Below are 57,671 nucleotides of genomic sequence, written 5' to 3' on the forward strand. Positions count from 1 at the left end.
ACCGTGTAAATTAATAACCGATAATGTAACGCCATTTTTCGCAATTTGCACCATGCCCTTACCCGGTGCCTCAGACGAAAAGTTCGCAGGACGAATTAAATAATCAGCATCATCAATAAAATCAAAAATATCTTTATTATCCCAAGTGTGGTTACCCATAGTAATAACATCTACACCCATTTGTAATAAATCATTATAAATATTACGTGTAATCCCACGACCTGCTGCTGCATTTTCACCATTTGCAATGACAACATCTGGACTAAACTTCTTTTTTAATCGTGGTAAATATTTTTCTACCGCATCTCGGCCAATTGAACCGACGATATCTCCAATAAAAATTACTTTCATTTTACAAAACCACTCTTTCTATCAATAACACTCATTAGAGTTTACCATTTTTTCTTCATCAATCGCAAAATATAAAGAAAAACCATCACTAAATTATATCCCTTGTTTGCATTCGCTTGCTTTAATTTCTCTTTTCAGCTCAAAGCATCTCATCCAACTGGCATTCATTAACGTTGATGAAGTACCTGTTTTGTTTTACCGGCAATTTTTTTGTCGTTAGCTAAGCTTTCTTCCGCATGTACTTGCCCTACTAAATAAGGACCAAACCGCCATTTATTCAGTAAATATGTAGCACAGATAGAACATATCGTGCTGCATAAAAATGTAGTGATAATAACAGTAAATACACTTACATCATCTATAAATTTTATAAAAATAGTTTTTAGTAAAATAATAAAAAGAGGATGTAGTAAATAAATCCCAAATGAGTAACGGCTAATAAAAATAACAAACTTAGGCATGTGCTTTACTTTATTTGCAATATAGAACAATAGAAAGGCTACGCTCAATGTATAGGGGATTACATCAATCCTCTTGGAGTGAACTTCAGTAATCACGCCAGACCATTGACTGGCGAGTAATATACCGAGTGTAAGTATACCTACACTCGGTAGGAAATAACGCAATCGTTGGAGTAACAATAAAAACTGCTCATAGTTTTTACCGCAATAATAAGCTACGACAAAATAGGCAATCCAAGCGGGAAAAGGCATCTTATTTAACACATTCCATTCCACTTCTAGATAAGGAAGGAACGATAAATACCGAAAAGGATCAAAAAAATTAAAGACTGCAAGGTAAGAAAAATTAACAAGACATGCCGTCATAATCACTTGGTAAGCACGGTATTTGGATACAACAAATTTCACAAATAATGGATGTAAAAAATAAAACTGAAAAACGATCACGATAAAATATCCGTGGAAATCCCCTTCAAAAAAATTTAAAATAATCTTCTTATCAAATTCAACATTAGTCATGCTTATTGAATGAAAAGCCGCATCCAAAAAACCGATAAAAATAAACGGAAGAAAAATATAGTTAAAACGTTTTTTATAAAATTTTTTTGGCAGTTGATGTGGATAGGAATAAGCAATAACAAACTCCGAAATAAAAATAAAGACAGGTGTTCCAAACATCAATGCTAATTGAAGAGATGTCAGCACAATAAATATTGTATTTTTCTCTATATCGAACAAGTCCAATCCTAAAGTGACACTATGCATTAAAACAATTCCTAAACAGGCGACAAACCTTAGTAAAAATATTTCCTTCACAACTGGCTTCATTTTTCCACCTGCCATTTCTAAGCAATCCATCTTATTTTCATTCGAGTGTTCTAGCTTGTATGCCTTCCTCACTACCAAGAGAACGCTTCTAGTCATTGAAAATTACACGTTTTAAATGCAGCAAAATTTCCCGCATCGTTGTAGGTTGGAACAGTAAATTCCCCATCACAACTACTAAAATGGTCCATAAAGAAATACATATAGCTGCTAAAAACCATGCCTTTGCGCTCACGATATGTAGTTCGATTAAAAATAGAAATGGGGATGCCGCGATAAATGCCAAAACACAATTCAGCACTATTTTTTTAACCGTAATACGTACGGAAGTTTTTAATATTTCTTTAGATGTATATAAGATTAAGTCACAAGTACGATAGGCATACGAACAAAGCCCCCCTATTAAAATGCCCTCCGCCCCAAAAAATTGCACTAAAACAAAGGACACAGAAAGATTAATGGCCGCTTCAATAATAGCTCGATTTTTTGTCTCTTTAAAATGCCCTGCCGAATTCACTAATGTATTCGCAGGAATTCGTATTGCATTGGCAATGCCTACTATGACAAAGAGTGCAGCTAACCATGGTCTTATATAGTTTGCATCCTCAACACCCGCTGTATAAATTGTTATAAAAGGCAAAATTAACAGGGCTGTACATGTGTAACCGAAAGCAACGACTGCAAAAAAAATACATTCAAAATGATGAAAATGTCGTTGTAGTGCCTCTTTTTCTTCTTTTACAAGTATGTCTCCAAAGGCAGCTAACATCGCACCGGAGAAAGCTGAAATAAATAATGTAACAGCATTAAATACCATATTGTATACAGTAAATACACTAACCTCTGCAAGTCCAAGAAAAACGGTAATTAACATAAACGGTGTATTAAAAACAACTAACGAGGCGATTTGATGGATTAAAGCGTCCCATCTTTTTTTTATAGCTGGTGTATTTGGTGTTACTTTACTATTAAAATATGGGTATTTTTTTTGGACATATACTTTTAAAAAAAGAATATCTAGTAATAATAGAATGCTAGAACTGCCAACTACAATAATGATTGAAAACCCGAGAGTTAATAAAGTCAACGATAGCATCGTACTAACAACCAATAAACCTGTTTGAATACGAAACACAATATAGCTTTTTTGATCTGCTGTTAGCAAAACGTAATATTTCCCAATCAAAAAATATTCCCATACGCCACTGATACCTAAAATAAGCACCATATAAAATGCGGTTAGAGGTGACACATCTTCCTTTACCAACAGCGGATAGAACATAGCCAACAAGGCTACTAATACAACAAAAACCATACCCGAACGTCGATAAAAATAATGCGTGGCTGAAAGGATGCCATTTATCTGTTGTTTGTCGTTCATAGCTAATGGTTTGTAAAGCGCTGCGACGGATGCACTACCGATACCCGCTTCTACAATTTTTAAATAACCTAAAAATTGCTTAATCGATGTAACAAGTCCATTCGTAGCAGAACCGTAAGTCGTCATAAATAATCGAGGCAAAATAAAATTAATCACGGCGGTAACAACTTGCAACACGACATTGGAAAATAAGTTTAATAAAATTTTCCTTGTTCTCATTTTGCTCCCTTTAAAGTCTTACTAATATTGGTTTTTTGTTTGACCCTAGCCAATACATATAGTAAAAAAATAGATTGTCTCTTTAATAACAAAATGATTAGTTTCACTTTGAATGGCAATTTATTTGGACAAATTGCCTGTAACACCTCATTAATGTCGCGATGTTTAAGCATTTTTTTGAGAAAGGCTCTTTTTTCACGTAAGGTTTTCTCATTCTCTCGATGCAATTCATTCTGGACTCCTGCAATCACTAAATAGGTCAAATAATACTGTAGTTGATTTACGAAATAAGGGACTGGGGATAACTCTCTCAAATGTTTATATAAGACGAGTGTTTTCTCAAAAAACTGCTGATCATAGCTAGCTGTCATAGAAGAAGGATTTTGGCGATAATGATAAAGATACTGTTTGTCTAATAAATAGATACTTTTCGCATTAAGTAAACTTGGATATGTACAGGCAACATCTTCCCCCATGCGTATTTGATCGTCCACTTGATATTGAAATTTTTCAAGAAGTGACTTTTTAAATAGTTTATTTGAAACAGAAGGAAATAATCCAAACTGATAGTATTGCCCCGCATACAGCATAATCGGGTAAACTTCTTTTATCATCCTATCCTTTCGATATAATCCAGGTTTCACAATTTGCGTAGCTTTAATTTCATAATCCAGATAGTTTTCTATAATATCGCAAATAACAATATCTACGTTAAAAGCCTGTGCTGCATCACATAGTGCTTGATACATGTCCGCTTCAATCCAATCATCACTATCTACATAGCCAATATATTTTCCTTTAGCAATGCTTAGACCCGCTTTACGCGCACTAACAAGGCCACCATTTTCTTTATGCACGACAATAATTCTTGCATCGCGTGCAGCATAGTCGTCACATATGTTGGGACTATTATCCGTTGAGCCATCGTTGACCAGTATTAATTCAAAGTCCTCAAATGTTTGTGTTAAAATGCTATCTACACATTGCCGTAAATACAGCTCCACATTATAAATGGGCACAATAATACTTAATAATGGCACTGCTTTACCTCCCTACCTCATGCTCCTGCGTTTTATAAAGTGCTAAGGCAAACATAATCATTAAAATATGAAAAGGGAAATAATCCATAACGAACGAATCAAGTACAGTATTAGCTATTAACATAATATAGAGAGGAATTGCGTTGATGGTTAGGTATTGAAAGTTTGTTTTACGATTACTAATGTTTTGACGGAGAACTTTAGTTAAAGAGAAGATATAGAGTAATGCAAGTGCTACTCCTACTACACCAAGATAATAAGGCGTGGATAGATACATTGTATGTGCCATTTTTGCAGTAGAGAAGCTCGTGCCAAACCCCGCTCCAAAAACAACGATTTTCGTACTTTGTAAAATTTCTGTCGCAAACATATTCCAGCTACTCACTCGACCAGTCGTAATAGCATCTGTCGATGTTCCTGCGCCAAAAAAGCGAACCCAATAAATTTCGAATAGTCTCTCGTAAAAAAAAAATAACGAAACACTTAACACTACGACGATAAACGAAGCAAATTTAATCGCTGTTTTGACATTGTGCTTTAGAAACATAATGAACGTTAATAAAATGAATGTGATAAATGTGATAATAAACATTTTAGAATAAGTAAATACACCAAATATAGCTAAGATTATAATAAGCACAATCGGTGTAACTTCTATTTTATTGTCGTAACAATATAGAACGAGTAAGCACGCAATAGCTATCAAAATTTGCAAACTAAAATAATTCGGATCTAAATCTAAACCTGTAAACCGTGTATTAATGGTACTTGTCGTTTTTACTGTATTAACGATTGTCATGGACTCAATAAAGTGATTAATCGCTGGAACCGAAAAACTTACCCACCGTACGATAGCAGCGCATAATAAGCCTACTGCATAGACATAGGTATATCTTCTAAAATAACCATTTGAATCGATGAACAGAACGGCAAAAAAGATTACACTATAATTTAATACAAAGCCAAACGCTTCGATGACATTGCCACTACTAAACAGTGTTGCCATAACAGCAAAAAACACAAAAAGAACATACGTTAAAACAAGCTGTGTTGAAATCCTCTTCTTGTGTATAAAGAGTGTTACTATACTTAACACAATATAAAAAAAGCATAGCACGACAAAAAGTGAGTGACCTGTTAACTCAAACTTTATGACATATACCCATGAAATAAAGAACAGTAAATAATCAAGTCGATGTTGTTGCTTATCCAACAGCATGGCTGTCATTACAAATAGGATAAAAAGCCAAAGAAAAAGCGGATTATCTGTATACATTTTTAACACAACAAAAATACTGGAAACAATACAGAGCAAAATACTATAATTTTTACTTTTTACTATCATTTACGATCAAACTCCAATACTAATTGCTCTCGTGCCTTTCGATTTGTATAGCTATTTTCCTCAATATACTTTTTCATCTTGTCGAGACAATCCTTATTCTGGATAACATTAGCAATGACCGCGTAAATATCCTCTATATCCCCATCTGTTATCAATCCATTGAATCCATGTTGTATTTGTTCACCTGCTGCTGCAAAATTCGTCGTAATAACAGGCGTTTCTAATATTAATGCCTCGCCAACTACCATCGGATAACCTTCATACGCTGAAGTTAATATAAGGACATCGCTTTCTTTAATAAACGGATATGGATTATGACATTGCCCAACAAATTCAACTACATCATCTACTCCTAATTGTACTGCTAATTGTTGATTAAAAAGTAAGTCTGGTCCATCTCCTATAATTCGCCAATGAAATCGCTTGCTAGAAGACTCTTTTAAAAGCTTACATATATATGGAATAAGGTCGAATCTTTTTGTGGCATTGTCCATTCTACCAACAGATACTAAATCCATCGTTCCTTTTTCAAATGGTGTATAATCTGTTGCTAATTCTTTAATTTCCGCTATCGGAAAAAAATTGTAGACAACTTGTATTTTATGTTGATAGGGCGGAAGAAATTTTAGTAAATTTCGCTTACATGCTTCAGAAACACAAATTAATCTATCAAAATTTTTATAGGTTTTGATACAAACCTTATAATTAAAATTTGCTCTTAATGGATCGGTATGTATCCATGCAAGCTTTTTATGTGCCTGTACAAATTGATCGACGAATAAATTTGTACCTCGGTTAAAATAACTATTTGGTGCGTCATTAAAATAAGAAATGGCTATATGATAGTGTTTACTAGGGCGATGTTTTTTTAAGAGTAATGGATAAAAGTTGTTGGAGCCAATAATGCGTACAAGCAACATACATACAATGCGCAGCATAATATGCCAGAAATTTTTTCTCTGTTTCACGACATAAAAGGGGGTAGCGATTAGTTGTAATAATAAGTTGCCGATATTTACATTGACGTTAGGAGGGATGTCCTTTAAAAGCTCACCTTCACCAAATGTAAAAATATCAATTTCATATTGTTCATCAACACTAAGTTCTTTCAATGTATTAATTAACGCCTTTTGAATACCGCCCATCTGAAAATTTTGCGCAACAAATAATATTTTCATAAAGTCTGAAATCCCCCTAGAAATCCAATATTATGTGCTGCTATAAATGGCTATACAATGTAATGATACGCTTTTCCATTTCGCTCCAGCTATAGTGATCTTCGTATAACAGTTTCATTTTACGAGATATCTCTGGCCATTCTTTTTTGCGCTCAATTAACTTTTCAATAGCTTGTTGTAAACTATGTTGATTATAATCAATTAACTCTCCTAGATTATGTGCTGCCACTACTTCCGACATTCCGGTATTGTTCACCATAATTAAAGGTTTTCCGAGCATCAGTGCCTCATAAAATTTATTCGGTGCTGCATAATAGTGATTAGAAACATCGGGGTCGTAAATGGCAGTCATAATGTCACAACTATTTTCTAAAGCGAGTGTTTTGTCATACGGAATCTTCCCGTAATAGAGGATATTGTCATACTTTTGCGCGAGTTCGGCCAATTCGTCTGCATACTCGCCAAATCCGCCAATATGCAATTCATAGTTTCCATTTGCTTTTACTATTTCAACTAGTTCTTTAATAAGTCTTTCCTTGGCTAATATGCCAACATAGACTATTTTTACTTTATCTTTGTTCAACTGTAAGTCATGATTTAACGGCATAGGAAGTGGCGTATTATAAATCACCTCTATTTTTTTTGGTGATGCATTCGCTATTTGGCCTTTTCGTTTTTCTGTACAAATAATAACAGCATCCACACGATTCAACAGAGCGATATCTATCTTTTCAACAATCTTTCCTATCATTGCTGGCCCATGAAAGGGAGCAGTAATGGAATCAAACATATCATAAATAACTTTTTTACGGAGTAACTTCCCGCATATCGTGCCGATAAATGCTGTATCGAAGTCACAAGCGTGTATAATATCATAAGTATTTTTATGTTGAAGTAGCCATTGAAATAGTTTTATTTGAAATCGCAATAGTGGAAATAAATTTTTTTTAAATCCGCCACCAAAGGTAGCAGGGATGCCAAACCTTGTGATTTTAATGGGCTGTGTACGCTTTAGAAATTGTACTTTTTCCTTATATTTGCTATCTCTATCCCAAGCTACTATTTGTACATGCCAGTTATTTTTTATAAGGCTGTCCACTTCCTTTTCAACTCTAGGATCTGGAGATATTGGATTACTTCTCATAAAAACAACTCTCATCCCTACTGTCCCCTTATTTATTTAATACCTTCTATCAGTCATGCATGTTTAATTTTTTGCTTATTTAAAACAATCTCCATCCTTTTTTTGTAAATTGATTGTCAGGCTCATATACGATGACAGGCTGATTATGGATGATTCGTGCATTATTGGCTAAAAAATCATCCACTGCATCTAATTGTTTGTGCTTTTCTAAAAAGCGAAGTCCTTTTTCAAATAACAATGGGCGTGTCGTAACATTATGCACATCCGAACCATATGTATGAACGAGGTTCGAGCGAACTAATCTCAAAGAGAGCTGTTGAATTGATTTGCCAAACTGGCCAGCTAAACTGCCTGCGGTTATTTGTGCGAGTGCCCCCTCTCGTATAAGTTGCTCCAAGCAACTTGGATCTTCTGCTATGGCTGTATTGCGTTCTGGATGTGCAATGATTGGTGTAATACCCGCTGTCAATAAATTGTAAATCATTGTTCGTGTATATGTCGGTATGTAACCTGATGGAAGCTCTAATAATAAGTAATTCGAATGGGCTAATGTGTGCAACTGCCCGCTCTCAAACAACGCTAAAATATTCCCCGCCAGTCTCACCTCGTGCCCAGGATAAAGTGTTAACGGCATGTGTCGATTGTCAATTTCCTGCTGTAATTTTACAATTTGCTCATTCACTTCATGAAAAGGAACATTATATAACGGGTGCAGAACATGTGATGTAGCTATCATAGCTGTAATGCCTTCTGCAATGGCTTGTTCAAATAATTGGAATGTCTCCTCTACTGTTTCTGGACCATCATCAACATTCACTAAAATATGGCTATGCATATCGACCATTACGTTTCACTTCCCTATCTATGCCCATATACTAACGGTAATAGTGATCATAATATTCGCCTAGTGGTGTTTTATAATTGTTTAAAACGACACCTAAAATATTCGCCTTTGACGCCTCAAGACTTAATTTTGCTTTTAGTACGCTTGTATTTTCCACTACACCACTATGGACAATTAATAGTGTGCCATGGCATTTATTAGCTAAAATTTGCGCATCCGTGACCGATAGCAATGGCGGAGCATCAAAAATAATAATGTCAAAATCTTTTATCAGTTGAACGATGACGCTATCCATCGTTTTAGAAGCTAAAAGTTCTGCTGGATTAGGGGGAATTGGTCCGCTTGTCATAACAAAAAGATTCGGAATCTCTGTACTGTTTAACACTTCTGCCATTTCATATTGTCTAGTCAGTAAATTTGATAGTCCCCTTATATTGGCTAAGCGAAATGTATAATGCATAGTTGGCTTACGTAAATCTGCATCAACAATTAATATCTTTTTTCCTTCTTGTGCAAAGACAACGCCTAAATTAGCGACATTTGTGGACTTTCCTTCGCCCGGTGTGGCAGATGTCACTAAAATGGTTTTGATTTCTTGGTCGGGCATTGCAAAGGTAATGTTTGTTCGGATGGTACGAAATTGCTCTGAGACAAAGGAATTACTATTCGCAACTGTCACAAGCTTCCTGCCCATTTTGGCTAGTTTTTTTTTATTTGCTCTTTTATGTTGAAACACCGTTACTCCCTCCTTCTGTTATGGGATTCATATGTTTTTATAGGTTGCATCGTTTATTTTGCTAATGATGCCCATAATCGGCAAGCCAATGATTTCTTCAATATCTTGCTCTGTCTTAACTGTTGTATCCAAGCATTCTAGTAATACAGCAAAGCCAGCGCTTACGATGAATCCTAGCATCGCAGCAGCCACAATATATAAATTTTTGTTTGGTGCTACTGGCTCAGGCTCGTCATCTAATGTCGCTACTGACAAAATATTAATATTATCTATCGCCATTAACACTTGAATCTCCTCTTGAAATACCCCAGCTACTGTATTGGCAATATTAACTGCCATGTCAGCTTGCTTGTCTTGAACGGCAATATTCACAACTTGGGAATTACTCGCACTCGATACAGTAATCTGTTCTTTTAATTTTTCTGGTGTACTATCTAAATGAAGCCGGCTAATCACTTTCGATAAAATAGCAGGGCTTTGAATAATGACATTATACGTATTAATTAAACGCAAATCCGTTTCCACCTGTTGTACGCCTAAACGTGATTGTTGGTCGATATTTTTTTGATTTACTAACAGCTGCGTTTGCGCCTCATAAGTAGGCTTTATTATAAAAAAACTAAAGAACGCAGTGACTAATGCTAAAAAAAGTGCAAAGCTCATAATATACAGCAATTGCTTCCGTACTATTTTTAATACATCCTGCAAGGTGATAGTTTCTTGCAACGCCCCTCACTCCTTGACATTACATATACTTCGTTTCCTCTGATCTCAAAAAGTTTTATTGCCTATTATATTATTGATTTCCTTCTTTTATTCATCTTGAAAAAGAGCTAATACGAAGTGTTTCTTATATAAAATTGGACACAAAAAAAGTGTCCCCCTCTTTGGAAACACTGAACATTGCAAGATGTTGTTGTGCATTTCTTACTTGAGCTAAATGTTAGCTCTTTTGAAAAGTGCACTGTTTGATGGCTCATATACATAAAAAAGGCCCCCCTTGCTTGTAGTCAAGAGGAGCCTTTTATTTTATTATTTCGCGTACTCCACTGCACGTGTTTCGCGGATAACAGTTACTTTAATATGTCCTGGATAATCTAGTTCTTCTTCAATGCGCTTACGAATATCACGCGCAAGTCGATGAGAAGCTAAATCATCAATTTTTTCTGGTTGAACAATAATACGGATTTCACGCCCTGCTTGGATGGCATATGATTTTTCAACACCATCGTAACTTTCAGAAATCTCTTCTAATTTTTCTAGTCTGCGAATATAGTTTTCCAGTGTCTCACTTCGAGCACCAGGACGCGCTGCAGATAATGCATCAGCTGCAGCTACTAATACTGCAATGACAGATGTTGCTTCTGTATCACCATGGTGAGAAGCGATACTGTTAATAACAACAGGATGTTCTTTATATTTCGTTGCTAACTCCACGCCGATTTCAACATGGCTTCCTTCAACTTCGTGGTCGATTGCTTTCCCTATATCATGCAATAAGCCAGCACGACGAGCTAACGCTACGTCTTCACCAAGTTCAGCAGCTAGTAAGCCTGCTAAATATGCGACCTCCACCGAATGTTTTAGGACGTTTTGCCCGTAGCTTGTACGATATTTCATGCGGCCCAAAATCTTCATTAAGTCAGGGTGTAGATTGTGGATGCCGATTTCAAATGTCGTTTGTTCCCCTGTTTCACGAATTTGTTCATCTACCTCGCGACGAGATTTTTCAACCATTTCCTCGATGCGAGCAGGGTGAATACGACCATCCTGTACCAGCTTTTCAAGTGCAAGTCGAGCCGTTTCACGACGAATTGGATCAAAACCAGATAAAATAACGGCTTCTGGCGTATCATCGATAATTAAATCGATACCTGTTAACGTTTCGAGTGTACGGATATTTCGACCCTCTCTACCAATAATACGGCCCTTCATTTCATCATTTGGCAAGTTCACAACAGAAACAGTTGTTTCTGCTACGTGATCTGCAGCAAAGCGTTGTAGTGCCAATGATAAAATTTCACGCGCTTTTTTATCAGATTCCTCTTTCACACGCGTCTCAGATTCCTTCGTCATCACAGCAATATCAGTTGCTAGCTCTTTTTCTACTTCACTTAAGATAATAGTCTTAGCTTCATCTCTTGTTAATGCAGAAATGCGCTCTAGCTCTGTTTTTTGCGCTGCAACGAGCTCGTCCACTTTGCTTTCCATCTGTTCAATATGCTGTTGTCTTTCAGCTAGAGCTTGTTCCTTACGCTCTAAGCCGGCTTCTCTCTTATTTAGAGCATCATCCTTGCGATCAAGATTCTCTTCTCTTTGCAATAAACGGTTCTCTTGTTTTTGAAGTTCTAAACGACGGTCACGAATGTCATTTTCTGCTTCAGTGCGAAATTTGTGAGTTTCATCTTTGGCTTCAAGTAGTGCTTCTTTCTTTAATGCCTCCGCTTCTCGTTTTCCTTCTTCAACGATTGTTTCAGCGACATGTTTAGCACCAGTGATTTTTGAGTCATTCACTTTTTTCATGTAGATATAGCTAACAGCGGCACCAACGATGAGTCCAAGCAAAGCGGAGATGATAGTAATTCCATCCATATGAACACCTCCTCTTGCTATTTGGGTAATACAGTTTCAGTCGGCGCATACAAAAATTGTACTGCCTATTTTAAAGTCATAATTCAGAAATTATACATATTTAATTGTATAGCTAGCCCCAAGCTCTGTCAAGGATAGACGGGCATCTGTTCGCCTATCTGAAAGAAAAAAAGTAAGTCATATCCATAAGGTCTATAAATTTACTGTGCCTTTTGTGCTAGATAAAATACCTATGGTTCTTAAAAATTAATTTAATCATGACAAAGGTTATAATACAATTATTACCACAATTACGTACATCTTAATACAATTATTTTCTCTTTCTTAGACAAAACGAACATTTCTTTCTTAACGGCAATACTTTAACAGACGATCAATCGTTGTACATGCCTATCAATGAAAACAAAAAATCGTCCTCACCCCTTTAGAGTGAGAACGATGCATTATTATTTTTCATCTTCAAGAAGAAGCATTAACTCTTCATCTATTTCCTCGTCATCATGTGCAGCAATTGTATACGATTGTGCGGCAATACCGTAAGACGAACGAATTTTATTTGCGATTTCATCTAAAACAGCAGGATTTTCTTTTAAATATTGTTTTGCGTTTTCACGTCCTTGGCCAAGACGCTCATCACCATATGCATACCAAGATCCACTTTTTTGAACGATGTCTAATTCTACACCTAAATCCACCGTTTCGCCTTCTTTAGAAATCCCTTCACCGTACATAATATCAACTTCCGCTGTACGGAATGGTGGTGCTACTTTATTTTTGACAATTTTAATTTTCGTACGGTTACCCATAATGTCATTACCTTGTTTGATTGCTTCAGCACGACGTACTTCTAAACGGACTGAACTATAGAATTTTAGCGCACGACCACCAGGAGTTGTTTCTGGATTTCCGAACATAACACCAATTTTTTCACGAATTTGGTTAATGAAAATAGCGATTGTTTTTGATTTATTGATAGCACCTGAAAGCTTACGTAATGCTTGTGACATTAAACGAGCTTGTAAACCAACGTGAGAGTCACCCATATCGCCTTCGATTTCAGCTTTTGGTACGAGCGCTGCAACAGAGTCAATAACGATAATATCAATCGCACCACTACGCACTAATGCTTCTGCAATTTCAAGCGCTTGCTCACCTGTATCTGGTTGAGATAGTAATAGTTCATCAATATTTACGCCTAATTTTTGAGCGTAAATTGGATCTAATGCATGCTCAGCATCGATAAATGCAGCTTGTCCGCCCTTAGCTTGTACTTCCGCAATAGCATGAAGCGCAACTGTTGTTTTACCTGATGATTCTGGACCATACACTTCAATAATACGTCCACGTGGATAGCCACCAACACCTAATGCTGCATCTAGCGCTAGCGAACCACTTGAAGATGTAGCAATTTCTAAATCTGTTTTTTCGCCTAGCTTCATGATAGAGCCTTTACCGAAATTCTTCTCAATTTGTTTTAACGCCTGTTCTAAGGCTGCTTTACGATCACTCATTGTTTTTCCTCCTTCGAAACTGTTCACTGTTTTTATCTATCTCTACTATACTTGTTTTTGAGAGAACACGCAAGAAAAAAGCGAACATTTATTCGATTTTTGTGCAAAATAAAAATTTGGATAAGTTTTTCCTACCCAAATTCCCATTTTGAACTATTATAATCTATGCTATTTCAGTGTAATAGCTTCACAACCTGTGCGTCCTAGCATGCTTCTTACACTTTTAGAAATGATAGACTTGTTAAATACGTTTCTTGTAACCTCGTGCTTCCAATTGCTGCATTAAATAGTGACAAGTAAACTTCACGGCACGCAATCGGTTTGTATTGCGCATACCGGATAAGTGAAGTAAATACGTAATTGGCTCTTCATCACCTATTGCAATACCAATCCATACCGTTCCCACTGGCTGATGGTCATGTGCCGTAGGACCGGCCGCACCTGTTAGTCCGATACCGATACTTGTACCAAATTTTTGACGTACTGCACTAGCCATTGCTGCTGCACATTCACTGCTCACAATACCATGCGCATCTAGTAATTGTTGAGAAATGCCAAGCTGCTTGACCTTCGCATCTTCGGTATAGGTCACTAGTCCTCCAATCAGCACATTGCCTACCCCTGCTATTTCAGCCAGCTCTGATTGAAATAAACCAGCTGTTAAACTTTCTGCCGCAGCAATCGTTAAGTTATTGTCCTGTAACATTTCCACCGTTTTTGAGGCGAGTGAATCATCATTTATGCCATATTGATAGTCGCCAACAATAGCACGAATTTCTGCCACTTTTGCAGCAATCAACTGATGCGCTTCGTCCTCTGATTGGGCCTTTGCTGTTACGCGTAAAGTGACCTCTCCATCAGCTGCTAGCGGGGCAACCGTTGGATTGGTTTGTGTATCTAAAATATCCTGTACACGCACTTCTAACTCTGCTTCCCCAATACCATAAAAACGCATTACGTGAGACACGATTACTCCGCCATCGTTAAGCATTTTACCAAGCTTTGGCTTCGCTTCAAATTGGAACATTGGCTCTAATTCTTTTGGTGGGCCCGGAAGTAGAATATAAGTGCAATTATCTTTTGTTAAAATCATTCCTGGTGCCATACCATGATGATTAGCAAGCACCTCACTACCTGCTAAAACTAGCGCCTGCTTGCGATTATTTTCCGTCATTGAACGACCTCGTTTAGCAAAAAACTCCTCAATGTATGTTAATGCAACTTGATCGAATACAAGGTCTACTCCAAGATGACGAGCGATTGTCTCCTTCGTCAAATCATCCTTCGTTGGACCTAAGCCTCCTGAAAAAATAATGAGATTAGCGCGCGATTCAGCTACGCTAATTGCTTCTTCTAACCGTTTTGAATTGTCGCCAACAACAGTATGATAAAACACATTAATTCCTAACTCAGATAGCTGATTTGAAATAAATTTTGCATTTGTATTTGTAATCTGTCCAAGTAATAACTCTGAGCCAACTGCAAGGATTTCAGCATTCATAATCCACAAGACCTTTCTTATTTAGACTCAAGTAACACACGTCGATTTAGATAGAAATAATCCCATCCAGACCATAGTGTAAAGAATAATGCAATATATAACATTATTTTATCAAATGGGATACCAAAATACACAAAAATTGTATTGTGTAAAAGGGCTGCTGCAATCGCAACAATTTGTGCCCATGTTTTTATCTTACCAAGCTGATTGGCTGCTACCACTTCTCCACCGCCTGCAAGAATTAGACGTAAGCCAGTTACAGCAAATTCACGGCTAATAATAACAATAATAACCCAAGCTGGTGCCATACCAAGCTCTACCATTAGAATAAACGCTGCAGAAACAAGTAATTTATCTGCTAATGGGTCTAAAAATTTACCAAACGTTGTTACAAGATTATACTTTCTCGCATAGTAACCATCTACCCAATCCGTAGTCGATGCAATAATAAAAATAAGAGCTCCAACAAAATGATGGACTGGCATCTCTGCACTAAATAAGGTCATTGTTCCCCAGCCGAAATCAAACATCATAACAATGACAAAAAACGGAATAAGTAAGATACGTGAAATGGTAATTTTATTTGGAATATTCATTTTTCTAACACCTTTCATGATGAAAGAAAGTAGTCATCATTGGATGACTACTGTTCTTTATTGAAATTGACGACAATATTTTGCGTAACGATTTGTTGTGCGTACGTTAAAAGCTCGTCATTAATATAGACCTTAGCTTGTGTAGAATTACCTAAGCGAATACGTGCATAGCTTTGCGCTGTTGCATCGAACTCTACAATTTCACCTGCATTATATACACGTGTATCAGTCAATAATTCTTGTTGCTGTTGGTCACGAATACCAATAAATGTAGGTCCTGATACTTCAATTCGTATTTTAAATGAATCAGTACCTGTTAAAGTGTAAGATGTTGTAGCGCCATCTGCTTCGATTGTACCTGCTGAAATCGTTTGCTTAACCTCATCGGTTTTACTATCATCTGGTGTTGCATCTTCTGTCTTCTCTTTTTCAGTATTAGCTTGAGCTTTTTTATCTTCTTCCTCTTTTTCTTTCTCACTATCTATTGGTTTTGGTTTTTTATCGTACTCCATTACTGGAGGTGTGTCATTACTTTCACCCGTTCCTGAGTTGCTTTTAGATTGAAATAGAACCCAAATTGCCACGATAATAACGATAATAAATAAAGCAACAATGACTTTCGGCATAGCCTCCATCATTTTGTTCGAAGGGCTTTTTGAAACCTTTCTTCTAGTTGAAGTTTGAGTCAATGATTGGCTAACTTGGTCGTTCGGTGTCCCTGGCAATTCGCTTTTATATGTCTCTAAAATTTCCTCTGGATTTAACCCAACAGCCTCTGCATATTGTTTAATAAAAGCTCGTACATAAAACGAACCTGGCATAATTGAATAATTGCCTTCTTCAATACCTACTAAATAACGTTTTTGAATTTTTGTTATTTCTTGTAAATCGTCTAAGCTGTAGCCTTTAGACAGTCTCGCCTCTTTCAGTCGAGTCCCTAATTCCGCCACTAATAACACCTACTTTAATATCAAATTAAAAATTAAATCCTCCAAATGAATCGGATTCGGACATCATATGATTTTTTTCCATTATTTCATAAGTGATTTCTTCATCTGGGTGATGACGTAGTTCAATGATATAATCAAAATCCTCAATCTTATATTCAGAATGCTGAACAAACATATCCGGATGCTCTACAACTTTAATTGAAGGCATATTCATCATTTCACGCACTAATTGTAAATGTCGCTCATCAGCGGAACGACGTGTTACAATGCCGTCCAATATAAAAATATTATTGTCACTGAATTCATCGCCAGCAAGCTTATTACGAATAGTTTGTTTAATCATTGTAGATGATAAAAAAATCCACTTTTTATTGGCACAAACACTTGCCGCAACAATAGATTCCGTTTTACCAACCCGAGGCATCCCACGTATTCCAATAAGTTTATGACCTTCCTTTTTAAAGAGTTCTGCCATAAAGTCCACTAAAATACCTAGTTCATCTCTAACGAAGCGAAAGGTATTTTTTTCATCTGCATCTCGAGGAATATAATGACCATGCCTAATAGCTAAACGATCACGGAGTTTTGGTTGTCGAAATTTAGTAACGTGGATATGTTCCATTGTCGAAACAATTGTACGAAAACGCTCAATTGCTTCATCATTGTCTGTATGCACTAACATACCACGCCGGTCTTCATCGACACCATTTATTGATATTATATTGACACGAAGCATCCCTAAAAGTGAAGCAATATCTCCTAATAATCCAGGGCGATTCACCTGAATTTCATATTCAAAGTACCAATCGCTCAAACACACTCGTTCCCTTCCTATTAGTTAACGTAAAAAATCTTTTATAAGTTCCATCATAGCTGATTTTTTATGTAATGGAAAGTTAGAATACATGGAATTATAGCGTTATTTTTAAATTCTTACTAAAATTTATTGTCCCACTGGAAATAGACCTACATACGTTCCCTTTTCCACGCAAATATCGATTTTTAATAGAGAAAAAAGAGGAGAGTAGCTCTCCTCTTTTTTTACTGTACATGTTTATTTTGCACAAGTTTTACGACACAATTCGCCAACGCTTGCTTTTCATCATCAGAGGCAACGCCCCATAAATCCGACAGCACTCGCTCTTGTTCATTTTTAGGGTCGATATTTGTCGCCAAATATTCGCCAATTTGTACAGCAGCTTGTTGAATCATTTTCTTTGGCATACCGCTTGATTCAGCCTGCATAACATTTTGTCCTAAAAAAGATGTCCATTTTTGCCAGTTTTCTAAAATGGTCATATGTTTCCTCCTCCTTTACACATGTAGTATGTGCAAAAAGAAGAGATATTATATGTACCAACCACCATTTAATCGAATTATTTGTCCTGTCACATAATTTGCTTTTCCTGACAGATAAAAACGAACCATTTCAGCTACATCTGTTGTATGACCGACTGAACCTAATGGAATATCTTCTAAAATGTATTGCAGTTCTTCATTACTTAAATGATTATTCATTGAAGTATTGATAAAGCCTGGGGCAATTGCATTAACACGAATACCAGATAATGCAGCCTCTTTGGCATAGGACTTCACAAAAGCATGCTGCGCGCCTTTCACCGTTGCATAAAGTGCTTCTCCAGCAGATCCTGCCTCGCCCCAAATAGAACCGATAAAAAGCACATAACTGACATCATGAGTACGTAGTTTTGAAGATAATAAAGCAGTTAATTGCATCGGGTTTTGCACATGAACACGCCATAATGCATCCATTTCCTCCGCTGTTGTATCCTCCAACAAGGCATAATGTGCTTGCCCATTCGCAAAGACAATTGCTTGGACACTAAATATTTGTGAAGCCAATTTTTGCGCTGCATGTATATTTGTAAAATCTCCTTGTACAAGCATAAATTCCTGCGCTGGAAAATCGCCTGTGAGCGTATCACATAAATCTTGAGCCATTTGCTTGTTATGAGCATAATGCACATAGAGAGACCAGCCGTCTTGTGCCAAACTTCGACAAATAGCACGACCGATCTCACCCGATGCACCTAATATTAGGGCAAAGTTTTTCATTATGCACCCTTCTCTGTTGGTAAAACTTTGAATACAGTTTGTTGCGATTCACCTTGGATAGAAGCAAACGCTTTAGTTAAATCTTCAATTGTTAATTCTTCTAAGACAGGGACAACATCGAATAAATTCATATCATTAAAAGAATAACGTGTAAATTGATTCGCGATAAATTCGATTGAATTTAATGCACGTAAGAAAAAGCCAATTTTTTTACGCTTGATGCGTTCTAAATCTGCACTGGCAAATTGCGCACCTTTTTCGTATTTTTCTAATTCAGCTTTAATCGCTTTTGCTAATGCATCAGGTTCTGTAGAATCAGAGCCAATCAATGCAAAGCCAAAACCTTTTTCTAACGTAAAGTCAAACGCATAGGATTCATCAATCAAGCCTTCATCATAAACGCGTTCATAAAAGCTTGAAGTTCGCCCAAAAATAAGCTCTAATGCAATTTGTACGGATAGCTCATGTTGTAACATTTCACGGCCAGACAAATTCGTGTCTTTCGCTTTTAAGCCCATGTAGACCTTTGGTTTTTGCACATCCATATGCAATGTGCGTTCTTTTACAGCAACATCTGTTGGCTCTTCCTCAAAGAAACGCTGAATTGGTGTAGGCTCTGGGAACTCTTTTTTGCCTTGATTTTCACGTATAAATGCCATCATTTCTTCAGGCTCCACGGCACCAATAGCAAATAATAGCATATTAGATGGATGATAAAACGTATTGTAACATGTATATAGATGGTCAGCTGTAATGCCGTCAATTGATTCAATTGTCCCCGCAATATCAATTTTCACTGGGTGAGTATGATACATATTTTCAATTGTGCCAAAGTATAGGCGCCAATCCGGTTGGTCATCATACATTGTAATTTCCTGACCAATGATCCCTTTTTCTTTATTAACCGTAGCCTCTGTAAAGTATGGCTCTTGAACAAAATTCAATAAAGTTTCAGTGCTTTTATAAATATTATCTGTTGATGAAAATAAATACGCAGTCCGTGTGAAAGAAGTAAAAGCATTGGCTGAAGCACCATATTCGCTAAATTTTTGGAACACATCGCCATCTTCTTTTTCAAACATCTTATGCTCTAAAAAGTGCGCAATGCCATCCGGTACTGTAATGCTTTGCGATTCTCCAAGCGGTACAAATGTGCGGTCAACAGAACCGTACTTCGTTGTGAACGTTACAAATGTTTTTGAGAAGCCTTTTTTCGGTAAAATATAGACATCTAAACCATTTTCTAGTTTTTCATAGTAAAGTGTTTCATCTAATTGTTTGAATTCAATTGTTTTCATTGTGCGGTTTGCTCCTTTCCACTTAAGAAATAGACCGCTTCTAACTTCACTTGCTTCGCAATGTCGACAACATCTTCTTTTGTTACAGCTTGCCACTTCGTTGCCCAAGCTTCGACAGAAAATTCCTCTGGTAAATCTTTGTATTGGTCAAAAATTTCAATTTGACCACGCGCAGAATCAAGCGATTCCTTTAACTGATTTGTCAACATCGCTTTCGTTTGGTCTAATTCTAAATCGGTAATATTCCCTGCTTGTATTGCCACAAGTTGTTCTTTAATCAAATTTAGTGCTTTTTCTTCATTTTTCGCCTCAATGCCAGACACCACAAATAATAAGCCATAATGTGATGCATATGAGCTAGAAGCATAGTAGGCCAAACTTTCTTTTTCACGAACATTCATAAATAATTTGGCATGTGGGTAACCACCGAAAACACCATTAAAGATTTGCATTTTAGCAAAATCTGCATCACCAAATCGCACTGGTGTACTAAAGCCAATATGCAGTTTCCCTTGCTTCATTTCCTGTTGTTCGCGTACATAATCATTTTGTGGGTGTTTTTGAGGCACAACAGTTGGAATTTCCTCTGGTATACGATCTTTAAAAGGTAGTGCCTTTTTAAGTTTTGCAACAAGCTCTTCTTCATTGATATCGCCTGCAACATAAATATCGATTTTGTCAGTAGTTAGCATTGATTCGTACGCTGCCACTAAAGATGCTGGTGTAATACTTTGGATGTCTTCCACTGTCCCATTTGCTGAAATAGAGGCAGGCTCATTTGGACGTAAAATTTCTTGAAGACGCATCTGTGCAAAGCGAGATTTATCGTCAAAAATGGATTCAATACGTTGGATAACCATTTTCTTTTCGCGTTCTACTATTGATTCCTTAAATACACCGTTTTCTAAATTCGGCTCAAAAATAGCTGTATGCATAATGCCTAGCACTTCATTTAATACACTTGTATTCGCCAAATATTGATCATTTACGGTCTCCATGTTCATCATTACCGTATGCTCATTACCACGCTTTGATGTATCAAAATACAACACTGTCCCATAAAGGTCATCTAAAAAACTACGAAAAGCGGCAGTTGTTGTATATTTTGCATTGCTGTGTTGCAATACATTGGTTAACACCGTACGTTCAGACGCACATTTGGCTGTTAATGCTCTTCTCCATTTTATCGAGAAATTTACTGTTTTAAATTGGGTCGTTTGTCGGATATGCAAATTGACACCTTTTGCAAAAGGTATTGTTTTAAACATATGAAACCCTCCTATCTTTCTTAATATAACAATGTACTACAAATACTATACATGTCTATTGTCTATAATTGCAAAAAGAATCCAAAGTATGTATGTGGAAAGGTAAAATAATTTACTGTATATGGCAAAAGACTGGGCTTGATTTGCCCAGTCTTTTTATTCGTTTCATTTCTTTCCAACCTCGTCCAGTCAATCAACGAATAAACTAAGCTGCCTGATACTTATCGTTTGCCTTTAATGTAAGGTTGACCACTTGCTTTTGGTGCATTCGCTTTCCCAATAAATCCGGCTAACGCAAATATCGTTAATACATAAGGTAAAATTTGTAGATATACTGCTGGAATATCTTGCACATACGGAATTTGATTCCCTGCAATACTTAATGTTTGGGCTAAACCAAAGAATAACGCTGCCCCAAGCGCTCCGATTGGATGCCATTTACCAAAGATCATCGCCGCAAGTGCCATAAACCCTTGCCCAGCAATAGTTGCATGTGAGAAATTACTTGTAATTGTTTGTGCATAAACCGCACCACCCAGACCACCAAGTGCACCTGAAATAACAACGGCGATATAGCGCATTTTATTAACTTTTACACCCATTGTATCAGCTGCCATTGGGTGTTCTCCTACTGAGCGTAGACGTAAACCAAATGGTGTTTTATAAATGATAAACCAAGCACCAATTGCCACAGCAAAGGCTAAAATCGAAGTGCTATATACGTTATGGAATAATAATGGTCCAAAGAACGGAATATCCTCTAAGTAAGGAACAGCAAAACGACGAATTGGTTGTTCAATCATATCTGTCTGACCTTTATCATAAATCATTTTCACTAAGAATACTGTAACCGCTAAACCAAGTAAGTTAATAGCTACCCCAGAAACCGTTTGATCGGCACGGAATGAGATCGCTGCGACGGCATGTAGCAAGGAGAAAATTCCTCCGATAACCACTGCTGCAAGCATTGCCACCCATACTGTTGCGGAACCTAATTGTGATGCATACTCTAAATTGACAAAAATACCAACAAATGCGCCGACAATCATTAAACCTTCTAGCCCGATGTTAACAACACCTGAACGTTCAGAGAATACACCACCGATTGCAGTGAAAATTAATGGTGTCGCATAAAGGATTGCAGAAGGGATGATGAAATATAACATTTCTAAAAAGCTCATGTTATTGTCCCTCCTTTTTCTTACTTAACTTTTGTAATCCTACTCGAATAACGTAGCCTGAAGCTACAAAGAAAATAATCAAGGCGATAATAATTGATACGATTTCCTCTGGAATACCTGCAGCATTCGGCATATTAAGAGCACCATATTTTAACGAGCCAAATAAAGAAGCTCCGAATACAACGCCCAGTGGTGTATTTGCCCCAAGTAAGGCAACAGCGATACCATCAAAACCAATCCCTGTGAAGCCAGCTTTAATGGATGCATTTTGGAAAGTACCAAGTGCCTCCATGGCACCACCAAGACCAGCAAACATACCTGAAATCGTCATAGCTAATATAACGTTTTTATTGACACTCATACCAGCATATTCTGCCGCATGTTGGTTAAAACCAACTGCTTTTAACTCATAACCACGCGTTGTTTTTTCTAAAATAAACCACATTACCACTACCATCAGAAGTGCAATTAGAATCCCATAGTGAAGACTTGAGTTGTCTGTTAGCTCTCTTAAAAACGGAGAACGTAATGAAGCCGATTCAAGAACACGTTCCGTTTTAAAGCTACCATCTGACAATTTTTTAATAACAGCGTTGGCAATATAAAGCGCTGTATAGTTTAACATAATTGTCGCAATTACTTCATGAACTTTAAATTTCGCTTTTAAGAAACCTGCAATAAAGGCCCAAAATGCACCTGCTGCTGCTGCAGCGAGTAATGCCAACGGCAAGTGAATAATTTTTGGTAGTTCAAAAGCATAGCCTACCCATGCTGCTGCAAGCCAACCTAAAATTAACTGACCTTCAACACCGATGTTGAATAAGCCAGTACGGAAGGCAAACGCTACCGCTAAACCTGCTAAAATATACGGTGTTATTTGACGAATTGTGTTCCCGATTGAATATGAATCTCCAAAAATACCTGTCCAAAGGGCGCTATAACCTTGGATTGGGTCATAGCCGCTGACTACCATTACGATAGCACCAACAATTAAACCGATAATGATTGAGATAATAGGAACGAGTATATTAATGACACGATTTGACATTAGTCGTTCCCCTCCTTCAATATATTTGTGCTATTTTTTTTACTTTGTCCTGCCATTAATAGACCAAGCTCTTGCTCTGTTGTTTCTTTTGGATTTAACTCATCCACAATTTGACCGTCATAAATAACAGCGATTCGGTCTGAAACATTCATTACTTCATCTAATTCAAACGAAATTAATAATACGGCTTTCCCTTTATCACGCTGCTCGATTAGTCGAGAGTGAATAAATTCAATTGCCCCTACGTCTAGCCCACGTGTTGGAAGTGCTGCAATCAGTAGATCCGGATCTCGGTCAATTTCACGACCAATAATGGCTTTTTGCTGGTTACCACCTGAAAGAGCTCGTGCAGGCGTCATCTCGCCATTCCCTGTACGCACATCATATTCTTGAATAACTTGTTTCGCTTTTTCCGATACCTTTTTATAATCCATCACAAAGCCTTTAGCAATCGGTGGTTGGTAATATGTTTGGAGTGCAATATTGTGACCGATTGGGAAATCTAACACTAGTCCATGCTTATGACGGTCTTGTGGAATATGCCCTACACCTTGTTCAGTAATTTTACGTGGTTTCATGTTCGTTACATCTTTGCCGTTAAGCTTTACCGTACCGCTTTTCACTTTACGTAAACCCGTAATTGCCTCGATTAACTCTGATTGACCATTACCATCAATACCAGCAATCCCGACAATTTCACCTTTACGAACATTAAGGTTAAGACCTTTTACTTTATCGATATTACGGTAGTCTGTTACGACTAACTGCTCAATCGTTAGTACTTCCTCGGTTGGATTAGCATCTATTTTTTCTGTTTTAAACTCAACCTGACGACCAACCATTAATTCAGCTAATTGGTCTGGGTTTGTTTCAGCCGTCACAACTGTACCAATCCCTTCCCCTTTACGAATAATTGTCACTCGATCAGATACATCCATAATTTCTTTCAGCTTATGTGTAATTAAAATAATCGATTTACCTTCAGCGATTAATCGGCGCATAATTTGAATAAGCTCTGTAATTTCTTGTGGCGTTAAAGAAGCAGTCGGTTCATCGAAAATTAAAATTTCTGCACCACGAAATAGCGTTTTTAAAATCTCAACACGTTGCTGCATTCCTACAGTGATGTCTTCGATTTTTGCATTTGGATCTACATCGAGCCCATACTTCTCAGAAAGCGCTTGCACCTTTTTCGCCGCATCTTTAATATTGACTACACCCATTTTTGTAGGTTCTGAACCTAAAATAATGTTTTCTGTTACTGTAAAGTTTTCCACCAACATAAAGTGTTGATGCACCATGCCAATCCCCAAATCATTGGCAACATTCGGATTTGTAATTTTAACAGCTTTCCCACGAACACGAATTTCTCCACCCTCTGGCTGATACAGACCAAAAAGGACGTTCATTAAAGTCGATTTACCTGCACCATTTTCTCCTAGCAGTGCATGAATCTCGCCTTTTTTTAGTTGGAGGGTGATGTTATTATTTGCTACGAATCCACCAAACTCTTTGCGGATTCCAAGCATCTCAATCACGTATTCCAATATTGTCACTCCCTTATTAGGCAATTTTCTTTAAAATAATTTTATTCACTGGTGTATTTCTACCTGCCTCTATTGCAATACAGCACAACCCTCACCTAAAGATAAGGCATTATCTAAATGAAAAATAAATTAATACAGGAAAGGTCATCGTTAGAAACCTTTCTTCTATTAACTTGTTACCATTAGATCTTAAACTTACGATAATCTAATATAATAATTCTATTTTAATATGGAAAAATATATAAAAATAAAATATATCCAAACAGAGTATTACAAATAGTCGAAATATAACGATAGATTGAAAAATCATCATAAGGGCAGTTGTAAAGCCCTTATGATGATTAAGAGATGAATTATTTTTCCACTTTTTCTGGAACTACGATTTCACCGCTAGAAATTTTTTGTTTATATTCGTCAATAACAGCTTGTACGTCTGCTGGGATTGCACCACGAGAATCAGCCAGTTTCACACCGTCTTCAGCAAGACCGTAAACAACTGTTGTACCGCCTGGGAATTCACCATTTTTCGCTTTGTTTGAGAAATCCACTACTGCAGAGTTAACACCTTTTAACATAGAAGTTAAAGTAACGTTAGTTTTATCATCTACTTTACCTTCATCGTATTGGTCAGCATCTACACCGATTACCCATACGTTTGCATTAGGGTCTTTTGCTTTACGCTCTTTTGCTTCAGAGAATACACCGTTACCAGTTGCACCAGCAGCGTGGAAAATAATATCTACGCCTGAAGAGTACATGCTGTTAGCAGCAATTTTACCAAGGTCCGCTTTATCAAATGCAGCTGTATAGTTGCGTTGAATTTCGATATCAGGGTTAACAGCTTTAGCACCTTCAACGAAACCAGCTTCAAAACGATTGATAACTGGAATATCTACGCCACCTACGAAGCCAATTTTACCTGTTTTAGACATTTTAGCAGCCGCTACACCTGCTAAAAATGCACCTTCTTGCTCTTTGAAAAGAATAGATACAACGTTGTCAGCTTTTACTTCAGCATCGATTAATGCAAAGTGTTTGTCTGGGTTGTCAGCCGCTACCGCTTCAACAGCATCAGCCATCATGTAACCAATACCAAATACTAAGTCGAAGTCACGACGTAGTAAATTGTTTAAGTTTGTTTCGTAGTCAGCGTCAGATGCTGATTGTAAGTAGTCGAAACCACCTTTACCTTTTTTAAGGTTGTGTTCTTTACCATAAGCTTGAACACCTTCCCATGCTGATTGGTTGAATGATTTGTCGTCAACGCCACCTACATCAGTAACCATTGCTACTGAAAAAGTTTCTTCTGTGTTGTTATCGCCTGATGAAGCATTGTCTTTTGCAGGTTTTTCTTCGTCTTTCGTACCACATGCACCTAAAATCGCACTTGCAGCTAAAACTGATGATAATACTAAACCAAATTTACGTTTTTTCATTTTGATAACCCCCAAGGTATTGTAATTAGCAGGAAAATAATTTAGAAATGTTCTACACCCGTTTACGTACTACATGGAAGCTGAATTTATCAGCTCGGAAATAATTTTTTGAATACAGCACTACTTGATCATTGTCATCGTAATGGAGCTGTTTCAATACTAAAAGAGCTGTTTCACGACCACAATTTAAAATCGGTGATGCTTGTTCATGATACCCAACCGGATCAATATAAGTAACAGCATAGGCAACATGAATTTTACCCGATTGCTCAAGTGCCGAGAAAAGTGAAACTTCTTTTTTGTCAACAAAGTCAGTAGGCAGGAAGCTAGCTGGTAATTTGTCTATACAATAAACTACTGGCTCACCATCTGCTGTTCTGACGCGTTCAATCGTGAGTATTTTATCTTCGCCATCACATTGGAAGCGTTTTAAATCTTCATCAGAAGGGATATTTTCAGTTGCCTTTAAAAACTTAGACCCTGGTTCCATACCTGCTGTTTCGATCATAGAAGAAATACTGGATAAATGCTCGATGCCTGATGTAAACAACGGCTTAGGATTGACAAATGTACCAACCCCATGTCGACGCACAATCACATTTTCCTCTTCCAACAGTCGAAGCGCCTCTCTAAGAGTTGCTCGACTTACTCCTAGTGATTTCGATAATTCAAATTCTGATGGAAGTTTTTCATTTTCTTTGAAAACGCCCGTCTCGATGTCAGACTTTAAACGATCAATTACTTGAAGATAGAGATGACGATGATCTGCTTTAATAGTCACATTAATCACCACCAAAATCAGAGATCAGACATCTGATGTACAACATTCCTACTAATCGTTCATAAATATAACATTTTTGCAGAATGAAATAAACTATTTTGAGCAAAATCAATAATAGAAATCATCCTTTCCTTACTTTCGGCGCAAACATTTGGACATAAATTCCTCAATACCCCCATGTTTTTTCCTTAATTATCATATTGATGAATAAGCACCTGTCGAGGCTTGCTTCCCTCTGGAGGTCCTACAATACCGCGTTGTTCCATCTGATCGACAATGCGCGCAGCACGCGAATAGCCAATACGGAAGCGACGTTGTAGCATCGATACCGAGGCGGTCTGCATATTCACTACTAATTGCACGGCCTCGTCAAATAATTCATCCGTTTCTTCTAAAACAGTCTCTTCTTCACTTGGAATCATCTCTTCCTGGTACTGTGCTTTTTGTTGTTCTATAACAAAATCAACAACCGCTTCTACTTCCTGATCAGATAAAAAGGCACCTTGCACGCGTTTCGGCTTCGATGCACCAGCAGGTAAAAATAACATATCGCCACGTCCAAGCAGGCGCTCTGCTCCACCCATATCTAAAATCGTTCTCGAATCAATTGCAGATGATACTGCAAACGCGATTCGAGATGGGATATTCGCCTTAATAACACCCGTTAGAACGTCTACACTTGGTCTTTGTGTCGCTAATATTAAATGGATGCCCGCTGCTCGCGCCATTTGTGCTAAACGCGTAATGGAATCTTCGACGTCATTTGAGGCAACCATCATTAGGTCTGCTAATTCATCTACAATAACTACGATGTATGGCAATTTAGGGTGCTTTTCCTCTGTTTGTTCATTGACCTTTTGGACATGCCCATTATAACCTTCAATATTTCTTGTGCCCGTATGTGAAAATAAATCGTAGCGTCGTTCCATTTCTGAAACGACCTTTTTCAGTGCTTGTGACGCTTTGCGCGCATCGGTTACAACCGGTGCTAACAAATGAGGGATTCCATTATAAACATTCAATTCCACCATTTTCGGGTCAATCATCATCAGCTTGACTTCATGTGGCTTTGTACGCATTAGTATGGATACGACAATGCCATTTATACACACACTTTTTCCGCTGCCCGTTGAACCTGCCACAAGTAAATGCGGCATTTTATTGAGTTCTGCTAACACCGCTTGTCCTGTAATATCACGTCCTAAAGCTACTTGTAATAACGATTCCGGCTTTGCTCCGTCTTTTGACTCTAGTACTTCTCGCAATGTAACGATTGCTACCTCACTATTTGGAACTTCAATACCAATGGCAGACTTTCCAGGAATCGGCGCCTCCATCCGAATATCTTTCGCTGCAAGTGCCAATGCAAGATCATCTTGTAAGTTGACAATTTTACTGACTTTTACACCAATATCCGGTAAAATCTCATACTTTGTTACAGCAGGTCCCAAATGAACTTGTGTCACTTTGGCTTTTACACCAAAGCTTTGCAATGTTTGCTCTAGCTTTTTCGCATTTGCCTGAATAACGGAATATTCACCGCTTTGGTCATGTTGTGGAGGCATTTGTAATAGATTGAATGAAGGTAACTGATAATCTGCATTTTCCACAGCGTCTGCACTACCAATATGAACATCATCAATAAGCTCTCCGTCTTCAATCTCCACAGGCTCTACAGTCTGCAATGTTTCTACTCGCTCATGTGAAACGTTTTGCGTAAAGGCAGAAATAATTGGCTCATGAGGAACTTCCTCTTCTTCCTCATAGGCTGCTGGCGCGTGATTGACCGCTGCCACCTCGTCTGTACTTTCCGCTCTGGAACGGCGACTTTTCGGTTTCTTTGGCGTATTTTTTTTCTTTTCTTGCTGTTTTTTTTGCCATTTTCCAAAGAGCACAGGCATTTTTTCAGCTAAATATGGAACGAGTGCTTTTCCTGTTACTAAAATTAAACCGATAAAGAAAAGTACCCAAGCTACCACTTTAGCTCCTGTGGCTTCAAATAATACATGAAGACCGCTAAATAACAGTGCACCTACCATTCCACCGCCAAGTGCATTACTTCGATGGACTACACCATCCGTATCGATTAATATTCGCCATGACTCCCTCAAAACAGACTCCGATAATAAACCACCTGATTTTGTTAATTGCTCAAATAAAATACCATGACTAAAAATAGTCAAGCTCATAACAATGAGAACCATCCCTAACATAAGCCGGTCCTTTAGGCTTACTTTTTTCTGTCCAATCATAAGAAGCAATGCGACAAATATAAGCATAAATGGCACTGCAAAATGTAAATTCCCTAAAAGAAACATGGCAATGGTTTGTAAAATACGCCCAATCATGCCATATTCAAAAATCATAATGACCGCAATCGCGATTAAGATGAGCCCTAAAATTTCGTACATGAGCGGATGCATTTCTTTTTTATCGGATGTTGGTTTTGCTTTCGTGACTTTTTTCCTTTTATTACTTGCCATCTTTTTCACCTTCTTTTGCAATCCATTCTATATATGTAGCGAATAATATCATGTAGAACTCGATTATTTCAAAAAAAGGATTTTCCACCGTTTTATCGGCAAGAAAATCCTTCCTCCTTCGCTACTTCTTCAAAGCTTGCTCTACTTTCGATTCTATCAAAAAAACAAGCTTATTTTGAAGTGCTTGACTATGTCATGTCACATTTTCATGTAAGACATTTTCATCCTTTTGACATTCAATCGGTAACGCAACGCTGCAAAATGTGGCGTCACTCGTTAGCAACATGCGTTAAAGAAATCTTTTAAAATTTTAATACTCCATAATGATTGGGATAATCATTGGGCGGCGCTTCGTTTTTTGGAATAAATAAGTATTTAATGTATCACGAATTTCTTGCTTAATGTTTGTCCATTCGAAAGTATCTTTCCCAACATATTTTTCAATCACGTTTTTCGCAATTTCAGATGCTTCCACCATTAGTTGTTCTGACTCACGCACATAGACGAAACCACGCGATAAAATTTCGGGACCTGAAGCAATTTTCTTTTGTGCACGGTTTAAAGTGACAACAACAATGAATATACCATCTTGAGAAAGTAATTTACGATCACGTAAAACAATATTTCCAACATCGCCGACACCGATACCGTCTATTAATACATTTCCAGCTTGTACACGACCACTCATTCGCATTTTGCCATTTTTATATTCGACAATATCACCTTTATCAGCGATAAAAATTTGTGATTTTTGCATACCAAGCTGTTGTGCTAACTTAGAGTGTGCAATCAACATACGATATTCCCCTTGAACTGGAATAAAGTATTTCGGCTGCATTAAATTCAACATTAGTTTTAAATCTTCTTGGCTACCGTGACCTGATACATGGACATTTTTACTCGATGTCAAAATTTCAGCTCCAGCTTTTGCGATGGAGTTCATCGTATTGGCCATTTGCACTTCCATCCCAGGAGACGGCGTAAACGTAATGAGTACTGTATCATTTTGTTTAATTTTAATGTCTCGATGATGCTTACGAACAATTTTCTCTAACGCATCTAACGGTTCGCCTCTATTACCCGTTGCGATAATAATAATTTCTTCTTCTTGATATTTTTGCATCTCAGAGATTGGAATAATCGTATCTTCTTCTACCGTTAAGTACCCTAACTGTACACCTAAATCAACAGCTTTTTCTAAAGGTTTCCCCACAATAACCACTTTGCGGAACGATTTTTGCGCTTGCGTTAGGACTTGTTGAATACGAATGAAATTAGACGCATAGACAGCTACTAAAATACGACCTGGTGCCGAATGGAATGTTTTTGATAATTGCTCTTCAATCACAATTTCAGATGTCGTATAGCCTGGTCGCTCTGCTTCACAAGACTCCGATAGTAAGATAAATACGCCTTCTTCACCTAACTGTGCCATTTTGGCTAAATCCGGTTTAAACTTACCTGTTGCCGATTGGTCGAATTTAAACTCTCCAGTATGAACAATCGCTCCTTCAGAAGTATGGAACACAACCCCTAACGAATCGGGAATACTATGTGTTGTATGGAAGAATGTCACATACGTAGAGTTGAAATTCATACGGCTACGATTTGTTACTTCAAAGAATTTCACCTGATGTGGTGCAGGTAATTCCTTTAAATGTTCTTTGGCAAGTGCAATCGTTAATTTTGATCCATACACTGGTGCCTTCACTTTTTGTAAAATATAAGCGATTGACCCAATGGCATCCTCATGACCATGTGTTAAGAAAATCCCTTTCACACGCTCTTTGTTTTCTTCTAAATACGTAATATCAGGTATTACGATGTCAATGCCCAACATCTCGTCTTCTGGGAACATTAAACCGCTATCTACTACAAATAGCTCTTCGTCAATTTCTACTACGCACATTGCTTTTCCAATTTCGCCCACACCGCCTAGTGGAATGATGCGAATTAATTCATTTTTCTTTTTTGTCAATTTGTTTCCTCCTAAAAAATATCCCGAACAGCAACCACTTATTTTCATTATACGGTTTGCAAGGCTTTTGCACAAATTATTTTAAGTGCCAGTCACCCAAACAATTCTAGCGTAAAAAACCACTACGCTTTCCGCGGGCACGGAGTAAGCCGAAACGCCTCGCTAACACGTGGTTTGTTGCGGCTTACACCTGCGCGTTTTCACTGGATTCTGCCTTGAATTTTTACCTAGCTTGTGATGAAATTGTTTGAAATTGTTTGAGTGTCTGGCACCGCAACAATAAAAAAACTATAGATAAACTCTTCTTGGCGAGTTTATCTATAGTTTCACTTATTATCTAAAATTTTTAGCTTTTTCTTGGTACGTTTCCCATATTTGGTCGAAGTTAGCTTTTTCTTCATCTGTCATTTCTACCATTGGTAGTCGAACATTTAATGTGTCAAAGCCTAATTTTGTCATCGCATATTTGATTGGTGAAGGATTCGGTTGTGCAAACAGTGCACGCACTAAAGGTAATAATGCTCGATGAATTTTTGCAGCCTGTTCATGCTTTCCTTCTTCAAATAATTTTATCATTAACTGCATATCATTTCCGACAACGTGTGAAGCAACTGAAATGACACCAGCCCCACCAATTGCCAGCAACGGTAATGTTAATCCGTCATCCCCGCTATAAACTAAAAAATCATCTGCAGCGTCAACGTTTTCAATAATATCGCCCATTTGATCTAAATTCCCGCTCGCCTCTTTAATCCATGAGATATTAGGAATTTTACTTAAATCAACAGACGTCTCATAGGCAACGTTTATACCTGTACGTCCTGGTACATTATAAAGCATCACAGGCAGCTTTGTTTCTTTTGCAATCGTCTCAAAGTGCGCGTAAATACCTCGTTGGTTTGGTTTATTGTAATAAGGTGCTACTAACATAATACCATCCGCACCATTTTCCTCAGCCTTATGCGTCATCGCGATGGAATAGGCTGTTTCATTGTCCCCTGTACCTGCAATAACTGGTACACGACCCGCTACTTTTTCTACCGTAAATCGTACAACTTCAATTTTTTCTTCTGTGGTCATCGTTGGGTTTTCAGAGGTTGTGCCACATGCAACAATGCAATCCGTACCATTATCTATTAAATAATTAATAATACGTTCTAGTTCTGGATAATTAATCGTGCCATCATCTTTAAACGGCGTAATCATCGCCGTTCCAATTCGACCTAAATTCATCCTTACACCCCTCTTATAGTAAGTTATCCTCAAGCATTGCTTCTGCAATTTGGATAGAGTTCAATGCAGCGCCTTTTAATAAATTATCTGATACGATCCATAGATGGAATCCTTTTTTATTGTCTAAGTCTTGACGGATACGTCCTACAAAAGTAGCATCTTCACCTTCAGCATAAATCGGCATTGGGTAAGTTTGTGTTGCGATATCATCCTGTAATACAATTCCAGGTGCATGACGTAATACTTCGAAAATCCCTTCAACTGAAGTTTCCTTCTCTACTTCAATATAAACAGATTCAGAGTGTCCTGAAACAACTGGTACACGTACGCAAGTAGCAGCAACTTTTAGTTCTGGTGCATGCATAATTTTCTTCGTTTCATTAATCATTTTCATTTCTTCGTATGTAAAGCCATTGTCTGTAAATTTATCAATTTGTGGAATGACATTACGAGCAATCGGGAAATGACGTTTGTCGCCACCACTTGGTAAAATATTTGCTTCTACATCCTTACCTGCATCCCAGTTTGCGCTTTGTGCTTTTAGTTCTTCAATTGCTGAAATACCTGCACCAGAAACAGCTTGGTACGTCGATACCAATACTTTCGTTAAACCAAATGTTGCACGGATTGGTTCAAGTGCTGCAACCATTTGAATAGTCGAGCAGTTTGGATTTGCAATAATGCCCTTATGTTTTGCAAGATCGCCGCGATTCACTTCAGGTACAACTAGTGGTACCTCTGGATCCATACGGAAATGGCTCGTATTGTCAATGACTACTGCCCCGCGTTTTGCCGCTTCTGGCGCTAGCACTGCCGATACAGAACCACCCGCAGAGAATAAAGCGACATTGACGCCTTCAAAAGCTTCAGGTGTCGCTTCTTCAATTGTATACGTCTCACCATTAAATTCGATTGGTTTTCCTGCAGAACGTGCAGAAGCTAAAAACTTAATCTGTCCGATTGGAAATTTTCGTTTAATTAGCTGTTCCATCATTTTTGAACCTACTGCTCCTGTTGCACCTACAACCGCAACTGTTAACTGCTTAGTCATCTGTCATCTCTCCTTGAATACAAGTTCCATAATGTGTGCTATTGTATCATAAAAATACTGAAAATTGTGTGCAATTAATGATTTATTTGAAATATTGTATCAACAGTGGTTGTAATTGCTTTTTCTGCGTAATTGCTGCATGAACCGTGTCGACCATTTGGTCAAAATCAGCAATTAATGAATTGGGTTTTCCATGTGGTGAATCCTGACCAAATGGAATAAAGTAGATGTTTTTCGCATTGAGCAGTTTCATAATATTGATGCCATTTAAGCCCAGCGCATCATTTGTAGAAATACCTAGAACGACTGGGGAGCCATTTCGCAAAGTTGCCTTTGCAGCCATGAGCACAGGACTATCCGTCGCGGCATTGGCAAATTTACTAATACTATTGCCAGTCATTGGTGCTATGACCATTGCATCCAACGGATTGGAAGGCCCAAATGGTTCCGCTTCTTTTATAGAAGAAATGACCTTTTCCCCTGTCAAAGCCTCTATTTTCGCAATCCATTCTTCCCCTGTTCCAAAACGTGTTGCGGCATGTAATACTGAATGCGTAATAATGGGGATAACGGTCGCCCCTGCATCAATAAAATTTTGAATCTTTGGTACAACATCTTCATACGTACAATGTGAAGCCGTAATGCCTAAACCAATTCGTTTACCCGTCAGCAATTTTCTTCCTCCTCTATTGCCTTGCACAAAATTTCTGCCGCATCATGTGCAAAGTATTTCCCAGGTAATGATGGCAATAGTACATACGTTTGCAATTGGTCCGCATCAATATCTAAACAGCCTGGCTCCGAAGCTAAATCATATAACACGGCTGGCACATGATCCTGAAACGATTCTGTAATCCACTTAGCTGGAATCGTATTAATGAAAATCCCATCATGTATGGACCATTTTCGATCGTCTAAATTCGAAGCTTTATAGCCATATGCTTTTGCTTCACTCACTTGTACCACTGAACGCGCAACAATATGCACATTAGCGCCCATCTTTACGAGTAAAGATGCGAGCATTTTGGCGATGCGACCAAAGCCTGCGATAGTAAAGTTTTGTCCGTAAATACATTTCTGCTCGAGTCCGTAAAATGTGGCGATAAATCCCTCCGCCGTCAACCTTGCATTTTGCCAAATAAAAGACTCCTGCTGCAAGTAACAATTCGTGTCATTTTTTTCTAGCAATTGCTTCCAATGCATCGTTAATCGACCCGTATAAAACTTCACTTGTGATATGCCATACAATTGCTCAACTTCTATCTTCAACGGAAGTATAGGGAGAACAATTTTATTAGGCTGGAACTCTAAGACAAGTTTATTTAACTCCTCATTCCAAACAGAAGTTCTTTTATAAAATACTGTACGTGAAGGACTTCGCAACATCGTCGCTAATTCTTTTAATCTTGAGTCCTCGCCGATTACCAGCCATTTTTCGTTTTCCAAAAGCTCACCTCACTGTAAAAATTCAGACTGTACTGTCGTCGTTTTGTTAAATAAAATACGATCTTCTCCAATTAATATAATTTCATGCCACGGAATCATTTCACTAACTTTTACTTTCTTCTTTTGGAATGGCATTTTTTCTTTAATAATCTCAAATCCATGTATCTTTCCTGTCTGCACATCTAATAGGCATTCTGTGTGTGCCAGTATGCCAAAATGTACACCACCTTCAACTTGAATCAATTCTTTATCCACCATTTCAGATAATAGCATGCCTCATCTCCCTCCTTGAGCCGTTAACCCAATATATGCCGAGTTTTTGCAATTCGTGCCCCATACAAAAGTACTTCTAGGTTGCAACTTTCATACATACTGTGTATAGTGTGTATATACAGTTATAATCAAGAGGTGAAAATAAGTGCGTATCCATTTAAGCAATGCGAGTGATAAACCAATCTATGAACAAATTACTGTTCAGCTAAAAGAAGCCATTTTAGCCAATAAGCTTCACGCAGGCGATGCACTACCCTCTATACGTGCACTCGCCAAGGATCTCAAAATTAGCGTGATGACAACCAAACGAGCATATGCAGATTTAGAGCGAGACGGCTTTATTGAAACGGTAGCGGGAAAAGGTAGCTTTGTTACTGAACGTAACCAAGATTTTTTACGTGAGGAGTTATTGCGCCAAGTAGAGGAGCATTTACAAAAAGCCGTCAGAATAGCTAAAACCGCAGGACTTGTAAAAGAGGAGTTAGTAGACTTACTTTCGTTAATTGTAGAGGAGGACAACTAAATGAATGCCATTGAAATCCATGATTTACACAAAGGCTTTGAAGGCTTTTCACTAAAAGATATTAGTTTTTCAGTCCCACAAGGTACAGTAATGGGCTTTGTTGGTGAAAACGGTGCAGGTAAATCCACTACCATAAAATGCATGCTTAATTTATTGAAAAAAGAATATGGCGAAATTTTGCTATTCGGTAAAGATATTGTCGAATATGAGCTTGCGATAAAAAACGACATCGGTGTCGTTTTCGACGAGCTGCATGTACCTGAAACGCTGAATGCGACGCAACTCGACAAATTTATGAAAAGGGTGTTTAAAACATGGGATTCTAATTATTATTTTGAGCGATTGACGCAATTTAAGGTGCCTAAGCGAAAAAAGGTAAAAGAGTTGTCTCGAGGCATGAGGATGAAGCTATCGATAGCGTTAGCATTGTCGCACCATCCGAAATTATTAATTTTAGATGAACCAACAAGTGGATTAGACCCAATTATACGTGATGAAATTCTCGACTTATTTTTAGCGTTTATGCAGGATGAAACACATAGCATACTATTTTCATCACATATAACAAGTGATTTAGAAAAGATAGCTGACTATATTACATTTATTCATAACGGTGAAATATTATTTAGTGAAAGCAAGGATGTCTTACTATATGATTACGGGATTTTTAAAGGGACGAATGAGGAAATAAGCGAATTACCTGAGCAAGCAATTATTCAAAAACGCGAAGGTACTTTCGGGCTTGAAGTACTTGTTCTAAAAAATGAAATAAGCGAAGCATTTACCGTTGAAAGACCGACTATTGAGGATATCATGCTATTTTTCGTGAAAGGTAGTGTTCAGCCATGACTGCTCTTCTAGTAAAAGATTTAATGACGATACAGCGTCAGCTAAAGACACAAGCTTTTATACTTATCCCAATGCTATTTTTTTCCATACTAATGGGGCAAGGATCTATTGTTTTTTCCTTTATATTATTTATCCTTGTTATTCAGGCCATTACGGCCCTTACCTACGATGAACTTTGCAGTTGGGACAAATATGTCAATACCTTACCCATTACCAAAAGCGAAATTGTCCTTAGTAAATACATGCTTAGCCTTGTGTTAATGTTAATTGGTCTGATTATTGCATTACCTGTAGTTTTTCTCATAAATCATTTTACAAACGATTGGGAAACCGCTAATTTTTTCCTTACATTCAATCTTCTAATTGGGGCGGCATTTTGTTTGCTTGCTTTAATCTTACCGATTTATATCAAATACGGCTCTATAAAAGGTCGAATCGTTCTGATTGTTTTATGCTTTATTCCTGGTTTACTCATTGGACTGTTAGAGGAGTATTTTGCAGATGTTGTGATTACGATTTCTAAGCTACAACAGTTCAGCTATTTAGTACCATTTATTGGACTATTTATTTTATGGTTATCTTCTCTTATTGCAACAGCAATCTATAAACGCAAGGATTTTTAGAAGGGGTGTGTACCATGAAAGCTTTATTGTGGCATAGATTGTCCATGCAAAAAGGGCATATTTTTATAGTGATTATCATTAGCTTATTTATAACTTTAATCAACTTCCGTTATTTTAGTAACGCTTCTATCGCCATGTTTGCGTTAATTTTATCTGCAACGATAGTTCAAAGCATGTATACGCAAGATCATAAAGTGAAGTGGGAACTCTTTGTAAACAGTCTTCCTTTAACTAAAAAAACGCAGTTACTAGCGGATTATCTCTATTGCTACAGCTTTATTGCACTACTTTTTATCACATCTGCTCCTATTTACTTTTCATCGTTTTACGAACAAAGTAATCGTTTCGAGCATTTCGCTATTTATTTCGCTAATATTAGCTGTGCGATTTTGCTTATTTGTACGCAGTTTTATTTACATCATTTAGCGGAAACTAAAGGGACGCGTTCCTTTAAAATGTTCATTTATATAGTAGCTATTTTTTTTATTAATTTTCCAATTCATTATTACTTAGCAATGCTAGCCGCTAATTTGTCCGTCATACTAATACCAACAGTTATTAGCGCAATTATTAGTGTTGTCGTTTTTCGAAAATGCCATGTGCTCTATAGAGAAAAAGAGATTTTTTAATGTTACCGCAATATGCAAAGCCTCATCATAAGTATCGTGATTGGGCTTTGCTCAAATTTAATTGAGGCCCAATTTCCATTCCATGCGCTCGCTTTCTTGGAACATATCTCTCACACTTGTTCCATTTAGTCATCCCTCAATCAAGCTCATGAGGACAATCCCTCTTAAGTGTCAGTTTTTTCGCAAGAAAAGGCATCCAACATTTGAATCGATGGATGCCTCGCACTTTTTATATTAACGTTATCTGCTTTATGTTAAGCTTCAGGTCCGATGATGGAAATCGCTGGCTCAGCTTTTAATATTTTCGAGATAAGACGATCTACAGACTCCATCGTTACCGCATCGATGGACGCGAGCACTTCATCTACTGACCGATGTCTTCGGTGCACTAATTCACTAGTACCATTTCGGTTCATACGTGCGCCTGTTCCTTCAAGGCCAAGCACAAAGCTTCCTTTTAACTGTTCCTTGGCATTATCTAACTCTTCCTCCGTCACGCCCCCCGCTACGATATCAAGTAATGTGGCATCAATGGTATGTTGCAATTGTGATAGTTGTTGACGACTTGCACTGCCGTAAATTGTAAATGCCCCAACATCTGCGTAGCAAGATTGGTAGGAGAAAATTGTATATGCTAAGCCACGCTCTTCACGTACTTCTTGAAATAGTCGAGAACTCATATTGCCACCAATAATATTATTTAACGCAATAAAACTATACATATCCGGATCTTTGACGCCAATAGCTGGGTAAGAAAGGGCTAAATGCGCCTGCTCCGTATCTCGCGTTTTCGTTATTTCTCCTGGATGGAACTGAGGATTTGTTAGGACAGGCACAACAGCAAGTGGTGATGCTTCGTAACGTCCGAATAAATCTTCAATCGTTGTTAATAGGGTTGGAGAAATATTGCCTGCCACAGAAATGACAATCGATTTTGGTCCATAATGTTTCGCCATATAATTGCGAATCATATCTGCTGTAAATGTTTTTAACGTAGCGGCAGTCCCTAAAATCGGGCGACCTAGGGCATCATTTGGATACATGACTTGCCAAAGCTTTTCATGCACATCATCATCTGGAGCATCTTCGCTCATTAATATTTCTTCTAGTACGACCTGGCGTTCCTTTTCTAATTCCTCTTCTGCAAATGTCGAATGAAAAAACATATCTGCAAGGATTGTAATAGCCAGCTCTGCATGATGGTCTAAAACTTTCGCATAGTAGCAAGTATTTTCTTTTGAAGTAAAGGCATTTAATTCGCCTCCAATACGGTCAAACTCTTCAGCGATTTGGCGAGCACTTCGCGTTGTTGTACCTTTAAAAAGCATATGTTCGATAAAGTGCGTAATCCCATTTTCCTCAGGTAATTCATAGCGTGAACCAGCATTGACAAATATGCCAAGAGCAACAGATCTAACATGATCAATTTGCTCTGACACAATACGCACACCGTTTTGACATGTATGTACTTGTACCAAATATTTTCCTCCTCTTATACATCCGTTTTATTTAAAAAAGGCTGCGCATCATACGCAGCCTTTTTTTATCAAATTATTTACCTTGTTCTGCGCGTTCTTTTTCTTCTTGAATAACCACTTTACGAGATAAATTCACACGACCTTGTTTGTCGATTTCAATTACTTTTACAAGTAACTGATCGCCTAGTTTTAACACATCTTCCACTTGCTTTGTACGTTCCTCTTGAATTTCAGAGATGTGTAATAAGCCATCTTTCCCTGGGAAGATTTCACAGAATGCACCGAATTTTTCGATACGTTTTACAGTGGATAAGTAGTATTCGCCCACTTTTGCTTCACGTACGATGTCTTCGATAATTTGTTTTGCACGAGCGTTCATTTCTTCGTCTGCTGAAGAGATGTAAATTGTACCATCTTGTTCTGTATCAATTTTTACGCCAGTTTCTTCAATAATTTTATTAATTTGCTTACCGCCTGGTCCAATAACATCGCGGATTTTATCTGGATTGATACGTACAATCACGATTTTTGGTGCATAAGCAGATAATTTTTCACGTGGTTGAGCCAATGTTGCAAGCATCGATTCTAAAATATGCATACGGCCAATTTTAGCTTGAGTCAATGCTTCTTCTAAAATATTTCGTGATAGACCGTCAATTTTAATATCCATTTGAAGTGCTGTTACGCCTTTAGCCGTACCTGCTACTTTAAAGTCCATATCGCCAAGATGGTCTTCCATACCTTGGATATCTGTTAAAATGGAATAATGCTCGCCTTTTTTAATCAGCCCCATCGCGATACCTGCAACAGGTGCTTTTAACGGAACACCAGCATCCATCATAGCTAATGTAGAAGCACAAATTGACGCTTGTGATGTTGAACCGTTTGATTCAAGTACTTCTGATACACAACGGATTGTGTATGGGAATACAGATTCATCAGGAATGACTGCTTCTAGTGCACGCTCACCTAGAGCACCGTGACCGATTTCACGACGACCTGGTCCACGAATTGGGCCTGTTTCCCCTACAGAGAATTGTGGGAAATTGTAGTGATGCATAAAGCGTTTAGATTCCTCAACACCTAATCCGTCAATAATTTGAACATCACCAAGTGCACCTAATGTACAAATTGATAAGGCTTGAGTTTGTCCACGTGTAAATAATGCTGAACCGTGCGTACGTTGTAATAGGCCTGTTTCAGAAGAAAGTGGACGAATTTCATCCAACTTACGACCATCTGGACGGATTTTATCTTCTGTAATTTGACGACGTACTTCGTCTTTTACCATTTTATCTAAAATAGTATGCACTTGTTTCATTGTTGTTTCATCGGCTTCTTGCTCTTCATAAGAAGCAATGATACGATCTTTCACCGCAGTGATTGCTTCATCACGTGCATGCTTTTCAGCTGTTTGAATAGCGTCATGCATATCAGTTTCACAAGCTGCTTTAATATCTGCTTGAATCGCTTCATCAATTTCAAATAATGTGACAGGTAATTTTTCTTTCCCTACTTCAGCAACAATTTGTTCTTGGAAAGCAATTATTTTTTTAATTTCTTCATGACCGAACATAATTGCTTCTAACATTACTTCTTCAGGCACTTCTAAAGCGCCCGCTTCAACCATGTTAATAGCATCCTTGTTACCCGCTACAGATAAATGGATTGTTGACATGTTCGCTTGCTCAACAGTTGGGTTCACGATGAATTCACCGTCAATATAACCAACTTGTACACCGGCAATTGGTCCATCGAATGGAATATCAGAAATTGCTAATGCTAATGATGAACCTACCATTGCTGCCATTTCAGATGTGCAATCAGGGTCATTAGACATAACCATAGAAATAACTTGTACTTCATTACGGAAACCGTCTGGGAACATCGGACGAATTGGACGGTCAATTAAACGGCTTGCTAGAATTGCTTTTTCAGATGGGCGTCCTTCACGTTTAATAAAGCCGCCAGGAATTTTACCTGCTGCATATAAACGTTCTTCGTAGTTTACTGTTAATGGGAAGAAATCAAGTGGTTTTGGTGATTTTGACATTGTTGCTGTTGCAAGTACAGAAGTATCACCGTAGCGTACTAATGCTGCTCCATTTGCTTGTTTTGCTAACTGTCCTACTTCAATTACAAGTGGACGGCCAGCCCATTCGTAGGAATAGACTTTCTTTTCGTTCATTCAATGAACCCCTCTCTATTATAAAAACACTTACTCGTCTGTATGTACTAATAGTAAGTGTACCAAAAATGCTTGTTCTATGCTAAATATTTCATGAAATAATCATACATTTAAATTCAGTTATTGCCAATTTATTTAGGATTTATTGCTTTATTTGGTTTTAATGGCGTTTTTGCTTGTTTTCATCTTATATTTTTACTTACTATTCATTATCTGTTGCTATTCGTCGTTAGCTAGAAAGTTTATAAACATAAAGAAAAAGCGGGAATAATCCCGCTTTTCGATTGTCAATTAGCGACGTAAGCCTAAACGATTGATTAGTTCACGGTAACGTTGAACGTCAGTTTCACGAAGATATTTAAGTAAGTGACGACGACGACCTACCATTTTAAGAAGACCACGCTCAGAGTGGAAATCTTTTTTGTGTGTACGTAAGTGAGTGTTTAAAGCGTTGATTTCAGCTGTTAAAACTGCAACTTGTACTTCTGGAGAACCAGTGTCACTTTCGTGAGTACGGTACTCAGCGATAATTTCGTTTTTACGTTCTTTTGTAATAGCCATTTGTATTGACCTCCTAAATAATTGTTAAATCCCCATTAGCACAGTAAACGTTGGAGTCATCGGTATACCGAGCTAAGGTTAAGCACTTTATGCACTTATGAATGTTACCATAAAACAATGGGGCAAGCAAGTAATAACATAGCTCATACCATATGGTGCTGCGGACAGCGCTATTTCATAACATGAAAAAATTGTATAGCCTCTTGCTTATCTTTCTCTATTTGAATTTTTAGCGCTTCAATTCCGTCAAACTTCCGCTCGCTTCGAATACGTTTATACCAAGCAACATGTACTTCTTCCCCATAGATGTTTTTCTCGAAGTTTAAAATATGTACTTCGATAGATAATTGCTTGTCGTTTGGATCTTTAAATGTTGGTTTATAACCTACATTACATACACCATCATACCAATTATTTTGTACAAGCAATCGTACTGCATACACACCACTTGCTGGAATGTAAGTACCCTCTAGTGCTTGTACATTTGCAGTAGGAAAGCCGATTGTACGTCCACGTTTATCGCCATGCACCACAATACCCTTTATTTCAAATGGACGTCCTAGAAGCATACGAGCAGCCTCCATATCGCCCTCTTGTAATAATTTACGAATGCGTGTTGAGCTGATTTTCTCAAGCGAGTCAACTTTCTTATCGACCACCGTTACACCATATTCGCCATTGCTTAAGACACGCATATCTTCCATCGTGCCTTTACCAAATGCCCCAAATGAAAAATCAAATCCTGCTGTAACATGTTGAATATTGAACCCTCGAATAAAGGTATCAATAAAAGCAGCCGGTGACAGCTTCGCAAAGTCTGATGTGAAGTGTACAACAAATACCGTATCAACACCTAGTTCTTCAAACAGCTGTAATTTTTGCTGTAGTAATGTAATATAAAATACTTTTTCATTGCGTCCGCCTAGCACTAATGATGGATGCGGATCAAATGTCATAACGGCAGTCGGGATTTGTCGCTTGTCCCCCTCTTGCTTGGCCGCTTCAATAACCGCCTGATGTCCAATATGTACACCATCAAAAAAGCCAATTGCCAATGAGTACGGCTGTATACTTTCTCGCTGTTGTAATTGGTGTGGGTATTTTAAATGAATGACCTCCATACAAAAAATCCTCCTACTCTATCGTTGGGAACATTTTATGTGGCTTCATCAACCCTTCTTTTGTCGGATGGGCTTGGTAAACCGCAAATGCTTTCCCTTTGATTCCAAACACAATTTTATCATGCACCTTTAATAATGCATCTGCTGGAAGCACTTGTCCATTGAAAATTTCTTTTTCAATCGATGATGTTATTTCAATATATGGATAGTCTGATAATGCATATTCTACTGGAAGAATGCATGTATGAATTTGTTCATTTTCCATTAATTCTGCAACTTGTGCTAGTGTAAAACAATTGTCTTGTGTAAATGTGCCAGAGGCAGTTCGCACAAGCTCTTGCATATGTGCAGGGTAGCCAAGCGCTTCACCAATTTGTACAGCTAATGTACGAATATATGTGCCTTTGCTACATGAAATCCTTACAGGGAATGTAATTTCATGCCCTTCGTAAATTTCCTTATCATCAAGCAACTCTAACGCATAAATTGTTACCTGTCTTGTCGGTCTTTCCACCGTTTCGCCTTTACGTGCATATTCATATAGCCGTTTCCCATTGACTTTAACAGCTGAAAACATCGGTGGTGTCTGATTAATAACACCCGTTAAGGAAGCTAAGACATCCAGCAACTCCGCACGCGTAAACGCCTTATTTGTAGTATCTTCCGCAACCGTTTCCCCTTCTGCATCTTCAGTCGTCGTTGTTCGCCCAATGGAAATGACTGCCTCATATGTCTTTCCTGCATCCGTTAAATATTCGGCAATGCGGGTTGCCTGTCCGATACAGATGGGCAGAACCCCTTCTACTCCTGGATCTAAAGTGCCCGTATGGCCAACTTTTTTTGTTCGCAATATTTTTCGTAATTTAAAGACGCAATCATGACTCGTCATGCCACGTTCTTTCCAAAGCGGTAAAATACCGTTCATCTAAATCCCCCTTTAGCATCATCACATGAAAAAAGCCTGCCTGCATGAAGATGCATGTGGCAGACTTTTACTGTTGTTATTCTTTGTGTAAACCACGTAGTAATGAATCAATGCGGTTACCATACTCAATCGATGAGTCAAATTCAAAGATTAATTCTGGTGTTCGACGTAAACGAATACGAGAACCGATTTCAGAACGGATAAAACCAGCAGCTTTTACTAAAGCTTTTAGCGTTTCCTCACGTTCACGTTCATTGCCTAATGATGTAATATAAATTGTCGCTTGTTGTAAATCACCTGTTACATCTACACCAGTAACAGTAACGAAGCCAACACGCGGGTCTTTAATTTTACGGCCAATAATATCACCAAGCTCTTTTTTCATTTGCTCAGCAACACGGTTTGAGCGTAGAGACATAATTAGTCACCTCTATTTCGATGTTCAGCTATTTGCGTTAAGCGAATGACTATGTCAATAAAAGGTTTTAAAGAAACCTAACACTTTCATTGACAATAACCATCCTAAATCTCACAAATAACCTTTGCTGCTTATAAATAGTCTCGCCACACATTAAGTTGTTCCCAAGACGGATTTGACTGCAAATAATGAAGGGCGTGATTGATTTCACGCTCTGCTGCGTCCTTCGAGGAAGAAACAGCAACAAGCGCTAATTTCGTACGCTGCCATACATTTTGATGGTCAACTTCGGCAATGGATACATTAAACTTCTGTTTTGTGCGCGTAATCATACGCTGTAATACAGCGCGTTTTTCCTTTAACGAATGGGCAGTTTGGATAATAAATTCTACCTCAACGTATACAATCATTATGCACGTTTAACTTCTTCCATAATGTAGGCTTCAATGATGTCGCCTTCTTTAATGTCATTGAAGTTTGTAATCGTAATACCACATTCGTATCCTCTTGCCACTTCTTTTACTTCATCTTTGAAACGTTTTAATGTATCTAATTCGCCTTCGAAGATTACCACGTTGTCACGAATTACACGGACACCAGAATCACGTGTTACTTTACCTTCTGTTACGTAAGAACCTGCAATTGTACCAACTTTAGATACTTTAATTGTTTGACGAACTTCCGCTTGACCGATGATTTTTTCTTCAAATTCTGGGTCTAGCATACCTTTCATCGCTTGCTCGATTTCTTCAATTACTTTATAAATAACACGGTGTAGACGAATATCTACGCCTTCTTCCTCTGCTGCACGTTTTGCATTTGTATCTGGTCGTACGTTGAAACCAATTACGATTGCATTCGATGCTGCGGCAAGAGAAATATCTGATTCAGTAATTGCGCCAGCGCCAGTATGAATAATTTTCACATTTACGCCTTCTACATCAATTTTCATTAATGAAGCAGCCATTGCTTCTACAGTACCTTGAACGTCAGCTTTAACGATTAAGTTTAACTCTTTCATTTCGCCTTGACTCATTTGTTCAAATAAGTTATCAAGCGTGACACGTTGTTTTTCAGAACGTTGTGCTTGAATAGCTGTCATTGCACGAGTTTCCCCAACTTGACGAGCTGTTTTTTCGTCTTCGAAAACAACGAAGCGGTCCCCAGCTTGCGGTACATCGTTTAAACCTGTAATTTCTACTGGTGTTGATGGACCAGCTTCTTTTACGCGACGCCCTTTATCGTTAACCATTGCACGAACACGGCCATAAGCGTGACCAACTACGATTGGATCACCAACTTTTAATGTACCGTCTTGTACTAATAGTGTTGCAACAGAACCACGGCCTTTATCAAGCTGTGCTTCAATTACAGTACCAAGTGCTAAACGATCTGGATTTGCTTTAAGCTCTCCCACTTCGGCAACAAGTAACACCATTTCTAGCAATGTATCAATACCTTCACCTTTTAATGCTGAAATTGGCACGAAAATCGTATCGCCACCCCAAGCTTCAGGTACTAAGCCATGCTCAGTTAATTCTTGCATTACACGATCAGGGTTTGCTGAAGGTTTATCCATTTTGTTGACAGCAACAATAATTGGCACTTCTGCAGCTTTTGCATGGTTAATGGCTTCAACTGTTTGAGGCATCACACCGTCATCAGCTGCCACTACTAGAATTGTTAAGTCCGTTACTTTTGCACCGCGCGCACGCATTGTTGTAAATGCAGCGTGCCCTGGTGTATCAAGGAACGTAATCTTTTTGTCGCCTTCTGTTACTTGATAAGCACCGATATGCTGTGTAATACCACCAGCTTCTCCAGCTGTCACTTTTGTATGACGGATTGAGTCAAGTAAAGTCGTTTTACCATGGTCAACGTGACCCATAATTGTTACTACAGGTGGACGTTCTGATAATTCCGCTTCATTGACTTCTTCTGTTTGCTCGAAGTGAGTTTCTAAATCCGTAATATCTACACGAATTTCTTCTTCAACTTCTACACCGTAGTCTGCGCAAATTAATTCAATTGCATCCTTATCTAATTCTTGGTTAATTGTCGCCATTACGCCAAGCATAAATAATTTTTTAATGATTTCAGATGGTTCACGGTATAATTTTTTTGCTAATTCAGCTACTGAAAGCGATTCAACAAAAGTAATTTTTTCTGGTAATTCTTTTTGTTTGATTGGTAATGTTGGTTGATGCGTTTTTGGATGACGGCGTTTACCACCGTGGATTCCTGGTTTTGGACGTTGGTTGTATCCACCACCGCCTCTGCGATTATTATTATTATTGTTATTATTATTATTTTGTGTCATATTTCTATTTTGATTACCTTTAGTATTCTTAGATTTTTCGTTAGACGAATTTGAGTTTTGTTGCGTATTATAATGATTTGCTTTCGGCGTCGATGTAGCAGATTGCTGCTTTTGTCCATCTTGTTTTTTCACCGATTGCTGTGGTTTTTGTTGTCCATTCGCTTGTGAACGTTGTGTTACATTTTGAGTAGCTTGCTTTGCCTCTCTTTTCTCTGTCGGTGCTTTAAATGATTGGTTTAACTTTGCCACAGTATCTTTTTCCAACATAGACATATGGTTCGTTACACTCACATTTAATTTACTTAGCGCTTCAATAACCTCTTTACTCGATTTATTCACTTGTTTGGCATATTCATGAACTCTGATTTTGGTCATCTGCTCACCCCCGATTATTTTTCGTTGAGTAGACTAGACAATTTACTTGCAAAACCTTTATCGGTAATAGCTAAAGCCACTCGGGCCTCCTTACCTGTAGCATGTCCTAGATCATAACGATCGCCAATTACATGATACTCAACGTTGTAATAAGTGCATTTATCTTGAATTTTTTTGCTAGAGTTTTTAGAAGCATCGTTTGCAAGCAGTACAAGCTTAGCATTACCATTGCGGACTTCCTTTACTACTAACTCTTCTCCTGAAATAACTTTACGAGCTCTTGCAGCTATACCAAGCAAATTAAACACTGCTTGATTGGTCATAAAATAGCCTCCCTACGAATGAGCAATAGTAGCTCTTCGTATATCTCTTCAGGAATTTTTGCATCAAGTTGGTGCCCTAAAACATTTTTCTTACGCGCGATGTCAACCGCCTGTTCAGACTTTGAAACATAAGCGCCTCGTCCAGGCTTTTTCCCTGAAACATCTACGCTAACCTCGCCCTCTTTCGAGCGAACAACACGAATCATTGCTTTTTTCGGTAGCATTTCTCCAGTAGCTACACATTTTCGAAGTGGTACTTTTTTATTAACCGCCATAAGAATCACCTTTCCTCTCTGAAGCTTCGTAAGAGGTGGACCAGCCATAACCAAAACGCCAAGGTAGAATTTTGTGATTTGAACATTGCGGAGTACAATCCCGTCTCTCAACACTCAAGACCTTCGCCACAGTTCCTGGCTTTATTCAGTCGGCCCAGGACGCCCACTGAATAAAGCCAGGTGACCAGTCACACGGGCTTTCTTACTTATTCTTCGTCGTCTTGATATAAGTCAACTGTAGCTTCTTCGTAGTCACTATCATCAGCAGGTACGAAAGTGCTTGTTGCAGATGGATAAATCCCTAACTCACGTGCATCTGTTTCACTTTTAATATCGATTTTCCATCCAGTTAATTTTGCAGCTAAACGAGCATTTTGACCGCGTTTACCAATTGCAAGAGATAATTGGTAATCTGGTACTACAACAGTTGTTGATTTTTCTTCTTCATTTACTTGCACATCTAAAACTTTTGAAGGGCTTAATGCATTTGCTACAAATACAACAGGGTCTTCTGACCATTCAACGATATCAATTTTTTCACCATTTAATTCATTGACAATTGTTTGAACACGTGCACCTTTCGCACCTACACATGAGCCTACAGGATCAACTTCTTCGTTATGTGCATGGACTGAAATTTTAGAACGGTCTCCCGCTTCACGAGCAATTGACTTGATTTCTACAATGCCTTCATAAATTTCAGGCACTTCCATCTCAAATAATCGACGTAATAAGCCTGGATGTGTTCGTGAAACGATTACTTGTGGACCACGTGTCGTACGTTCAACCTTTGTAATATATACTTTAATACGATCATGTGGATGATACGTTTCACCTTGGATTTGTTCATTTTGTGGTAATGCAGCTTCTACTTTACCAAGACCCACGTAAATATTACGCGCATCTAAACGCTCGACTACACCCGTTACAATGTCATCTTCACGATCTACGTATTGCTCATAAATTAAGCCACGTTCTGCTTCACGTACACGTTGTGTAACGACTTGCTTCGCTGTTTGTGCAGCGATACGCCCAAAATTACGAGGTGTTACTTCCTGTTCAACAATATCTTCTAATTGGTAAGCAGGGTTGATGGCCTTCGCATCTTCTAAAGCAATTTGTAAACGGTCATCTTCTACTTCTTCAACAACATCTTTACGTGAAAATACACGAATTGAGCCTTTGTCTAAGTTTAAGTCAACACGAACATTTTGAGCTTGGTTAAAGTTGCGCTTGTAAGCTGTAACTAATGCCGCCTCTATCGCTTCGATTAACACATCTCTTGAAATTCCTTTTTGTTCTTCTAGCGCCGTTAGCGCATCTAACAAATCACTACTCATTTTATTTTCACTCCTAAATATGCATTATGCTGAAAAATCGATGGCAAGTCGTGCCAAAGCGATTTTTTCCTGTTCAATTGTTACGGTAATTTTGCGTGTTTTAATAGGTACTTCCATCACTAATGTATGTTCATCGTATGACGTTAAGTAGCCTTGGAATTCCTTCATGTCCTTAATGGGTTCATAGGTTTTCACATAAATAAATTTGCCAACGGCTTTTTTAAAATCAGTATCTTTTTTTAATGGACGTTCTGCACCTGGTGAAGATACCTCTAAATAATAATTTTGTGTAATAGGATCTTTTTCATCCAACAGTAAACAAAGTCGTTCACTAACTTGAGCACATTGGCCAATGTCAATTCCACCCTCAGGTGTATCTACATAAACACGTAAAAACCAGTTACGTCCTTCTTTCACAAACTCGACATTCACCAACTCAAGATTTAACTCTTCGACAATCGGTGTAGCAAGTTCTTCAATTAAAGATGGTACTTTGCTCATTGTTTCCTCCTGCGTTTTTCAATTTCAGGCGTAATAAAACAGAAATTCCACCAGTAATGTTGGTGAAATTTGACGGTCTTACCTGCTGTTAGTCTAAAAAATTTGTTTTGCTTCGGTATAACAACAGAAAAGAGCGGGAATGCCCCACTCTTTTGCTGGAAAACTATCAACAAATTATTACCATAAGGATAGCACAATTTACGTCACAATGCAAACTTCCTTATTTTAGACATTAGAAGAGTGATAACTGATTCGCATCAGGCATACCTTCTAAACAACCTAATTGATCCATATACTCAATTAATGTTTTCGATACACGTCCACGTTGCTGTAAATCTTCTTTCGATAAGAACTCGCCATTTTCACGTGCCGCTACAATGGTTTTGGCAACGTTCGTACCAAGTCCAGGAATCGCATCGAATGGCGGTATTAAAGAATTGCCATCAATAATAAACTCACTAGCCTGTGAACGATATAAGTCCACCTTTTGGAAGCTCATGCCACGCTCGCACATCTCCAGTGCAAGTTCCATTACTGTCAGTAAGTTTTTCTCTTTCGTCGAAGCATCTAAGCCCTTCATATTAATTTCATCGATCCTTGCACGAATCATTTGGGAACCTTGCGTCATCGCGATTAAATCAAAATCATCTGCCCTTACGGTAAAGTAGGCAGCATAATACAAGATTGGGAAATGCACTTTAAACCAAGCAATACGTACTGCCATTAAAACGTAGGCAGCGGCATGGGCTTTAGGGAACATATATTTAATCTTTTTACATGATTCGATATACCAAGCAGGTACCTTATTTGCTAACATCTCTGCTTCAAATTCCTCTGATAAGCCCTTCCCTTTACGCACAGACTCCATAATTTTGAAGGCTAAAGATGGTTCAAGCCCTTGGTAGATTAAATACACCATAATGTCATCACGACAGCCGATTACTTCTTTTAACACACATGTACCATTTTGTATCAGCTCCTGTGCATTACCAAGCCAGACGTCTGTTCCGTGCGATAGACCAGAAATTTGCACCAGCTCCGAAAAGGTAGATGGTTTCGTATCTTCTAGCATTTGGCGAACAAATCGTGTACCAAATTCCGGAATCCCTAGTGTTCCTGTCTTACACCCAATTTGCTTTTCTGTCACACCTAGCGATTCAGGTGAACTAAAAATTTTCATAACAACCGGATCATCGGTCGGAATTGTTTTCGGATCAATGCCAGATAAATCTTGTAACATACGAATAACAGTCGGATCATCGTGTCCAAGAATATCGAGTTTTAAAATATTGTCATGAATGGAGTGGAAATCAAAGTGTGTTGTTCGCCACTCCGAATCTTGTGCATCCGCTGGGAACTGCACTGGTGAGAAATCATAAATATCCATATAATCTGGTACAACGATAATCCCACCTGGATGTTGACCTGTTGTTCGTTTTACACCTGTACAACCCTGTACTAAACGGTCTACTTCAGCACCTCGGAAATGAAGGTTATTGTCGCTCGCATAGCCTTTAACGTAACCATATGCTGTTTTCTCTGCAACAGTACCGATTGTTCCAGCACGGAACACATAATCTTCACCAAACAGTACTTTTGTATAGTTGTGGGCTTGCGGTTGGTATTCACCTGAGAAATATGACGATAGGTAAGCATTTGAAGTCATCGCTAGCTTTTCCCCCGTCCCACACCGTGCATGAGGCTTTCACACTCACACGGCGTTCCATCGTTAATATTGTTGAAAGTTAGAGGCAACTAACATTAACGACTTGTGCCCTTCCCTCTGAAATGTTTTGTCCTCCGACTTATTGGATATTCAGTCATCTATGGCATTTCTTCACTGGTACTACGGCACTACTGCCACTCCTTTTAAGTAAGTTATAGCTAATAGCCTTTCCTTACACCGTCGTCAGCGGAATGCAACTTCCTCTTACGTTAGGAGCTTCACACGTTCCACTATTTCTATCTGTACATCTTTCCTTAGGTTCCCCCCTAAATTCCGCTAGGCCAGCATGTGCCTATAACACAAGATGGATTTTCATAACCAAACGCTTACTCATCCACACCTAGAAGTCCTATTTGGACCCCGCAGCATTTCTACTACGTGACATTCACGAAAAGTCAGTCGAGGGTTCGTCCCAGTCATTCTACTGATTCTAACCATAGAAAGTTTATAGACGCCAGACCTATCATTCACAAGATTGCTCTCTTTCCACAGCCGTACTGTTTGGGTGAACTTCAGCCTACTTTAACGAGCTTCATACAAGTTTCAATTTTGCAGTTATCCACTTGCATGTCGTAGCTTCAGCGAGTATGTTTCAGGGCGTTACTCCGTCATTCCATACTTTGAAATAGTAGTTCTACCAAATTGGTGGCTAATCTTTTCAATTAGCAACGTGTCGCACTCAAATCGATATCAGGTACTTTATCTCCTTTAAAACCAAGGAAAGTTTCGAATGGAATATCTTGTCCGTCTTTTTTATAAGGTGTACCACATTCCGTACAATCTTTGTTCGGTAGGTCATAGCCCGAGCTAACAGAACCGTCATTGAAAAACTCGGAATGCTTACAATTTGGACAAATATAATGCGGTGGTAACGGGTTTACCTCCGTAATTTCCATAAAGGTTGCCACTAATGAAGAACCAACGGAACCACGAGAACCTACTAAATAGCCATCCGCAAGTGACTTTTTCACAAGCTTTGCAGAAATTAAGTAAATCACACCAAATCCATGCCCTAAAATCGACTTTAGCTCTTTCTCGATACGAGCTTTAACAATTTCTGGTAATTCTTCGCCATAGATACGATGGGCCATCTCATACGTTAAATTTGTTACTTCATCATCAGAACCTTCAATTTTAGGTGTATATAAATCATCCTTAATCGGCTTTACATCGTCAATCATAGCCGCAATTTTTTGCGTGTTTGTAACGACGATTTCTTTTGCAAGATCAGGGCCTAAAAAATCAAACTCTTGCAACATCTCGTCCGTCGTTCGAAAATGAACCGCTGGCAGCTTGGATCTATTTAAAATATTGGCGCCACCTTGAGAACCAATCAGTATCTGTCTAAACATAGCATCGTTCGGATCCAGGTAATGAACATTTCCTGTAGCAACTACAGGCTTATCCATCTTCTTGCCAAGTTTCACAAGCTTGCGAATAATATCCTCAATGGTCCATTCATCGCGCACGACATTACGTTCAATTAACGGAGCATATACAGCCTTCGGTTGTACTTCAATATAATCGTAAAACCTTGCGATTTGTTCTGCTTCCTCAGGTGATTTATTCATCATCGTCTCAAACAATTCACCATTACTACAGCCGGAACCAACTAACAGTCCTTGTCGATATTGTTCCAACGTCGCACGTGTTACACGAGGGACACGATAGAAAGTTTTTGTATGCGAATGAGACACAAGTTTAAATAGATTTTTTAAACCGTCATTATTGACTGCTAAAATCGTACAATGCATCGGACGCGCTTTTTTATAGGCATCACCGCCGCCAATATGCTTATTGAAATCATCGTGATATTTAATGCCGAGTTCATCCGCTTCTTTTAACAGATGCAATAATAAATAACCTGTTGCTTCCGTATCATAAATGGCGCGGTGATGTTGCGTTAATTCAATGCCGAATTTTTTACATAATGTATTTAAGCGATGATTTTTCATCGTAGGATGGAGCAAACGAGCAAGTTCTAAAGTATCAATTACTGGGTGAATCGTATCTTCCAGACCGTATTTTTTATAACCAGTATAGAGGAAGCCCATATCAAAAGAGGCATTGTGTGCCACTACGATTGCGTCTTCTATAAAGGCATGGAACTCATGAATCACTTGCTCCACTTCTGGCGCATTGCGAACCATCTCATCTGTGATGCCGGTCAGTTCGATTGTTGTTGCAGACAATGCATGATGTGGATTTGCAAAACTTTCGTATTTGTCAATCACATGTCCGCCTTTAATTTTGACTGCTGCAAGCTCTATGATTGTATCGTAAGCAGTAGAAAGCCCTGTCGTTTCGACGTCAAACACCACATAGGTCGCATCGTCTAATGCACGATGCTCAGAAGCATACGCAATCGGTACACCGTCATCGACTAAATTAGCTTCTAAACCGTAAATCACTTTAATGCCGTGTTTTTTGCCTGCTCCATAAGCTTCAGGGAAAGACTGCACGACCGCATGATCCGTTATCGCAATCGCTGGATGACCCCATTTCGCCGCTTGAGCCACTAACCTATCTACCGGTGTAACTGCATCCATTTGACTCATCGGTGTGTGCAAATGGAGCTCTACTCGTTTTTCACCTTCTGGCGCCTTGTCTTGTCGTGTTTCTTTTTTAATTTCATTAATATCATTTGCCATCACAATTAAATCACGAATAAAGGTATCGGTTTGAACCGAGCCACGTACTTTCACCCACATACCCTTTTTCAAATGCTGCATCAATTCCGCATCATCGTTATCCCGTGAGAACATTTTTACAACAATTGAATCCGTATAGTCCGTAATTTTAATTTGTAGAAGTGAGCGTCCACTTTTTAATTCTTTAATTTCGGTATCGAAAACAAACCCTTCAATAATAACGCGACGTTCTTCTTCCACTATGCGCTTAATTTCCATAATTTCATCGTCTTTAATTTGCATACCAAGCTGAAATGGACGATCACCGAGGGCCGCCAATGCTGGATTGTCCTTTTTGTCCTGCTCACGTTTTTGGAAGTCTTGCATTGCTTGTTGAGCCATCGCTGCTTCTTCTAAGCGTTTTTGCTCGATAAATGCTTCTTGGGCTTCACGCATTTCTTCTGTTTCCTCTTGCAGCATAAAATCAAAGGCAATTTGCGGAAATCCAAATTGACTGTAGCTAAGAGCTAGCTTTTCCGCATATTTCGTTTTCAGCATCATCAGTTCCATTTCCTGCACGCAGGATAACGTAATTTTTTGCCCATTCCACATCGGTATTTGCGATACAAGGCAATTTTTTAAGGTTGGTGCCATATCGTCGATTTGCTCAACAATGGTTAACCAATACGCTTGAATCAGCTCTTCCGTAACATTTTTTTCAACTGTTTCAAAAGTTGTTTCGATTTGGGCTATAGCAGCGAATTTTTCAGCTAGATGTGTACGAAATAGTTGATATAAGGGAAATGGAAGTATGCCACGTAATTTAATATTAAAATGCCAGAGTCTATTTTTTTTATGCACAGTAAGACGGGCTAATTCGCCTTCTTCAAAAAAGGACATATAAACATCTTCTGTTAACTCTAGTTGTTGCAAGAGCATTTGAAATCTTTGTCTTGCTTCTTGTTGCTGTTCCAATCAATGACACCTACTTTCACTTTAATGGGCAAGAGGCTCTAATCACCTCTTGCTCATTGTTATCTAGCAAATACTTTTTCAACTATGATGCAAAAAAATTCGCTCCCTTTCCACGGGCTATTCCAGCAAGCCTCACTTTACTTTTATAGCAGTGAGATTTGCTTGGTTTCCCGTAGGAGTGTCGCGAATTCGTTTGCTTGTCCTCATTCATCTTCCAAAAGATGTTGCTAGTAAGAACATCTATATCTTTTGGCTATTATGTTACCAAAGGATTTTAATTTTTGCGGAAAAATTCATTTAAACGATCAATGACTTCTTCTTTTTTCCATTCAAATGTTTCACCTGTTTGACGGAATTTCACTTCGACAACACCTTCTGTTGCCTTTTTACCGACTGTTACACGAACTGGTAAACCTATTAAATCTGCATCTGCAAACTTCACACCTGCACGTTCAGCACGATCATCTAATAGTACATCATAGCGATATGATTTTAATAAGCCATATAACTCATTTGCTAATGAAACTTGTGTTTCATCTTTCGTATTAACAGGTACAACATGAATGTCATACGGAGCTAGTTGTGTTGGCCAAGTAAAACCATTTTCATCTTGGAAATGTTCAGCTACTGCAGCTAGAATACGTGACACACCAATACCATAGCAACCCATAATAAACGGCTGTGACTTTCCTTGCTCATCTAAAAATGTTCCATTCATTTTTTCAGAATAGGTAGTACCTAATTTGAAAATATGACCAACCTCGATACCTTCTGCAAATTTAATGATGCCTTGTCCATCAGGAGATGGGTCTCCTTCTTGGATAAAGCGAATATCCAAGTATTCATTGACAGCAAAATCTCGCTCTGGGTTAACATTTACTAAGTGGAAGCCGTCGTCATTGGCACCCGCTACCCCGTTACGAATTGATTTAATTGCATGATCTGCAACAACTTTGACCTCTACAGGTAATTTTACAGGGCCGATTGAACCTACGCCACAGCCTAGCAATTGACGAATAGCTGCTTCGTCAGCAAGTTCTACAGAACCAGCATCTAGTGCATTTTTTAGTTTAATATCGTTAATTTCGTGATCGCCACGAGCAAGGACTACCACTAATTCACCATCAACATTAAATACTAATGATTTAATAACATTTGAAGGTGCTACTTGTAAAAATGCAGATACTTCTTCAATTGTTTTTTGATCTGGTGTTGCTACTTTTTCAAGATCTTTTAACGCTTCATTGGCTGGTTGATACTCTACAGTGACCTCAGCCATCTCAATGTTTGCCGCATAGTCTGATGAATCAGAGTAAGCAATTGTATCTTCCCCAATTTCAGAAAGTACCATAAATTCATGTGTACCTTTACCACCAATTGAACCAGCATCGGCAATAACTGCACGATAGTTTAAACCAAGACGCGAGAAAATATTAGAGTAAGCGCGGTACATATCCTCATATGTTTCATCTAAGCTTTCCCGTGAAGCATGGAAAGAATAAGCATCTTTCATAATAAACTCTCTTCCTCGTAATAAGCCAAAACGAGGGCGTTTTTCATCGCGGAATTTTGTTTGAATTTGATAGAGTGTTAATGGTAATTTTTTATATGATTTAATTTCATCACGTACTAAAGTCGTAATGACCTCTTCATGTGTTGGTCCTAAGGCAAAGTCACGATCATGGCGATCTTTTAATCGCATTAGTTCTGGACCGTATTTTTCCCAACGGCCGGATTCTTGCCATAGTTCAGCAGATTGCAATGCAGGCATTAATAATTCGATAGAATTGATGGCTTCCATCTCTTCGCGAATAATATTTTCGATTTTTGTTAACACACGTTTTGCAAGCGGTAAATACGAATATACCCCACTTGTATTTTGACGAATAAACCCTGCACGTAATAATTGCTTATGTGATTTTACATCTGCATCAGCAGGTACTTCACGTAGCGTTGGGATAAATGTTTTACTTTGCTTCATTCAGTGTTCCACCTTTTTAATAAATAAATTTATACTCTAATTAGCATAAACAAATTTAGCTTTGAACGCAATGTTTCAAAATAATTGCGCTCAAAGCTATTTTACATTTTATTTTCACTTTAGCCTAACCATGTTTC

General features: G+C 38.2%; 49 protein-coding genes and 2 pseudogenes (1 of these 51 cut by a window edge). 4 read left to right on the forward strand and 47 right to left on the reverse strand.

From position 1 onward, the window contains the following. The 32 genes from C9J37_RS05825 to C9J37_RS05980 form a co-directional block, all read right to left on the reverse strand. Positions 1-351 carry the 5' end (the start) of a TIGR00282 family metallophosphoesterase gene (locus tag C9J37_RS05825; RefSeq protein ID WP_024361951.1) on the reverse strand. It extends 447 nt beyond the left edge of the window, so only the first 351 of its 798 coding nucleotides appear in the window; it begins with the start codon at positions 349-351; the stop codon falls past the left edge of the window. Positions 352-518: 167 nt separating this feature from the next. After that, positions 519-1,712, reverse strand: a complete 1,194-nt coding sequence (locus C9J37_RS05830) for an acyltransferase family protein (RefSeq protein WP_235617041.1) — start codon at positions 1,710-1,712, stop codon at positions 519-521. Between the two features lie 16 nt (positions 1,713-1,728). Further along, positions 1,729-3,237 (reverse strand): lipopolysaccharide biosynthesis protein, encoded by a 1,509-nt coding sequence (locus tag C9J37_RS05835; protein WP_107894635.1) that lies wholly within the window; start codon positions 3,235-3,237, stop codon positions 1,729-1,731. Beyond that, complete coding sequence (locus C9J37_RS05840; RefSeq protein WP_107894636.1) at positions 3,234-4,277, reverse strand: glycosyltransferase family 2 protein; 1,044 nt, start codon at positions 4,275-4,277, stop codon at positions 3,234-3,236. Before C9J37_RS05840 ends, C9J37_RS05835 begins: the two co-directional genes overlap by 4 nt. 4 nt (positions 4,278-4,281) lie before the next feature. Further along, positions 4,282-5,622, reverse strand: a complete 1,341-nt coding sequence (locus C9J37_RS05845) for an O-antigen ligase family protein (RefSeq protein WP_107894637.1) — start codon at positions 5,620-5,622, stop codon at positions 4,282-4,284. Further along, positions 5,619-6,800 (reverse strand): glycosyltransferase, encoded by a 1,182-nt coding sequence (locus C9J37_RS05850; RefSeq protein WP_107894638.1) that lies wholly within the window; start codon positions 6,798-6,800, stop codon positions 5,619-5,621. Before C9J37_RS05850 ends, C9J37_RS05845 begins: the two co-directional genes overlap by 4 nt. Positions 6,801-6,840: 40 nt before the next feature. Next, entirely contained in the window at positions 6,841-7,959 is a 1,119-nt protein-coding gene (locus C9J37_RS05855; RefSeq protein WP_107894639.1) for a glycosyltransferase family 4 protein, read from the reverse strand. A 64-nt stretch (positions 7,960-8,023) separates the two neighbouring features. Next, positions 8,024-8,788: a tyrosine-protein phosphatase gene (locus C9J37_RS05860; RefSeq protein WP_107894640.1), complete on the reverse strand. Its 765-nt coding sequence runs from the start codon at positions 8,786-8,788 to the stop codon at positions 8,024-8,026. Positions 8,789-8,819: 31 nt separating this feature from the next. Further along, positions 8,820-9,482 carry a CpsD/CapB family tyrosine-protein kinase gene (locus tag C9J37_RS05865; RefSeq protein ID WP_107894725.1) on the reverse strand — a complete coding sequence of 221 codons (663 nt, stop codon included), beginning with the start codon at positions 9,480-9,482 and terminating at the stop codon, positions 8,820-8,822. Between the two features lie 69 nt (positions 9,483-9,551). After that, a complete protein-coding gene (locus C9J37_RS05870; protein WP_107894641.1) occupies positions 9,552-10,250 on the reverse strand; it encodes a YveK family protein in 699 nt (232 codons plus the stop codon). A 306-nt stretch (positions 10,251-10,556) separates the two neighbouring features. Further along, positions 10,557-12,116: a ribonuclease Y gene (rny, locus tag C9J37_RS05875; RefSeq protein ID WP_024361960.1), complete on the reverse strand. Its 1,560-nt coding sequence runs from the start codon at positions 12,114-12,116 to the stop codon at positions 10,557-10,559. A 446-nt stretch (positions 12,117-12,562) separates the two neighbouring features. Beyond that, positions 12,563-13,627 carry a recombinase RecA gene (gene recA / locus C9J37_RS05880; protein ID WP_107894642.1) on the reverse strand — a complete coding sequence of 355 codons (1,065 nt, stop codon included), beginning with the start codon at positions 13,625-13,627 and terminating at the stop codon, positions 12,563-12,565. 241 nt (positions 13,628-13,868) lie between these two features. After that, positions 13,869-15,128 carry a competence/damage-inducible protein A gene (locus tag C9J37_RS05885; RefSeq protein WP_107894643.1) on the reverse strand — a complete coding sequence of 420 codons (1,260 nt, stop codon included), beginning with the start codon at positions 15,126-15,128 and terminating at the stop codon, positions 13,869-13,871. Between the two features lie 17 nt (positions 15,129-15,145). Next, the gene (gene pgsA, locus C9J37_RS05890; RefSeq protein ID WP_107894644.1) at positions 15,146-15,724 is read right to left on the reverse strand and encodes a CDP-diacylglycerol--glycerol-3-phosphate 3-phosphatidyltransferase; all 579 of its coding nucleotides are present in this window, start codon (positions 15,722-15,724) and stop codon (positions 15,146-15,148) included. Positions 15,725-15,771: 47 nt separating this feature from the next. After that, positions 15,772-16,683: a helix-turn-helix domain-containing protein gene (locus tag C9J37_RS05895; protein ID WP_201262135.1), complete on the reverse strand. Its 912-nt coding sequence runs from the start codon at positions 16,681-16,683 to the stop codon at positions 15,772-15,774. Positions 16,684-16,699: 16 nt separating this feature from the next. Then, positions 16,700-17,488: a DUF3388 domain-containing protein gene (locus tag C9J37_RS05900; RefSeq protein ID WP_024361965.1), complete on the reverse strand. Its 789-nt coding sequence runs from the start codon at positions 17,486-17,488 to the stop codon at positions 16,700-16,702. A gap of 227 nt (positions 17,489-17,715) precedes the next feature. Continuing rightward, the gene (locus C9J37_RS05905; RefSeq protein ID WP_024361966.1) at positions 17,716-17,973 is read right to left on the reverse strand and encodes a DUF3243 domain-containing protein; all 258 of its coding nucleotides are present in this window, start codon (positions 17,971-17,973) and stop codon (positions 17,716-17,718) included. 48 nt (positions 17,974-18,021) lie between these two features. Continuing rightward, on the reverse strand, positions 18,022-18,750 hold the full coding sequence (gene ymfI / locus C9J37_RS05910; RefSeq protein WP_107894645.1) for an elongation factor P 5-aminopentanone reductase: 729 nt from the start codon (positions 18,748-18,750) through the stop codon (positions 18,022-18,024). Next, entirely contained in the window at positions 18,750-20,048 is a 1,299-nt protein-coding gene (gene yfmH / locus C9J37_RS05915) for an EF-P 5-aminopentanol modification-associated protein YfmH (protein ID WP_107894646.1), read from the reverse strand. Before yfmH ends, ymfI begins: the two co-directional genes overlap by 1 nt. After that, positions 20,045-21,316: an EF-P 5-aminopentanol modification-associated protein YfmF gene (gene yfmF / locus C9J37_RS05920; RefSeq protein ID WP_107894647.1), complete on the reverse strand. Its 1,272-nt coding sequence runs from the start codon at positions 21,314-21,316 to the stop codon at positions 20,045-20,047. Before yfmF ends, yfmH begins: the two co-directional genes overlap by 4 nt. 221 nt (positions 21,317-21,537) lie before the next feature. Next, entirely contained in the window at positions 21,538-22,497 is a 960-nt protein-coding gene (locus C9J37_RS05925) for an ABC transporter permease (protein WP_107894648.1), read from the reverse strand. Between the two features lies 1 nt (position 22,498). Then, positions 22,499-23,545, reverse strand: a complete 1,047-nt coding sequence (locus tag C9J37_RS05930) for an ABC transporter permease (protein WP_069510065.1) — start codon at positions 23,543-23,545, stop codon at positions 22,499-22,501. Further along, a complete protein-coding gene (locus tag C9J37_RS05935; RefSeq protein WP_107894649.1) occupies positions 23,545-25,092 on the reverse strand; it encodes an ABC transporter ATP-binding protein in 1,548 nt (515 codons plus the stop codon). The genes C9J37_RS05930 and C9J37_RS05935 overlap by 1 nt, the downstream gene beginning before the upstream one ends. A gap of 353 nt (positions 25,093-25,445) precedes the next feature. After that, positions 25,446-26,528 (reverse strand): BMP family lipoprotein, encoded by a 1,083-nt coding sequence (locus C9J37_RS05940; protein ID WP_107894650.1) that lies wholly within the window; start codon positions 26,526-26,528, stop codon positions 25,446-25,448. Positions 26,529-26,580: 52 nt separating this feature from the next. Further along, on the reverse strand, positions 26,581-27,309 hold the full coding sequence (locus tag C9J37_RS05945) for a GntR family transcriptional regulator (RefSeq protein WP_024361974.1): 729 nt from the start codon (positions 27,307-27,309) through the stop codon (positions 26,581-26,583). Positions 27,310-27,497: 188 nt separating this feature from the next. Next, the gene (locus C9J37_RS05950) at positions 27,498-29,792 is read right to left on the reverse strand and encodes an FtsK/SpoIIIE family DNA translocase (RefSeq protein ID WP_107894651.1); all 2,295 of its coding nucleotides are present in this window, start codon (positions 29,790-29,792) and stop codon (positions 27,498-27,500) included. Positions 29,793-30,102: 310 nt separating this feature from the next. Further along, entirely contained in the window at positions 30,103-31,770 is a 1,668-nt protein-coding gene (locus C9J37_RS05955; RefSeq protein ID WP_069510073.1) for a ribonuclease J, read from the reverse strand. 333 nt (positions 31,771-32,103) lie between these two features. Next, positions 32,104-33,003, reverse strand: a complete 900-nt coding sequence (dapA, locus tag C9J37_RS05960) for a 4-hydroxy-tetrahydrodipicolinate synthase (protein WP_107894652.1) — start codon at positions 33,001-33,003, stop codon at positions 32,104-32,106. A gap of 13 nt (positions 33,004-33,016) precedes the next feature. Continuing rightward, complete coding sequence (locus C9J37_RS05965) at positions 33,017-34,054, reverse strand: aspartate-semialdehyde dehydrogenase (protein WP_107894653.1); 1,038 nt, start codon at positions 34,052-34,054, stop codon at positions 33,017-33,019. 82 nt (positions 34,055-34,136) lie between these two features. Beyond that, on the reverse strand, positions 34,137-34,727 hold the full coding sequence (locus C9J37_RS05970; protein ID WP_024361979.1) for a dipicolinate synthase subunit B: 591 nt from the start codon (positions 34,725-34,727) through the stop codon (positions 34,137-34,139). After that, positions 34,721-35,500, reverse strand: a complete 780-nt coding sequence (locus C9J37_RS05975; RefSeq protein WP_024361980.1) for a dipicolinate synthase — start codon at positions 35,498-35,500, stop codon at positions 34,721-34,723. The genes C9J37_RS05970 and C9J37_RS05975 overlap by 7 nt, the downstream gene beginning before the upstream one ends. A gap of 9 nt (positions 35,501-35,509) precedes the next feature. Then, positions 35,510-35,773 (reverse strand): YlmC/YmxH family sporulation protein, encoded by a 264-nt coding sequence (locus C9J37_RS05980; protein WP_024361981.1) that lies wholly within the window; start codon positions 35,771-35,773, stop codon positions 35,510-35,512. A 145-nt stretch (positions 35,774-35,918) separates the two neighbouring features. Between C9J37_RS05980 and C9J37_RS05985 the strand changes: the two genes are divergently transcribed. From C9J37_RS05985 to C9J37_RS06000, 4 genes are read left to right on the forward strand one after another with little or no spacing between them, the layout of a single operon-like run. Next, positions 35,919-36,296, forward strand: a complete 378-nt coding sequence (locus tag C9J37_RS05985) for a GntR family transcriptional regulator (protein WP_024361982.1) — start codon at positions 35,919-35,921, stop codon at positions 36,294-36,296. Beyond that, positions 36,297-37,145, forward strand: a complete 849-nt coding sequence (locus tag C9J37_RS05990) for an ABC transporter ATP-binding protein (protein WP_107894654.1) — start codon at positions 36,297-36,299, stop codon at positions 37,143-37,145. It begins immediately after the preceding gene. Further along, the gene (locus tag C9J37_RS05995) at positions 37,142-37,768 is read left to right on the forward strand and encodes an ABC-2 transporter permease (RefSeq protein WP_107894655.1); all 627 of its coding nucleotides are present in this window, start codon (positions 37,142-37,144) and stop codon (positions 37,766-37,768) included. Before C9J37_RS05990 ends, C9J37_RS05995 begins: the two co-directional genes overlap by 4 nt. Positions 37,769-37,782: 14 nt before the next feature. After that, the gene (locus tag C9J37_RS06000) at positions 37,783-38,397 is read left to right on the forward strand and encodes an ABC-2 transporter permease (protein WP_107894656.1); all 615 of its coding nucleotides are present in this window, start codon (positions 37,783-37,785) and stop codon (positions 38,395-38,397) included. A gap of 254 nt (positions 38,398-38,651) precedes the next feature. Here the strand turns inward: C9J37_RS06000 and C9J37_RS06005 are convergent, their stop codons facing one another. The 15 genes and pseudogenes from C9J37_RS06005 to C9J37_RS06075 form a co-directional block, all read right to left on the reverse strand. After that, positions 38,652-39,875, reverse strand: a complete 1,224-nt coding sequence (locus tag C9J37_RS06005; RefSeq protein ID WP_107894657.1) for a M16 family metallopeptidase — start codon at positions 39,873-39,875, stop codon at positions 38,652-38,654. 73 nt (positions 39,876-39,948) lie between these two features. Next, positions 39,949-42,063 carry a polyribonucleotide nucleotidyltransferase gene (gene pnp / locus C9J37_RS06010; protein ID WP_024361987.1) on the reverse strand — a complete coding sequence of 705 codons (2,115 nt, stop codon included), beginning with the start codon at positions 42,061-42,063 and terminating at the stop codon, positions 39,949-39,951. A gap of 291 nt (positions 42,064-42,354) precedes the next feature. After that, entirely contained in the window at positions 42,355-42,624 is a 270-nt protein-coding gene (rpsO, locus tag C9J37_RS06015) for a 30S ribosomal protein S15 (protein WP_008178982.1), read from the reverse strand. Between the two features lie 170 nt (positions 42,625-42,794). Continuing rightward, positions 42,795-43,745 (reverse strand): riboflavin biosynthesis protein RibF, encoded by a 951-nt coding sequence (ribF, locus tag C9J37_RS06020; RefSeq protein ID WP_107894658.1) that lies wholly within the window; start codon positions 43,743-43,745, stop codon positions 42,795-42,797. A 13-nt stretch (positions 43,746-43,758) separates the two neighbouring features. Further along, positions 43,759-44,670 carry a tRNA pseudouridine(55) synthase TruB gene (gene truB, locus C9J37_RS06025; RefSeq protein ID WP_107894659.1) on the reverse strand — a complete coding sequence of 304 codons (912 nt, stop codon included), beginning with the start codon at positions 44,668-44,670 and terminating at the stop codon, positions 43,759-43,761. A 76-nt stretch (positions 44,671-44,746) separates the two neighbouring features. Then, a complete protein-coding gene (gene rbfA / locus C9J37_RS06030; protein WP_024361990.1) occupies positions 44,747-45,088 on the reverse strand; it encodes a 30S ribosome-binding factor RbfA in 342 nt (113 codons plus the stop codon). Between the two features lie 131 nt (positions 45,089-45,219). Continuing rightward, the gene (locus tag C9J37_RS06035; protein ID WP_107894660.1) at positions 45,220-45,498 is read right to left on the reverse strand and encodes a DUF503 domain-containing protein; all 279 of its coding nucleotides are present in this window, start codon (positions 45,496-45,498) and stop codon (positions 45,220-45,222) included. Further along, positions 45,498-47,783 carry a translation initiation factor IF-2 gene (gene infB, locus C9J37_RS06040; RefSeq protein WP_107894661.1) on the reverse strand — a complete coding sequence of 762 codons (2,286 nt, stop codon included), beginning with the start codon at positions 47,781-47,783 and terminating at the stop codon, positions 45,498-45,500. Before infB ends, C9J37_RS06035 begins: the two co-directional genes overlap by 1 nt. 14 nt (positions 47,784-47,797) lie before the next feature. Then, positions 47,798-48,106, reverse strand: coding sequence for a YlxQ family RNA-binding protein (locus C9J37_RS06045; RefSeq protein ID WP_024361993.1), 309 nt, complete (start codon positions 48,104-48,106; stop codon positions 47,798-47,800). Continuing rightward, entirely contained in the window at positions 48,103-48,381 is a 279-nt protein-coding gene (gene rnpM / locus C9J37_RS06050; RefSeq protein WP_024361994.1) for an RNase P modulator RnpM, read from the reverse strand. Before rnpM ends, C9J37_RS06045 begins: the two co-directional genes overlap by 4 nt. Positions 48,382-48,587: 206 nt before the next feature. Continuing rightward, positions 48,588-49,721 (reverse strand): transcription termination factor NusA, encoded by a 1,134-nt coding sequence (gene nusA, locus C9J37_RS06055; protein WP_024361995.1) that lies wholly within the window; start codon positions 49,719-49,721, stop codon positions 48,588-48,590. Positions 49,722-49,745: 24 nt separating this feature from the next. Continuing rightward, complete coding sequence (gene rimP, locus C9J37_RS06060) at positions 49,746-50,222, reverse strand: ribosome maturation factor RimP (RefSeq protein ID WP_024361996.1); 477 nt, start codon at positions 50,220-50,222, stop codon at positions 49,746-49,748. A 232-nt stretch (positions 50,223-50,454) separates the two neighbouring features. After that, positions 50,455-51,858 (reverse strand): annotated as a pseudogene (locus C9J37_RS06065) (PolC-type DNA polymerase III); the annotation flags it as partial. A 767-nt stretch (positions 51,859-52,625) separates the two neighbouring features. Beyond that, positions 52,626-55,553: pseudogene (locus C9J37_RS06070) on the reverse strand (PolC-type DNA polymerase III); the annotation flags it as partial. A gap of 274 nt (positions 55,554-55,827) precedes the next feature. Continuing rightward, the gene (locus tag C9J37_RS06075; RefSeq protein WP_107894663.1) at positions 55,828-57,534 is read right to left on the reverse strand and encodes a proline--tRNA ligase; all 1,707 of its coding nucleotides are present in this window, start codon (positions 57,532-57,534) and stop codon (positions 55,828-55,830) included. Between the last annotated feature and the right edge of the window lie 137 nt (positions 57,535-57,671).

The organism is Lysinibacillus mangiferihumi (genome assembly GCF_003049665.1).
In the GTDB taxonomy this organism is placed as follows: Bacteria; Bacillota; Bacilli; order Bacillales_A; family Planococcaceae; genus Lysinibacillus; species Lysinibacillus mangiferihumi.

Excerpts from the sequence above, each read along its gene's own strand:
- C9J37_RS05950 (WP_107894651.1), bottom strand. The coding sequence starts at position 29,792 with ATGGCAAGTAATAAAAGGAAAAAAGTCACGAAAGCAAAACCAACATCC.
- C9J37_RS05865 (WP_107894725.1), bottom strand. The coding sequence starts at position 9,482 with ATGGGCAGGAAGCTTGTGACAGTTGCGAATAGTAATTCCTTTGTCTCA.
- C9J37_RS05835 (WP_107894635.1), bottom strand. The coding sequence starts at position 3,237 with ATGAGAACAAGGAAAATTTTATTAAACTTATTTTCCAATGTCGTGTTG.
- C9J37_RS05925 (WP_107894648.1), bottom strand. The coding sequence starts at position 22,497 with ATGAGCTTTTTAGAAATGTTATATTTCATCATCCCTTCTGCAATCCTT.
- ribF (WP_107894658.1), bottom strand. The coding sequence starts at position 43,745 with ATGGAGGTCATTCATTTAAAATACCCACACCAATTACAACAGCGAGAA.
- C9J37_RS06045 (WP_024361993.1), bottom strand. The coding sequence starts at position 48,106 with ATGACCAATCAAGCAGTGTTTAATTTGCTTGGTATAGCTGCAAGAGCT.
- C9J37_RS05930 (WP_069510065.1), bottom strand. The coding sequence starts at position 23,545 with ATGTCAAATCGTGTCATTAATATACTCGTTCCTATTATCTCAATCATT.
- recA (WP_107894642.1), bottom strand. The coding sequence starts at position 13,627 with ATGAGTGATCGTAAAGCAGCCTTAGAACAGGCGTTAAAACAAATTGAG.
- C9J37_RS05990 (WP_107894654.1), top strand. The coding sequence starts at position 36,297 with ATGAATGCCATTGAAATCCATGATTTACACAAAGGCTTTGAAGGCTTT.
- rimP (WP_024361996.1), bottom strand. The coding sequence starts at position 50,222 with ATGAGCAAAGTACCATCTTTAATTGAAGAACTTGCTACACCGATTGTC.
- C9J37_RS06075 (WP_107894663.1), bottom strand. The coding sequence starts at position 57,534 with ATGAAGCAAAGTAAAACATTTATCCCAACGCTACGTGAAGTACCTGCT.
- rbfA (WP_024361990.1), bottom strand. The coding sequence starts at position 45,088 with ATGTCTCTACGCTCAAACCGTGTTGCTGAGCAAATGAAAAAAGAGCTT.
- C9J37_RS05965 (WP_107894653.1), bottom strand. The coding sequence starts at position 34,054 with ATGACTAAGCAGTTAACAGTTGCGGTTGTAGGTGCAACAGGAGCAGTA.
- C9J37_RS05845 (WP_107894637.1), bottom strand. The coding sequence starts at position 5,622 with ATGATAGTAAAAAGTAAAAATTATAGTATTTTGCTCTGTATTGTTTCC.
- C9J37_RS05850 (WP_107894638.1), bottom strand. The coding sequence starts at position 6,800 with ATGAAAATATTATTTGTTGCGCAAAATTTTCAGATGGGCGGTATTCAA.
- truB (WP_107894659.1), bottom strand. The coding sequence starts at position 44,670 with ATGAACGGTATTTTACCGCTTTGGAAAGAACGTGGCATGACGAGTCAT.
- ymfI (WP_107894645.1), bottom strand. The coding sequence starts at position 18,750 with ATGAAAAACTTTGCCCTAATATTAGGTGCATCGGGTGAGATCGGTCGT.
- C9J37_RS05905 (WP_024361966.1), bottom strand. The coding sequence starts at position 17,973 with ATGACCATTTTAGAAAACTGGCAAAAATGGACATCTTTTTTAGGACAA.
- yfmH (WP_107894646.1), bottom strand. The coding sequence starts at position 20,048 with ATGAAAACAATTGAATTCAAACAATTAGATGAAACACTTTACTATGAA.
- yfmF (WP_107894647.1), bottom strand. The coding sequence starts at position 21,316 with ATGTTTAAAACAATACCTTTTGCAAAAGGTGTCAATTTGCATATCCGA.
- C9J37_RS05860 (WP_107894640.1), bottom strand. The coding sequence starts at position 8,788 with ATGGTCGATATGCATAGCCATATTTTAGTGAATGTTGATGATGGTCCA.
- C9J37_RS05855 (WP_107894639.1), bottom strand. The coding sequence starts at position 7,959 with ATGAGAGTTGTTTTTATGAGAAGTAATCCAATATCTCCAGATCCTAGA.
- pnp (WP_024361987.1), bottom strand. The coding sequence starts at position 42,063 with ATGAACGAAAAGAAAGTCTATTCCTACGAATGGGCTGGCCGTCCACTT.
- C9J37_RS05940 (WP_107894650.1), bottom strand. The coding sequence starts at position 26,528 with ATGAAAAAACGTAAATTTGGTTTAGTATTATCATCAGTTTTAGCTGCA.
- dapA (WP_107894652.1), bottom strand. The coding sequence starts at position 33,003 with ATGAATTTAGGTCGAATTGGAACGGCGATGATTACGCCGTTTAAAGAT.
- C9J37_RS05980 (WP_024361981.1), bottom strand. The coding sequence starts at position 35,773 with ATGCTATTATCTGAAATGGTGGATAAAGAATTGATTCAAGTTGAAGGT.
- C9J37_RS06035 (WP_107894660.1), bottom strand. The coding sequence starts at position 45,498 with ATGATTGTATACGTTGAGGTAGAATTTATTATCCAAACTGCCCATTCG.
- C9J37_RS06000 (WP_107894656.1), top strand. The coding sequence starts at position 37,783 with ATGAAAGCTTTATTGTGGCATAGATTGTCCATGCAAAAAGGGCATATT.
- nusA (WP_024361995.1), bottom strand. The coding sequence starts at position 49,721 with ATGAGTAGTGATTTGTTAGATGCGCTAACGGCGCTAGAAGAACAAAAA.
- pgsA (WP_107894644.1), bottom strand. The coding sequence starts at position 15,724 with ATGAATATTCCAAATAAAATTACCATTTCACGTATCTTACTTATTCCG.
- rny (WP_024361960.1), bottom strand. The coding sequence starts at position 12,116 with ATGGATGGAATTACTATCATCTCCGCTTTGCTTGGACTCATCGTTGGT.
- rnpM (WP_024361994.1), bottom strand. The coding sequence starts at position 48,381 with ATGGCGGTTAATAAAAAAGTACCACTTCGAAAATGTGTAGCTACTGGA.
- infB (WP_107894661.1), bottom strand. The coding sequence starts at position 47,783 with ATGACCAAAATCAGAGTTCATGAATATGCCAAACAAGTGAATAAATCG.
- C9J37_RS05885 (WP_107894643.1), bottom strand. The coding sequence starts at position 15,128 with ATGAATGCTGAAATCCTTGCAGTTGGCTCAGAGTTATTACTTGGACAG.
- rpsO (WP_008178982.1), bottom strand. The coding sequence starts at position 42,624 with ATGGCTATTACAAAAGAACGTAAAAACGAAATTATCGCTGAGTACCGT.
- C9J37_RS05995 (WP_107894655.1), top strand. The coding sequence starts at position 37,142 with ATGACTGCTCTTCTAGTAAAAGATTTAATGACGATACAGCGTCAGCTA.